This window comes from Calothrix anomala FACHB-343, assembly GCF_014696435.1.
Classification (GTDB): domain Bacteria; phylum Cyanobacteriota; class Cyanobacteriia; order Cyanobacteriales; family Nostocaceae; genus Aulosira; species Aulosira anomala_A.
Window position 1 is genome coordinate 57,672 of the sequence record NZ_JACJQG010000010.1, and the last position, 57,671, is coordinate 115,342.

Consider the following 57,671-nt stretch of genomic DNA (forward strand, 5'->3'; position numbering starts at 1 on the left):
GGGTTTGCACATAAGATGAAATTTGAACAACGAATTTATAGGGGTTTGGGGCATCGAGATTCGCGCATAAAGTGAAATCGATTGTGAGATAAGGGTTTGAACCAAATAGCCAATTCGCAGATAAAGTGAAATTTTCTGCTTTGATTTAACAACAGCCCGAATGCTTTTAAAAACGTACTTAAGAAGTGCGATCGCCCGGTCTATAAAATTGCTAATACACTCTTGATAAGAAAGTAGCCAAGCTTTTGTACGTAACATTTAGGTTGTTAGGTATAAAGTACTATCATTATTACAAGAAATACTATGAATTTCTGTGATCAGATGCAAAATTTCAATTTATGTGCGAAGTCGCTTTGAGGCTCAAACGCTTAGTCAATAATCAATTTCACCTTATGCGCGAATTAGAGGGGCTGAAAACCCTGTAAATTCGTTCTTAGAATTTCACTTTATGCGCGAACCCACACTACAAGATTAAGCCAAAATTTTAGGGTTGCTCTTTGTTCTAGCTATTCTTTTTATTTATAGAAACTAGAACCAAGACGAAGTTGCACGTCTATGTAAGACTATGGTTAAAAATTTGACAGCAGTAATCGAAATAAATTTTTCCTTTTTTGCTGGTTTTATAAATTGCTTGGTGTAATTTCATCAATATTGAAAACTTCAACTGTAGCATTTGGACTGTTCATATCTGTAGTTTGTTCGAGTAGACGTGTTGCTTCCTCAAGCAATGTACTTGCGTTCTGAAGCAGTGTTCGCACTTGGGTTAACTTGTTTCGCCGTTCGATACCAAGTTGTGCTTCTATATACCGCGCATCATTATAATGGCTGAGGTGAATTACCCGTACTTGTTGTTCTTTCTCTGAAGGTGCAAATATTGCGTTTTCGGCAGTTAGTTTATAGTATGAGTACGTACCACTGGGGCGTTTAACATTGTAGATGTGGAGTTCGCAACTAGGTGGTGCGATGTACTGTCCGTCGAAGTTAGTAAGTCCAGTACGAATATTATCTAATGTGGTGGCGATCGCCTCGACGGCGGAGACAATACCTAACGATTCTGGTGACTGTGGGCAACCGCGCCTCATCAGCATCATAATGGCGGCAGAACGACGAGTCAGGCGAATTTGTTCTTGATACTGGCGCATTTGTTCTTCCCGGATACGAACAAGTTCCAGTTCTTCATCAGGGGTTAGTTCAACCGCACTCCCACAAGTTTTGTAATTTAAGCAGTCGCCAGGGTCTATGCCTGGGTGCAGCATCATACTGGCACAGTCAAATCCAAGTCCACATTTTTTCTTGGGCATGGGTTATTGTTCTTTGTTCTAGTTACTTTTATACTGTAATATAGCTAGAACAAAGAGGTTTATGGGCGAGATAAACGATGTTAGAATTTTTGCGCCTGAGCAAGATATTGCGTCGTGGCAGTCGTTGTTTGAGAAGATGGAAGCGCAGGGACTGGTTGAAATTGTCCAAAAACCAGATAAATTTTATGAAGTCAGGGGAAGTGAGAAACTTAAACGAGGGTATTTCAAGATTAAGCTGTTGCGCTGTGATTTATAAAAACATTTGAGTGTCTTAGCTAATAAATATGGTTAAACTAAAAACCCAAGAATATATAGCCAAGTACAGTGCTGAGTTTCCTGACGGAAGAATTAATCGTGAGCTTCCCTTCCCCACAGATACAATATCTGTAGTTTCCGATCCCAAAAATTGGCATTGTTATCCAGAAAACGTAGTCAGGATTTACTTGTCTAATTATGGGCAAGAGGTTTGGGTGGTGGGAGTAGGAGATTATCAGCACCCAACTATTTGTAACAGAGTGTTTGAAGAATTAGATGACGCTTGCAGCTTTATTGTTAATCGTCCTGATGCTATTTCTAAACAGTGGCTTGTTGAAAGCGGATTCGATTTTTTAGAACCTCCTGTATCAAAAGCTGAACGAATTGGTTGAAGTTGGTAATCGAGCGAATAAAATGAATAAAATTACTTTTCTCTAAAAATAAGATTAGAAATTATGTCAGAATATATTCGTCAAAATAGTTAGAAAAAATAAGTGTAAGTTGACAAATCAAACTATTAATTATATTGAGGTAATTCTGTATTGTGGCTCTTGGCTTATGAGTGCTGAATTCTTACTATATTAAGAGTATTAAGAGAAAAATCTTGCTGACTTGCCACCAATTTTACAATTGTATTTTTTTTAGTTTAGGCTTATTCTTATAAGCTTAAATTTTTCTCACCAATAGGCTCAAATAGCTATCATACAAACTTCTTGATGTCCGACAACTGCTTGTTCCCAAGTTGAATATCTCCAAAATTTACCACTGTATTCGCCTCCAAAAATCATAGTTTCAAAAAGCTGTGGTTCTTGATTCGGAAAATTAGAATAATCCTTCCCTAAAAAGATAGTAGATACTCTTCCCCACGAAAAAGTATCTAAAGCTACTTGTATATTGTTCTCATTTTTCCGCCAATCAGACCATTGCTCAAGACTTTCGGGCTTAATAGGTTGTTTATTTTCATCTAATATATAAAGCTCATCGAGTATATCCATATAATTTCTAAAATTTTGTGTCATAAGATAATTATCGGACAAACTTATGTGTATTGTGTACAGTTTGTCACCTCAGTCTTCGTACGCGACGTAAAAGTAATCTATCGCCTAGGCAACTGTCTTTATTGTGAGAGTTATGTTGTCAGAATTATATTTTAACAGACATTGCAGAACTGCAAAAATGCAAAACAATGTAAAATTGTTATATTACTTTCAACATTTATGACAAAAACAAGAGTTATGTCACAAAAAAGTAAAATTATAGAATTAGCTAACTAATTTTGGAACAAAATCTAACTTTTGATTATGTGCATAGATGAAACGATAGCATCTGATATTAAGGAAGCTGTAGCTAGAGTCTCTTGCTACTTAGATGATTTTGGCAGTCATATTAGCCACTTAAATTTTTTAATTGAAAATTTAGAAGATTTAAAAGAAGAATTTGCAGAAGGAACTGATAAAGATTCAATCGATACTTATTTGTACATTACATTATCCCGAATAACATCTACTAAAAATCGACTAGAAGAAGATATTAAAATTATTAAAAGTTACTTGACTTATTTTATTGAATCCTCTAGTAAAATACCTGAATTTACTTACGATTATGAAAAAAATAAAATCGAAAATAGACAAAAAAAATAAAAGTTATGCCTAAAAAAGATGTCTGGGTAGTATTTGGCCATTTTCTAGATTTAAATTACTATTACGTATCAAATACTGAATGGACTTTTGAAATAGAAGAAGCTTGCTTATTTAAAACTAAGGAATTAGCCGAAAGCACAGTCAGTAGGCTAAAAACTTATGAGAAAAAGAATCTAGAGTTTCACGGAATCAACCCAGATAGCTTGTCTGTTGAACGCACCCGCCTTGAAGTTAGCGAATTTCTACATTTTACGGTTTAATTTACCTCTAATAAATATAAATGCAAAAAATTGTACTTTTGATGGTTAGACACCAATAGACAAAACAATTTTTTATGCCCTACAAATCCACAAATAGCTGCCCCCAAATTTACATCCAGCTTGACAAAGAACCTGGATTGCTAGACGAAATTTTTAAAACCTAAACTGTTTAGTTTGCACTTGGTGACAACTTCGCCAACAGTGTCTTAGCCAGTCCTACCCCTAATTCTAAGTAGATTAAATTCTCTCTATCTACAGATTTACTACTGCTCAATACCTCTTTGCGATCGCGGTTTATCTATTAACGCTTGTTGGGTAAAGAAACGCAAACTTTCAATCTGCTCAATTTCGTTTGTGGTTAGTCGAGTTGGTATTTCTTCGTACCAGGTTCTCTGACTGTAGCAGGTTTGCATCACAGGAGTATTATCCCCATGACGGTAAACACTCAGAGTATTGCTATCTAAGCTGGCACTCAACTCCCGTCCTTTGATACGGAAGTTATTGGTAACAAGCATATAGTCAGTGATTATAGAAGGCAAATGTTTGAGAGTAGAAGGCAGAAGGTTAAGAGAAGGAGGAATAGGGGAAGATTGCTCTTCCAGGAATTGTTTAGCAGTGAGGCCATTTTCTTCTGAAATATCCTGTTGTGGGTGCTGTTTCTTTGGATGTGGTTGAACTTTTTTCTTGGTCTTATTAGTTTCCAATGTGGGGTTATCTTCTAATTTGGATTGTATTACTGGAATCTCACTTGGATAATTACTGTTTAGTGTATATGTACTAACAAGTGTTTTGGAGTTACTGTCAGTGTCACCATTACTATCACTTGTACTGCTGCTAGTAGGTTTATCATTATTTAAGTAATCATTATTACTTAAAATTATGCTATTTATGCGAGCAATTGCTCTGGCTTTAGCTTGTTGAATTACTTCTTTATCTTTATCTGGGTCGTACATTATTCCATATTCAGACCGCAGTTTGTTCCAGCTATAAGGTTTGTATACTTGATAACCTGCAATTTTGACATCATTATGAATGTAGGTAAAGCCTAGTAGTTCTTCCCCCTGCATCTTAGGCAATACTCCAATGTTGTTTTCCTCCAGGCGTTCAATGAACGTAGAGACGGTGGGACGATCCTTAATGGCTTCTCCTATTGCTTGGCGAATAATTTCCTTACTGGTTGGAGTTTTGTGCTTACTGTTAACTGCTCTAATACTTTTTGATCGGTTGGGGCTGGTAAGTGTAATTATTCCGTACTCTTGCTCTAACCTAGAGGCGACGGCTTCATTTGTTGTTGGAGTTATTTCTAATCCTAGTTCCGCCGCGATGCGTCTAGTTGAAACTTGGGAGTTGAAATAATCATAGGAATCATTAACTAAGCTGCCATCTAACCGAATCCGGGAGGCGATTATATGCAGGTGTTCGTGGTTGCGATCGTGGTGGCGTACTGCAACAAACTGACTGGTAGCTGCTACAGATGATTCTTCTTTGGGCAAGTATCCCATATCCTTGAGATATTCTCTTGCTACATAACTGTACTGACTGTTGGATAAATGCTCGTGGTAGTTCGGGCGGTGTGCGATTGAGATGATGAGGTGAGCACACTGCCGTTTAACTGCTTTGTTGGTGTACTTGATGGTGAGAAACTGCTGGTTAAATTCGTCTGGCTTTGTTCCCATCATATTAGTATCGACAATCGCAGCATCATCTTTCCCCAAGACATACTTGAGCGTGTCGATAAAATTGGGTTTTTTGTAGATGACGGGAATCAAGTTGAGGTTAGAGTTTAGTCGCTAAGAACGTTTTTCCAACCTAGCAATTCTACTTAGAAACGCAAAGAACTTGACTGTAAAGATTTGAACAAAGTTTAATTATTGCCTAATCTCAACTAATATCAATAAACAAAATAGAGATTTATCGCTTCTTAATTTCTCTACTTTCTATATATATCAGCACTTATATCGAAGTATTCAAATTTGAATACTTCGTTATTGATTAGTATAAGTTCTCAACAAGCTTATTTTTCTATTTCTTGCTTGTGTACAGGATTCCCAGCGTCTTGTTTAGAGCCTGCGATCTCTATATTAAATGCAGCAGCAATAGTTTTATCTACGAGTGCGATCGCAATTTCGACTTGGTTAATAATTTGTTGGTTGTTTGTTTCCTTGGCAAGGTGAGATAACATCATCAGTTCGCTTTTGAGGGTTCCTGCCGTAGCACGGATGGTTATTACATCTGCGGGTGGTTTTGCTGCTAGCACTCGTCTTAACCCACATGAACGTAGATACTCAGATGCCGTTTGTCCTGTGGCGGTGGCTTTCTCCTCAATGGCATTTTTTTCTTCCTCAAAGACGTATACCTTAACTAATTTGGTTCGTTTAGCAGGCCTATTTACCATACCTTGTTTAATCATTGGACTGGGGGATGTATCACGCTTTTCTGTACTGTGCCAGGGAACTCGTTGGACAACCAAAAGTTCCACTTTTCTCACGCACACTACCATTGCGGATAATATAGCCGTTATCCTTGGTATAACTGACATTGCGGCTATATGGCTCTCGTAATAGTACTGCAACTGCTGTGAAATCGCTTTTACAAGCATTATGCTGTTAGGGTCGAACTATGCGATCGCAGATTATTCTCTATGTAAAAATACTTACTTCATTATAAAATCTAGTCTTTATTTCCTGTCCTTAACTAGAGAAGGAGAATATTGTGTTTTTTGTTAAAAATAATACATATTTTATTTATTGTAGAATGCTGAGAGCCGTGCAGTAATCGTGCCATTGTAGTTATAAAAAGATTATCAGTCAATAATCAAGTGTGCGATCATGAAATTTTGCCTAAGTATATAAACTTAATTTAATGTATAAAATCAACTGAAAATGATTTGTTTAAAATTGAGCGTATATTAATTAGATTAGGTTTGTACTACAATTTTGTATTTTTGTAGCATATAAAAATATGAGTTGTATAGAACTTATTATCAATTAATTGTAATTATTGATAATAAATCTAGGTTGAAATAGGCCCATTTGCCATACCTTGTTTACTAGCATGATTGCACCAAGTGCGAGGGTAGGATGTAGTAGAGCGTGCAGTGAGTACGGGAAAAGTAAGCAGAGAGTAAGCGGTGAGTACTAGGGAAGTGCGTGTGTCTTATGTAGGTCTAATTTAAATGGAAAAAGTATACTAAATCAATAATTTAACTAATAAATAGAGATTTTTTACCACTTAGTCAGTGAGTACTCGGCAAGTTGCGGGAGAGTACTGAGGAAGTAGCTTGGGGCGTACAGATATAGTAATTTTAGTCACTTTTACATTACTGGAAATGTTGATTAAGCCTATCAAATAAGTGGTTTTAATATTACTAATTACTACATTATGTAGTATAAAATTGGCTAATTGTAATTTGAATTAATTAGGTTAAAAGTTGAGATTGTTTTATTACTGTTGATTGTTGTAACTAACTCGGAGGGGGAATTATGCCAAGGAAGGTGCAATCAGATTATGTAGAATTGTCAGTGGCAAGAAAGAAAGGTTCTAGTGAAGCGAGATTGTTGCAATACCTGAAGGACAGTGAAAAGGGAGGGGGGGATATGATAATGGAGGCGATAATTCCCCTCTATCTCCCCTATATGCTCTACTCAGAGGGTGTAAGGGGTGAAAAATTATCTTCGTGTGTATTGGATGCGATCGCGCAGTTGGAAGTACAAATAATTAAGATGAAACGGGCTTTCGGGATGGAGGGACTTGCCCAAGTAGTGCTAGTGCAGCCTTATGGTAGTGGACTTCCCACTTCTGCTGCAACTACCACACAACCTCATGGTAGTGGAGTTTTTTCTCTGATAGCTGCAACTGATATTCAGGCTCAAGCAGAGAAGAGTGCGAGTTTTTTTACGGGCGTAGTTTCGACCGATGATGTTTCTGTTTCATCAGAGGTGCCGCTTGTTGTGGAGGAACAGTCTTTTCAAGAGGAAGATTTGGATGATGATTTCTTCAATGATGATGAAGATGATGTGATTGCTAAAGCAGAGATAGAAGTTGATCCGGGATTTCGTTTAGAGTAAGGAAACTGTATCCAGCGATCTCATTTGTAGATTGTCCACCCTATAGATTTGGGTATCAAGGTGGTGAGGTCATCGTCTGCGCTGCAAAAAAAAATGGATGATAATTGTAAAATTTTTTCTAAGACAGGGTAATACTGCTGTAAAGTAAGCCTTTTTCCATACCGAGTTAATACTTATAAAGGTTAAATTGTAAGCAATAGCAGAGATGAATTGAAACCTTTATATATGCCCAAAACTAAGGAGAAATCAGATTTAAAAAAGATAGTAATTACGATTGATATGGGTGCGAGTAAAACCAAGGCTATCGTTCAGGAGTATCCAGAAGGAAAGCCTGTTGTTTTACTTTTAGACTCAGAAATAGCGGATGTTGCTAAAGCCTCAGTTGAAAGCGTCCAACAAGAAGGTAGTCCTGAATCTCGTGCTTGGGTAGGAATTGGTGATGAGTATTACGCCTTGGGAGAACTTGCTCGTCGTCGGTTTGGGGGTATATCGCAACTGAGGGAGTTAAAATACGAACTAGCAGTTCCCAAAATTTGCGGAGCATTTTGGCTGGCTAAGGAGAAGTTGAACCTGGGTAATGATGTTGCAGCTTACTTGAGTGTCCTGCTGCCGCCGGGTGAAGTGCAAGACAAGGAACAGTTACAAATTCGGTTGAAGGATGCGTTTCGGGGGTTTGATACACCAGCAGGTAAGATGCGGGTGAAAATGCTTCGTTATGATGCAGCTTCTGAAGGTAGTGGAATATTTTTCCACCGTAGGCGAACGCTTGGCGATCGCGTACCTGTTTCGATGTATGTAATGCTTGGTTATCGCAACGCGAGTATTTTCACCTTTCGCAGTGGTTCGATTGGCGCAGGAATAACCAGCAATTTTGGTATGTCTTGGTTAGTAAATAATTTGATTTCCAAAACATCGGGACTAAGCCCTGATAATTCCAATATTATTGAGGTACTGATAGAAGCTGGAGCCAGTTGTGACCCCCAGGTGATGCAAAAACTCTCACGCAAGCGCAAAGGTGATGAGATTCAACTTGATGGAGAGTTGATGTCCAAAGCTTTATTACTTGCTAGAGACGAATATTGGCGTGCGATCGCTAGGTGGTTGCGCTCGAAGATGGATGAAGATATTGAAGAACTGGTATTTTGCGGAGGAACTGCGGATTACATTCGTCCTGAAATAGATGCTTACTTCCAGAAAGAGGGGATGAAAGTATCCTTGCACGCTAATATTTTTATACCTGATGAAATATCTTCTGGTATGGGCAATCGGATGGCGGATGTTTGGGCTTTTCACCAGCACATGATTATTCAGTTTGATAAGTTAACTGGTTATATACGCTCTGAGGTTGTACCGTTAAATAAATCTGTTGAAGGTAATACAAATAATACAGGTGAAGAAGTCAAACGTAGGTATAACTTTACGCCTTGTGAGCGGCCTAGTACCTTTATTGCTGTAAACGAGAATGTTTGATAGGTTCAGGCAAAAATAAATGTAGTAAAAAAAGAATCAGCTAGAGTGAAGTGCTGCATAAAACAGTACTTTCTAACTGATTCTTTGAGATTTTAGTATGGCTGTTGCTCTAGCATTTGGGAGCAATCAACGTGAGAATTGGTAATTTCTGGAATGTGCTGAATTACAGAGTTAATTTGCTCCACATCTGCATATTGTTGTTCTCGTCTTTTGCGGAGTTCCCATGATTTACGGTTATAAGCTAACAAGTCTTCCAAACTCATGTTGAATTTGTATTTGGCGAAATTCAATAATTGTTCTGTGGTGTAACGACAATCTTCAGGACGACCAAAACAAATTTCAAACTGAAGCTTAAAAGCTTTCCAATCGAAATTGTCAGACCCCAGTTGCCGTAGTGATTCGCGTCCGTAAAGGTCACGAATTGAATAGAAAATTGTGTTGTATTTACGCACGTCGAATGATTCAATCTTGAATTGCTCCATTGTTGAATCATCGACTGTAGCAGCTTGAGCTTTAGTAGATTTATTAGCAGCCATAGTTGTTTCCTTGATGAGTGTTTCGCTTTTAGCTGCGTTAGCATTAGTCAAAAAAATAAATCCCACTCTGTATGAGCGAGATTTTCTGTAAAATCAGATTATTTGTGATTATTTTGCTAATAAACGTTCGCGTTGTAGCCAAGTACGTTTGTTGACTTCGAGTAATTCTTCTAAGCCTTTGTTGAAGTGCTTAATGGAATAGTCAACCATTTGTTGTACACTGTATTTGGGGTTTTCGACTGAGCCGAACGTAGCAATAAATCTTGTTTTAAAAGCATCCCATTGTGTTTTATTCCAGTTAGTCTGTGACTGTGCTTGAATAGTTTTACCCCAGGTTTCTTGTAGCCCGTAGTAGACTGCTTTAAACTTACGCTCGTTGTAGTCAGCAATTTTGTAAATACCCATTGCGTTGTCATCAATTAAACTAACTTTTTTGGTTTTAGTAGCCATAATTTTTATCTCCTATGTGAGAGTTACTTCTTAAGGATTTGAGCGTTAGCTATAGTGCTTTCTCTTCTTTATTTGGACGTAAGTCCGTGTAAAAAATAACAATCTTAAATTGGAAATGAATGCTAACGCCTCCGCTACTATCCTGTTTTCAAAAATTTTCAAATAGCCCTGTTGTGTCACTATCGCGGTAGCGGCAGCTAGTGAGCGATACCTTCTCCTGTCAAAGACGCTCCGCGTAGCTTGCTTCCCCGCAGGGGTACGGCACACTTCTCTACGAGAGGCTACGCCAACGTGAACGCCGTATAACAACGCCCATGCACACCGACCGCCGAGAGCGATCGGTTATGATACAAAGGCGATCTGCGGCGGGTGATGGACATCGTTAGGTGCTTGAAGTCATATTTAGGAGTTGCATACAAAAATGAAAACTCAGTACTTTACAGCGACAAGTCTTGATGGCTTCATTGCAACTGAGAATGACTCACTAGATTGGCTGTTTGGGCTTGGTGACCTGAATGACTCTAGCTATCCAGAGTTCATTTCAGATGTGGGTGCGTTGGCAATGGGATCGGCAACTTACGAGTGGATGATACGCAACGCCGAAAAGGTTGCAACTGAGACTGGCTTTGCGTGGCCATACACTCAGCCAGCCTGGATATTTTCTAGTCGCAAGCTGACAATAATCGAAGGTGCGAACATCCGATTCGTCAATGGAGATGTGCAGCATGTCCACACCCAAATGCGAGCTGCTGCTGGCACTAAAAACATCTGGATAGTTGGAGGCGGAGATTTGGCTGGTCAGTTCTACGATGCTGGTTTACTGGATGAGCTGATCATCCAGGTTGGCTCGGCCACCCTCGGCAAGGGTAAGCCGTTATTCCCTCGCAGAGTACTAAGCCCAGTTCTGCGCCTAGTGTCTGTTCATCAGATGGGTGCTGGCATGGCTGAGTTGCGCTATGAAGTACACAAAGGCGGTTTGAGTGGAGCCGCCTAACAATTACAATGCAGCGGACTGTTGAAGATACTGGTTGTGATGCAAAAGCTGTTTGCCGCCGCTGATTGCAACCGTAGTATGAATTGCCAAAGGAGGAAAACTGATGAGTTCATTTGTCCTTTGTTTTCAAGATATTGACAAAACAAAACTCAAGGTCGTTGGTGGTAAAGGCGCGAACCTGGGGGAACTTACCAAGATAGAAGGAATACTCGTACCAGATGGCTTTTGTATTTCTACTGAAGCTTTTAAAAAAATAATTGAGGAAACGTCGTCGATTAACGAATTACTCGCTCGGTTATCGCTTCTGAAAGTGGAAGACAGGGATAAAATCAGTGAACTTAGCGGTGAGATTCGCTCTTTCATCGAAAGGATAACCATCCCTCAAGACATTAATGAAGAGATCGCCCGCTTCCTCTCCAGGCTTGGAGAAAAAAATGCCTATGCAGTAAGATCCAGCGCAACTGCTGAGGATTTACCGACAGCCTCTTTTGCAGGCCAGCAGGATACGTATTTGAACATTATTGGAAAGGAAGCAATTTTAAAGCATATCAGTAAATGCTGGGCATCGCTATTTACCGAAAGAGCAGTAATTTACCGCCTCCAAAACGGCTTCGACCACCGTAAAGTCTACCTGTCTGTGGTTATTCAAAAGATGGTCTTTCCGCAGGTGGCAGGAATTTTGTTTACTGCCGATCCCGTCACTTCTAACAGAAAAGTATTATCCATTGATGCGGGCTTCGGACTTGGTGAAGCCTTGGTCAGAGGTATGGTGAATGCTGATATCTATAAAGTGCGTAACGGCAAGGTTATCGCTAAGAAAATATCCACCAAGAAACTTGCTATTTACGCCTTAAAAGATGGCGGTACAAAAGAACAAGAGATTGAGCCTGAAAGACAGAACAGGCAAGCACTGACAGACGAGCAGATTTTACAGCTTGAGCGCATCGGTAGAAAAATTGAAGCACATTTCGGCTGCCCCCAGGACATCGAATGGTGTTTGGTTGATGATACATTTCATATTGTCCAGAGTCGCCCCATCACGACTTTATATCCCATTCCTGAAACGAATGATCGGGAAAATCACGTCTTTGTTTCTGTCGGTCACAACCAAATGATGACCGATGCCATGAAACCATTGGGATTGTCTTTTTTCCTGTTAATGACCCATGCACCCATGCATACGGCTGGTGGCAGGTTGTTTGTTGATGTGACAGCGACGCTAGCTTCACCTGCCAGCAGAGAAACTATATTAAACGTCACATTGGGAAAATCTGATCCGCTCATGAAAGATGCACTGACAACCATCCTAGAGCGAGGAGATTTTATCAAATTGTTACCCGATGATCCGCGTCCCGGCAAAAGCAGTAAAGGTCGATCGCCTGCGGATTTTCAAACCCTAAACGACTACGATCCGGCGATTGTTGCTGAGTTGATTCAACAGAGTCAAACCTCGATCGACGCGTTAAAACAAACTATCCAAACGAAATCAGGATCGGATCTGTTTGATTTTATCCTGGAAGATATCCAGCAATTAAAGCAGACCCACTCTGATTCACAGAGTTTTGGTGTGTTTATGACTGCTATGAATGCTTCTTCGTGGATCAATGAAAAAATGAACAAGTGGTTAGGCGAAAAAAACGCAGCGGACACGCTTTCTCAATCTGTACCCAACAATATTACTTCCGAAATGGGTCTGGAACTATTGGATGTCGCAGATGTGATTCGTCCTTATCCTGAAGTAATTGATTATTTACAACAGGTAAAAGATGACAACTTTCTGGATGAATTGGTTAAGTTTGATGGAGGAAAAGAAACCCAAGACGCTATCTATGCTTATCTCAACAAATACGGAATGCGATGTGCCGGAGAAATCGATATTACTAAAACTCGTTGGAGTGAAAAACCAACTACACTTGTCCCCATAATTCTCAGTAATATCAAAAACTTTGAGCCTGGTGCTGGCGATCGCAAATTTGAGCAAGGGCGACAGTCAGCTTTGAAAAAAGAACAAGAGTTATTAGAGCGATTGCAGCAATTACCGGATGGCGAACAAAAAGCTAAGGAAACAAAACGAATGATTGACCTAATCCGGAATTTCATCGGTTATCGTGAATATCCCAAATACGCCATAGTTAATCGCTACTTTGTTTATAAGAAAGCTTTACTCAAAGAAGCCGAACAACTCTTACAAGCGGGCGTTATTCATGAAAAAGAAGATATATACTATCTCACTTTTGAAGAACTTCGCGAAGTCGTAGGCACAAATAAAATTGATTACCGGATGATCGGCAAACGAAAAGATGAGTACAAATTATATGAAAAACTAACTCCCCCACGTGTTATTACGTCTGATGGTGAAATCATTGCAGGTCGATACAAACGCTCAAATCTTCCAGCCGAAGCTATTGTAGGTCTACCTGTTTCCTCCGGAGTTATAGAGGGACGAGCGCGTGTCATCTTAAACATGGAAGATGCCGATCTAGAAGATGGAGATATATTAGTCACCTCCTTTACTGACCCTAGCTGGACACCATTGTTTGTATCCATAAAAGGCCTAGTTACCGAAGTTGGTGGTCTAATGACACATGGAGCAGTTATCGCACGTGAATATGGCATAAGTGCAGTTGTTGGAGTGGATAATGCTACCAAACTGATCGATGACGGACAGAGAATTCGGGTTAATGGAACGGATGGCTATGTAGAAATCCTCAGTTAATATACTCTGTAATGATGACTTAATCTATGAGTTGACTTCTAGCCATCCAGTACCTTTTACAGAGAGTTGTCCGAGACTAGACTACCTTGCTGTAAAGAAGGATCATCTTTGTTTTCTTCTTCTAGAAGTGCTTCAATTTGAGTAAAAAGCTTATTAATTTTTTTTAGCTTTTTCTCATCATTCCAAATTTTACTTTTTCTAAGTGCTTTGTATATTTTATCAACTTTTTCTTTTTGCTCTTGGTTATGAGATGATGGCTTACTTTCTGACTGTGAGGTCAGAATATTTCCTACTAGAATCCTAATTTCAGATAGTGATAAACTTTCTATGATCACTTTATTTAAAACTTTCTGTCTTACATCATCATTTTTTATCCGGTTGATTTCCTTAGCTTTTGTATATTCAATTTCACCTTTTTGCAGTGCGGTTTGGATATCTAAATGGAGTTTGAGTAAAGGAAGACGATTGGCTACAAATGACTGCCAAGTAATTTTTCCTAACCTCAAGAATACATCTTGTATGATTCGTCCTTCATCACTAACCATAACGTTATGGTTAGAATTACCTTTGCTTTCGTTATTCATGTCATAGAGCAGTTTGATCGTTGTCTCTTGGTCAATATCGAGTTCTTCGGCTAGTAATTCGAGAATTCCGATAGTTTCTTCATAGGCATTGAGGTCTTCCCTTTGGAGGTTTTCAACTAAGCGTAGTTTACGAGCTTTTTTCTCGTCGCACTCAATAATGACTACAGGGATTTCTTGAAGTTTTGCGATTTCACAAGCTTTGAGACGGCGTTCACCAGCTACTAGCTCGTACTTGTCTTCCTGAAGCTTTCTAACGACAATGGGTTCTAGTAACCCTACTTCCCTAATGCTGTCAGCGAGTGATTTGAGTTTTATGGGGTCAAAATAGCGACGGGGCTGACTTGGCGGAAGGATAATTTGAGATAAAGGTAAAGTGGAATCGGATAAAGATTGTTCTTCTTCATCTCCAAATAAATTATCAAGTCCAGTAAGTTTTTCTAGTTCGCGTTTTTGGCTCATAGTTGAGTAATATATTTTGTAATTTCTTCGAGTATGCTAACTGCGGGGTGGTTTTTTTTGTGGAGTGCAAGTGGTAGATGTGCTTGGGTTGCGTCAGGAAAAGCTGTTGATTTAGGAATGGGGGCAGTAACGTGTATCCGTCCTTCAACCTGTTGTTTAATTTCTTCCAGTATTCCTGTGTCTTGAAGATTACGATTATCGTATTTGGTTGGAATTATACAGGCAATTTGTAATTTCTGGTGTCCTCCTTTTTTGAGTCGGGCAATTGTTTCTAGCAGTTGGTTGGTGCCAAGATAGCACTTATATTGCGTTTCAACAGGAATAATAACGTGTGAAGCAGCTACTAAGCTCATAATGCTTAGAATTCCTAGAGAAGGCGGGCAATCAATCAAAATATAATCATACTGGTCAAGTACATTTGATAGCACAAACTTGAGCCGTTGGCGGTTGTCGATGGTCAAGTCATGAAAAATTTTTTGCTCCGTACCTGCCAATTGGATATTTGTTGGTACAATGTGCATCCCGTGAATAGGTTTTTCCCATATATACAGGGGAGTTTCTTCAGCGATCGCACCATAGATAGTTTGTTCAGTTTGCAGCTTCACTTCCCCTAATCCCATAAAGGCTGTTAGTGATGCTTGTGGGTCCATATCCACAAGCAGTACACGGTGTTTTTTAGCAAGGTGGTATCCAAGATTGTGTGTAATTGTCGTTTTAGCTGCACCACCTGACTGATTGAAAGTTGCGATTATTTTGGTTGATGACATATGTTGCTGAAGCGATTTTTTGAATTTATGTCAGCGATTCTACCAAACAGTGGATTTTTATTTTGGATTTTTGAAAAAAAATAACGCTAGCTCAAACAAGTAAACCTGTCTGGACTAGCATTATTCAGTTAATTGGTTCTAAAATGGAGGTTCTTCGTCTAGGTCTTCATTTGTCGAAGTAACGTTATCTTCGAGTAATTCCTTAGCAAAATCGGGAGTTTCAGGCGAGTGAGAGTTTTTGCTAACTTGGGTAAGTTCGTTAATAGGTTGTGCTGAGATAAAGTTTCTAATTACGAATGTGGCAATCTTTTCTTTGTACTCACCCCTGTTATCTACTACTAAATCAAGATATCCTTCTGCTGTACCATGTACGCCTTCCCCCTGTTCGTTGATGACGACAGCAGGTGCGCCCTTGGAACGGAATGGTATCTCGTCAGTAACGACTCCTTCCTTGGAACGGTAGTAGAATTCAGCAATTCCAAAAGCAATCAAGGAACCTTCTTTGTCGTGGGTTGTGTTCACTGATTTAAGATTAATAGTTGCAGTATTATGAATCATGGTCGTTTGATTTGTAGATTGATTAGATGGTTGATCGCCTATGATTTATACTGCATAGGCGATTTGTAATTTTCTAGAAATTTGCGTTAGCTACAGCCTGTGTTTCGTTTGATACAGAAGTAGATGTAGATTCTTCCTTACGGGGTGAACCTAATAATTCGATGGCGTTGATTGTGATTACAGGTTTTTGCCGCATAGTACCAGAATTTTTATCAGCCCAACGATCAAATCCAAACTCACCAGTAATTGCAATCTGAGTTCCTTTACGAACGTAATTTCCAATCACTTCTGCTTGATTTCCCCAAGCGACTAAATCAAACCAAAGAGCTTGTTCACTTCTGTAGGGGGGTCTTACTGCAATAGAGATTGAAGCCTTAACTGCACCGGACTCGAAATATTTCAGATCGGGTTCTTGTCCACATCTGCCAACTAGCATGACTTTGTTGATATAGTTCATAACGCGAGAATTTATATATTTCTCTTATTGCTGCGTCAGCATTAGTTCTTTTAGGATTTATTATTTTGACGAATTGTTTTATTTAAAGCACACTTTTTGCTTCATACTTGTGAGTTATTTTTGATTCCTGTTTCTCATACCATTGCGGTTTTTACTAAGGAACGGCTAATAATCCTGTGCTATGGTGGGATCGCAAATGCCGTGGTATGTATCTAAAAATTATAAGTAATGACTTATGCTTGAATATCTTCTCCTGAAGCGAGTAAGTATTTGTAAGCTGATGCTCTTGGCTCTGATGTGGATACAGTTCGATGAAGATAGCCAAAACCAGCTAACTCCTGACTACTCTTCACCTTTGCAAGTAGAAAATCTTACGTGGTTAGGAGAAACATATGTTGGAGAAGAGGTTGAGCATTTTTGTGATGTTTCCAATACCGCTAGGATAGGCGTTTGGAGAGAAATTCTAGAACTGAAGTTAGTAGATTTAATTGCTGATTTACCAACTTGTTTGCACGATGCTTCATGGTTTGCTCTACTGGCAATTACTATGATGTTGGTGGATAAGGAATTAGAGGGGATATGCGTACACCCACAAGATGAGTATTTTGCCCGGACTCTTGCGCTTGAAAGTTTGGCAGATTTGAGTGATTCTTACTTAGCCAAAGGTCATCCTTATTTAGATTTTCCTTTATCATTAGAAGACGCTAAATCATTACTGCCAGTTAATAGAAAGCAGGAGCTAGAAATTGAGTTAGAGAAATTTCTTATTGATACTTATGAAGACGATTTTGATGATGAAGCACCTCATATTAATGAGTTTTCATCCATCTACTTACAGGATATTTTAAAAGAGTTTTTTGTTGAATCTGACTGGCAAGGTGATATCAATCAAGAGACGGTTGCACAGCTTCAAGAAAAGTATGGCTCACAATATTCAGAAGGTGCATTCTCTCCTGAAACTAAGGAACACGAGCGTTGGGGCAAAACGCTTGTTTTTCTTAAACAGTTTATAGGTCTGGATTCCAGTTTTATCGAAAGCCAAAGCGATTTGTTCCTTGATGAATCTCAAGCAGCTGATTTACCTAATTACTTCCGTATCAAGACCCGTTTAGAACGTTGGCAAGACCGAACAGTTGTTTTATCCCGGTTGGTTCATACTTTAGTTCATTTTTTACTGGTAGGACAAAATTATCATCCCAGTCATATACAAGATTTGATGGCTATTCCAGCTTCTTCACGGGCTATATTCAGCCTACAAGCTTGTTTAGGTATAGCTGCTTACAGAAGTGGTTATTACATGGCTGCTTCAAATATTCCCGAATCAGAAATTGGGCGGAATTGGTTGCTACAAAAAGCTTTTCCTAACCTGCTTGAGTTTTATCAAACAGGTCGTTTGAATGCAAAACAGTAATTAATATTCTGCTGTTGGTTAATAGAGACAAATTTATATTTATGAAAAAATATTTATTTATAGGATTATTCTTACTGGTTGGATGTTCATCTCCAGAAAAAGAAAATAAAGTTTCAGCTATAGAATCGAATCCTTCACCTACGCCTTCATTATCTTCAGCTAATGTTAATAATGCTACGCCGTCGTTAAATTCAGAAGTGTTACCTGATTTATCAAATAAAGAGAAGCTTGGAGAAGTTAGTGCAGAGAACGACTTAATTGACTCGTTTTATTTTGATGGTAATGGTGTAAAAGTGAGTTTGACTGTAGCGGCTGATAAAGCTTGTTTTGTCTACGTGCGGCGCAGTACTCCAGACCGAGTTGGTGAGGTTGAAATTGAGTCACTACGGCGCGAAAAGTTAGGTCTATGGCGTTCGTATAATACTCAGCGTCTTCTAACTCAACCTGCTGGTAATAGACTAAGCGTTTATTCATCAAGTGAGGAACTTTATTCTACTTATGAAAATCCTGCCTTATCACCAGAAATTCTTGTAGCAGCAAAAGAATTGAAGGAGCGTGAAAAATCATTTAAATTACTTTTGCGTCAGGACTTGAGGGCAAGTGAATCAGCAAGACGAATTTATGTCAATCAGTGTCAGAAATTAGGCAATTTTTATTACAAGGAAGAACTTCCTCCTCTCACGGACAAAGAGAGGAAGGAATTTGGGAGAAGTGTTGAAAAAAGTACTAACAATTAGTTATTAAAACAGTGACAACTGCTCCATCTTAGTATTACTTTCAGTTGAATTTGCTGTAACAGCGTGTTTGTTGTTCTTTGAAGACTTTTTACCCCATCCCTCTTTCGCCGCGTGTTTGACTACACGAGAACGAATATCAGCAGCCAGGGTTTCATAATCAGAGCGAATTTTGTTATACGAAACCGGAGTTGTACCAATCTTTTCCCAGAGGTTTTCGTAGTTGAAATTCTTGAAAGGTCTGTGTCTGACAAGGGCATCATAACTTGCCCAGAGGTAAACATCTGTCCATTGGGATGATAGCGGCACTTCAAAAGCAATTGGCATCATCAGTGCAACAACTTCGCTACTAGAGGCGAGTTTACCTACTTCTCCCTTGTCTATCTCTTGTAAAGCTGCATCTAATCTATCAACTGCGATCGCTTTTCCTACCCACGTGGGAATTGACTGTTGCCAGCTGTTCTGCTGAGTAACAATTGGCCCGGCGATGTATTGAACAATTTCACGACTTGCTCCTGCTAGATCGAGTAGGCTGGCTGTTACAGCTTTATTAATCCCTTGGCTGGTTAGTAGTTGAAGTATTTTTCTAGTGCTGGGGTTTAATATTTCGCTGGTTTTTTGGTTTTTACTGTTGCGGATGGTTTCTTCGACATCGAATAAACTGTGCTGCTGGTTCATATCTTTTATGTGTAAACTAATACTGCCAGCTAGAAATACTTCTAACTGGCAGTGCTTTTTGATAATGAGTGGGTGTTGTTATGGCAGAAGTAGGGTATCCCAAACGCTTCTGGGCGTAACGTGATGCAGCAATTGCTGTCTTGCTTGGGTGAATTTAGCTAGTAGCTTAGTACTTTTTAATTTCTGCCACCAGTTGTATTGCAGGTAGGTAAGCAACCATAACTGCGTCTGGTGATTCCAGCTTGAGATGGAGTTACTCAAACTGAGTGCCTTGAGAATATCGTCAGGAGGCACTTCCAGTTGACTTGTGATTTCTTGTGAGATGGAACCTAACATTTTAATATTGGCGATCGCTTGACCAGGACTGCCCGAACTGATAGCTAGTATTTTTTCTGTTGCCTCAATCTGTTGGTTTTTAAGGACAGAAATAACCTCCTCATCAGTTAACCTTTGGAAAGGTATGATTTGACACCTACTCTTGATAGTGGGTAATAGCTTTTGAGGATAGGATGATATCAGAATAAACGTTCCAGTTTTAGGTTCTTCCAGCGTCTTGAGAAGTTTGTTAGCGGCAGTAGGGTTGAGCATATCTGCTTCGTGGATAATCACCACCTTTTGCTTGCCCTCGACTGCACTAGTTGAGAGAAATTCAATTACCTCGCGCACCTGTTCTACTCGGATAGCAGGTACACCTTTCTGCTGGGCGGTGTTTTCGGTATAGGTTGGTTTGATTTGTAAGATGTCTAGATGTTTAGATTCTCCTGCGTTCGTGGAGCGACTTCCTTTTGAGAGTATTGCATTTGCAAATGCCAGAGCAGTTTTTCCTTTGCCCACTCCTTCAACTTCGCTGCTAAATAGGTATGCGGGAGCAATTTGATTACGTTCGATTGCTTCAGTTAGTAGAAGTTTGGCGGTATGCTGTCCGATGATTTCTGTAAATAAGTCGTTTTTCATATCGTGCAAATTTCGATAATTCGGCTAGTTAAATTGTTAGTGCCGCTTTTGAGTTCCGTTTCGAGTTGTAAAAGTAAGGTAAGGCTGTTTTTCAGTTTTTTAACGCCTATAAACTTGATTTCATCTTTGAGGTAATATAATCTTTTAGGGTTTTTCAGTTCGGCTATTTCTGCAATCTTAGTATCAGATAATTTAGCTTCTACGCCAGCTTTAGTTATTAGCCAAGTGCGAAAAACTGACGTAAGAGTTGCTACTATTTTGAGTGGATGTTCATTACTATCTAGTAGTTTATCCACCTGCGCTATTGCCAAGTTTGAATGATTTCTTAACATAGCCATAGTAAGCTTTTGGTAGTCAGCATTGTGATTACTAACTAATTGTTTTATCTCGTCAAAAGAAATAATTTTTTCACTTGCATAGACAGCAAGTTTAGCAAATTCGCTATCGGCTCGTGCAGTGTTATTACCAATTGCTTCAACTAGATAATCAGTCACATCTGGTGTAAGTTTAACTTGATGGATAGCTGCATACTTCCCTATCAAATTAACTATCCCCTTTTTATCCCAACAAGGAACGAGAGGAAACTCTTCTTGTTGAGCATATTTTAGGATAGTTTTGACTACTGTTCTGCGGGAATCTGGCTTTTTGTTACTAGTAATTAAAAGAATGTTACTTGCAGGTATTCGAGAAAGTTGATTTTCAATTTCTTGGTTATTATCCTCATTTGATAAACTTCCAATTAAATGCTCGCTGTCTGTATGAACAATCTTATTACCCTCTCCAAAGGGTAAAGTCATAACCTCAGTAAAAACCTTGGCAGCAATATTTTTCTCATTTGCAGATAGCTTGATGTAGTTGAAAGCTTTCCATTCAGTATGAACATTTTGATTCACCAAATGGTTTATTTTTTGATTGAGCGAATAGGTATCTTCGCCGTAGTATAGGTATACTGGCATTGCAGATTAGATAAACATCTAATTATCATGCGTTAGTTATCAGCAGTGGTTAAAAAAAGAAGAGTTAGTATTAACTCTTTCTGCTTGGTATTTATTATGTAGTGACCAGTAAATACCTTACTTAAGTTTGTGCTGGTTGTACGAAATTTTGAATTGAATCTTTATCAATATGGTTCTCTACTGGTTTATTACCCAAGTATTTGCGCCAAGAATCTAACTGTTGAAGGTACTCTATTACTCCACTAGAACCAGCTACCTCGTATAGTGTAATAGCTGTTTCCCATTCCTTTAAGCTGGCTTGTTTCTCTGAGAGAATTTTGACTATAGCTTCGGGAAGTTTAGTGTCTTGACCAGTATCTAAATTTAGGTGTGATGTGTTTTCTAGTAATATTTCTTGTCCACATAGAGTAACACCATCATCTTTTATATTTGTAGTATGAATTTGAACATTAATCTCTGATAAAGGAAGAGTATATTGAAGAAATTTTTTAACTTTTTTGGTTTTAGTATTTCTCCTTTTTGATTTAATGATAACTGGGTTGTTTGGTTCTGCAACTTCGTAACATTGAGGGAGTTCTAGAGAGAGTTGACCTGTTAAGTGCCATGATGCGCTTCGTTTTTCTGGTGGGGTAATGCGATAAGAGAACTCAGCCGTTTTCCTGGGATCGCCAGACTTTCTTAGTTTAACCCACATGTTGTAGCTGATAATTCCTTGGATGTAACTTTTCGGGTCTAATATTACTGGGGTTGTGTTTTCCCACCACTCAATTTGAACTACGCGATCGCCATCTAATTCGTAGATAGTTCTAACTCTGGCATTAGGATGAGACGAAAGGAATGAGTTTACCCAAGCCCTTTGCTTTTTATTAAGCCTGGGCTTGCGAGAAGAGGATTTATTTTTCATTAGTTACAGACAAATCAGAATGTATGAATTTGAAAAACATTCATATTTATTAGCTTTGAGATTTACGTAAAATCTCAACTTTGTTCGTTTAGAAAAGAGATAACTGACGTTTGTTACTTTCTAGTGTCGCAGGAGCAGCTATTTTAAGAATTTCTTCTCGCCTTTTTTCAATTAAGTGAAGATAGTATTGGCGTGAGTAATTTTCATTACTGCTGATATTAGTTATGCCGCTAATTCCGTAATAGTAAGTTACTACATCTCCAGGTTTCCCTAGTTTGAGGATTTCTTTTTCGCCCTCTTTAATTTTGCGTGTGATTGCAAGTTTTTCTTTTGGATATTCCCTTGATAAAATCTGGGATTTGATGTGTGCATAATAATCTTCTGCTACTGATACATTTTGAATTAGCAGGGTTAAATACTCAATAGAAAACTCTTTCTCTAGTTGAGAGCGATCGCGGTTGCGCCAGTTGCCTTTAGTGATGATTTTCCCGTCTGGAAGCCATAAAAGGTAATTTTTGGTTCCCCGTTCTGGAATAAACATAGCGTCAGCGATAAACTCTAGCTTGACAGTTATCCCTTTAGGCAATTGAGATTGAAGTAAACTACGTACCTCTTCTGGGTTGGGATGGGTGAAAAACACTCCATCGGTGTCAACTTCCACAGGAGTACCACCGTGCTGAGTGATAATTTCAATCATTAGCTTGAGTACTTTTCGACTGTAGGCTGTAACTAATGCAGCAGCCTCCATATCATTGAACGCGAGTTCAGACGTGCCGAAGAATCCAAACTCAGAGTTAGCTAAAACCTTGATGGATTCTCTTTTTTCCTTAGCAGCAACATCTCCAGCAGATGCAAGTTGTTCCAGCCTAGATTTTTCATTCACCAAATATTGCAGAATACTTAGCCCAATACGTTCTGTATCTTTAATTGAGCAAATACCCTTATCTAGCATTGCCCAAGGGTGCATTGAGCTAATATCTGCATATCCAACTCTTCTATACAGTCCAGGAATAGAGTAGGCCATCCCTCCTTGGAATTTGTACTTGCGATCGGGTTTTGGTTTATAACCTGGATAATGATGCTCAAATATTCGTTCCCATTTAGTACCATTACCAGCAAGTGTTAGCTGCTGGAGATTCATTTCCGGTACAATTAGTGCTTCGTAATAGTATGAGGGTACAAGTCTATTCGCAATTAGCCGGGTGTCTTCGAGGTCGTAGACAAGATACTCTTTTAGGCGTTTCCATCCCTTACTGTTGGGGCCATCTTTCCAACAAGCGAGGATTTCCTCATAGGGAAGAACTAGCCTAGTATTCTGGCGCAGTCCCATGTCCAATACAGCCTTTTTGAGCGATCTGCCGTTAGTTAACTTTTTGGCTATGAAATCCCACCTCAGAACACATATATAAATGTCTACGTGTTGGCTATTTCGGATGAACACCTCCTGAACTTTTAGTGGCTCACCCCGTACTTGGGCGGTACGAATAGTCCGAGATTTGGATGCAACTTGAAATGGGTGTTTTATACCGTGCAAGTTGCATCGAGTAATAATAAATGGAATATCAAATGCCATCCCGTTATAGGTGAAAATGACATCTGGATTTCTTTTACTGAGATGGTTGATAAATTTGGTCAGTATTTTAGCTTCTGAGATATCCATGAAAATAGTAGAATATCCCCTTGAATCCATACAACCAATAGCATAGATACGGCTTTCAAAGGGGTTTATTCCTGCTGTTTCGATATCGACAAATATTTGTGAAAGTTCCTGATACGGCTTGAGTTGTATTTTGGATTGCCAAGGTTTTATTGGAGAGGGGTCTTTCCAATAAATGTTTAGTTTGTCTTCATCAACAACGATTATTCCTCTAGATTTTTTTACAAAATCTCTGTGGTTATAATTCATTAATTAGAGATTTTCCTAATTCATGTTGATATTAATTTTTAACTATCAAGTTAACTGCGTATGCTGCTGTGGTAGTAAATGTTAATTTATTTGGTTATTTGATTAAATAAATATAGAAATAAGTATGGTTAATCAGTACTTATGAATGAATTAAGCAATGAAACACGAGTGATTTTAATTGGTGGCTCCTCTCATGTAGGCAAATCCACCCTTGGCCAATCTTTGGCGGCGAGGCTTGGTTGGAGTTATCGTTCTACAGACAAACTCGCTCGGCATCCTGGACATCCTTGGGTGGGTGCAAATAGAAATGCTATTCCAGAACACGTAGCAGAACATTATGGAACTTTGTCTGTTGACGCTCTTTTTGTAGATGTATTGTCGCATTATGAGAAAAATGTGTTACCGCAAGTCGAGATTATCGTTCATTCTCATGCGTCTGATTTATCAACGGAATGCCTTATCCTTGAAGGCTCTGCATTATGGCCTGAATTTGTAGCGAATTTAGTTAGCGAAAATGGTGTTAAAGCGATTTGGCTTACGGCTAGTGACCAACTCTTCTCTTACCGAATCTTTAGTGAAAGTAATTTTTATAATGTAAGTGAGGATAAAAAACACCTAATTCAAAAGTTTTTAGACCGTACCTTATTATATAATAAACGCATGAGGGAGAAGGTTGAACATCTCGGATTTATATGTATTGATGTAGAATCTGTGTCAGTGGCAGACGAACTTTCAAAGAAATGTATGGAATTGATGCAGGTTGCCTAAATGAGAGTATTTTAATAAATATTAAGCCCTTTAGTAGTTTTAGCATTTTAATTGTTACTAAAAAACTATAAATTGAGGATTATAACTATAGTTATAACCCTCATTAAAGTTAAGCTTGCTGTAATTGTTTTTGTTGCAGCTTTTGGACAGCTTCTACCCAAGCAGGTGCCTTTTTACCATTAATAGGTGTCAGCTTTTGCCAGTGTTCTTGTAACTGGGCTTGTGTTAAGTGGGGTAATTGTTCCTTGCCCCAGTTAATCGCATCTTGAGCAGTTTTCCAATCCTTCCAGGGTTGTGATTGGTGACTACCCTTGTTGGTTGGAACTATCTCGATAAGTGTAGCTTCTAACCAAAGGTGTGCGTCTTCATCCCGCATGAGATTTTGGCGTGCCATTAAGATTGCGATCGCGTTTCGGATCTGGTCGATATTCCACAACTGCGAGATACTTACTAATTCCTCCCAGGTGTCCTCTTCTAGCTGTGTAAGATGTCTGCTATTGGGATTAGTTTTGCACACAAGTAAGTCTTTGAGGAAGTTGACAAGACTTGTATGGATGGCAGTTGGCAGTTTACCAGATTCAATCCAATCTTGGAGAATGCCTAAATTGCCCGTAATTTCTCCTTTGATGATATTTTCACAGACGGTGAGTAGATCGTATTCGGGAATAGTGCCTGATAGTTCCCAAACCCAGTTAGAGGTAATTTCCTCTTCACCTAGTAAAGTTAGCTGATCTAACAGTTTGAGTGAGTCGCGCAGATGTCCCTTGTTTGCTTTAGCTACGGCGGTAACTGCTGATGGTGCAATGTTGATACTTTCTTGGTGAGATATTTGTTCTAGGTAGCTTGCAACTAGCGAGACAGGAACTCTCTTAAAGTCAAACTTTTGGCAACGGGAGACAATGGTTTCTGGAACTTTGTGTAACTCGGTTGTGCAGAAGATAAATACTACATGACGGGGAGGGCTTTCAATGGTTTTGAGAAGTGCTTGCCACGATTGGCTGCTTAGGGCATGACATTCATCAATAATGAATATTTTGAATCTACCCTCCACTGGTGCAAACTGGATAGTGGATATAAGCTCTCGGATCAGTTCTACTCCACTATTACTTGCTGCATCCAGCTCGGTTACATCAACAGAAGAAGATGCTGTAATTCCCTTGCATGAATTGCATTCTCCACAGGGCTTGGTTGCCGGCTCATTGCTTGACTGACAGTTAAGAGATTTAGCGATGATGCGGGCGGTACTGGTTTTGCCCGTACCTTTGGGGCCACTAAATAGGTAAGCAGGTGCAATCTTTTGGAGCGCGATCGCATTTATGAGAGTGCGAACGATATGTTCTTGCCCAATAACTTCACTAAGAGTCTGGGGACGGTATTTGAGATGTAGTGGTTGGTACATAGTTTTGATGATTAAAAGTGTTTTATTTACTCCTTACCAACTGCACTGATAAGGAGTTTAATTTTTTAAGCAGTCGCCACTTCTTTTTTCGATCGTGACGAGCGTGAGGTTGACTTACCTTTAGTAGTATCTTTCGCTACTAAAGATGGTAATTCCATTTCAGAATTTTCACTATCATTTGTTGCCTGCGCTATATCTGTTAATTCTTCAGTGTTAGGCTCAGGTTGAGTGCTGACTTCTGTCTTTGTACTTTGGTTATTTACTTTTTCAAACCCCTGCTTAATTTCTACAGGCATTACTAAATACAACTGATTGAGCAGTCCTCCCATTGGGCAGATAATGACTGGTTGCGTGGGTTTGTTACACCGCACCACGATTTCATCAGTACCGATGTGCTTTAATCCTTCGAGAAGGTAGTCGATATTTAATCCAATACTGATGTTTTCTGAATGACTAGTTGCTGGTTTCATCAGTACCGAGTCAACTGCATCTCCAATATCAGTAGCTTCGGTGTAAAGTGTTGCCTGTGTAGCTTCCAATTCCCAGAGAATTTTGACAACCTTTTGCTTGCGTTCGGCTAGATAACTTACCCGCTTCAGTGCGCTCTCAAATCCTTTGCGTTCTAATGTAAATTCATACTCAAATGTTCTGGGAATCAAGCTATTGATTTTGGGGTATTCTCCCTCTAAAAGTCGGGAAATGACCTTTGTATTAGGAAGACTAAACTCAATAGTTTTATTTGATAGAAGAATATTGCACACGCTTGTATCGGCACTTTGAGAGAGAATTTTGTTTAACTCGCTAAGTGACTTACCTGGAACAGTAAAGTCAATTGGATCAGAATATTCGCTATCAAGTATTCCTGTGACTAGTGCTAATTTATGACCATTTGTACTAGCAGCTTGCCACTTATTGGTATCAATTTTGAAGTTGACACCAGTTAAAACTAACTTTGTTTCGTCACTATTGGTGCAATAGAGTGTCCCTTCAAGTGCGGCTTGGAGTTTCTTAGCACTTAAATTTACCTCTATTGGATTTTCTCCCTTGGGAAGAGTTGGAAACTCGTCAGGTTTTCCGCCAATCAGACGGCATTTACCGCTATTGTGAGTAATTATGCAGGCTTGGTTTTCTACCTCTAAGGTAATTTCTCCTCTGACATTGTTAATAGTGTCAGTTAATAGTTTGGCTGGTAGTGCTACCTGACCTGAAGTTTCTACATTAGCGGTCGTTGTAGTATGAATTGTGAGGTTAAGGTTTGTTCCTGTTGCTGATACTATCCCATCTTCATTTGCTATCAGTAAGATATTTCCTAAAATTGGGTCAGTAGGCTTAGGACTAATTGCGAGATAAGCGGTTTCTAGAATTTCTGCGAGTTTAGATTGTTCAATGTTTAGTTTCATTTGTTATTTTGCTTTTAGTAGATGATGTTTTAACGGGTGCTAGAAATAGCACCCTTTTCGGTTACATGAGATAGTTTTTTTAGTAGGGCAATTCTTCCATCTCAGTACTGTATGCTGTATAAGCTTGACCTGCTGTACTAGGAGGAAGTGCTGCTACTGGCATATCAGCTGCACCTACCAGGCGATTATGTTCTGCTACAACAGTTGATGTTTTACCGATGCGGTGAGAGAATTCGGGATTTGCCTGCATTGTGGTTTGGATATCGATTTCTTTGCCTTCTGAGAAGAATTCGAGAAAATCGCTTCCATCGGGGTTTGGTGATTTGTAGGAAGTGACAACTGCTACCCAAGATTTATCTCTTTGATTGACTGCTTCTTTAGGTTCAAGAGATGGCGTAAAAGTGGGTTGAAATACACCGAGGCGATGAAACTCTGCACGTTTTTCAGCGACAGTTGCATTAGTAAATCGGGCAAATGCAACCTCTAGTTCGCGTTGGAACTGTTTATAAGCCTCGCCAAATTTTGATGATGCAACGCCTTTAATTGATAGGACAATTGGTACTGAGTGCAGGTTATGATTATTTTCATCAACAAGTTGCAACAAATAAAACCGTCTCAATACTGCGGCATCTTTGCCAAGTGCTTGGTACATTTCGTACCCATCAGGTGATTCGTACACTCCTACGATTTTGCCATCATCGCGCTGTTCAATATATCTGGGAGAAACATCAAGAATGTGCATCCTGGGCGATTGCAACAACACTCCCATTTCTGGCGTGCCACTAGAGAAGGTGTGCTTGTGTGTAGGTTCTTGTCCTTGCCAGTTAATTGCTGCTAAGTATTTATCTTTGATAAACAACCCGACTTTTTCTGCTTCCATGTGATTGATTACTTGGCAGATGCAGATATTACTAATCGGCGCATTGTACTCAGGATTTGCAAATTTAGAAATAGCTAATTTACGCTTTTGTATTTTTGTACTATTTTGAACTGTTTGTTCAGGGGGTTCAGACTGGGATACTGTGCTTTCTTCAGTAGCAGAATTAGTAGGCTTTGTTTGACTTTTTGGCATAATTTTAATTAATTGAAATCAATCTTTAATGCGTAAAGCAAAAAGTCGTTGTAAAAAATAAAAGTCGTCTGTTGTTAAGACGACTTGAAAGATTGATTGATGCTTAGTTATTTAGATGAACTTTTCATCACACTCTCCCCTTAAGTCTGTAAAGCTGTCAATGGAAGTATCTCCCTGAATAATTTCAGTTTTAGTATTTATAAGTGTCTGGTATATTTGCTGAAGACTGATGATAATTTGTCTAAGAACAGATGTGTTTTCAGTTGTGAAAGTCAGTGACACAGATGCCATGCTTGAATTATGAATTGCGACTGTTTGTTCTTCAGGAGATCCATAACTGGTTATTTGACTGTCTTTACCAGGAATAAATCTATAAGAAGCAATAGTTTCAATTGCCATATTTATCTCCTTGTTCGTTGGGGTTTAATTTCAAGCATTTTATTACTAAGTTTGGTGATATTACTGACCTTCCAACCAGCAAGCTTGCACTTATTAAGTGCTACTTCTAACTCTTGCTGTGTAAGGATTTTGTATCTCATATATTGTCCCCATATAGGGAAAATATACGTGACATATTTAGTTTGATCAATTTGGCAGTATGCCATACACTTGTAGTACACTATGGTTTAATGAGTTTAATGATTCTGGTAGCTACGTTTGTAGGATTATTTGAACTCAAGAAGGCATCTTTATCTACCATTTCCACATAGCTATTATTGGCTTGTAGCCAGCCTTTGAAGGTTTTGTACTTACGATTGAAGAAAACTGATTCAGGTATAACTGAAACTAATACACCACCCGGTACGAGTAACTTCCAAGCCTGGTAGATATGTTGGACAAGTTCACAAAATGGAGGATTCATGATACAGGCATTGTACAAATGACTGGGGTTAAACTCCAGAAAATTTTTCCCTACGAGATTAAATCCTTTGAGTTCTAGAATTTGTCGTAAATCGTAATTAATCTCAACCACCTCTAGTTGAACATTAGGATAGGTATCAGTGATATACTCAGCAATATTTCCACTACCAGCACTAGGCTCTAAAATTTGCCAATTTGGTTTAATATCTGCCAGTTGAACAAGCCGTTGACAGACTAGTTTAGGAGTAGGGAAGAAATCTCCATCTTTCATCCCAATGATTTCTAACTCAAGCTTATTGAGTAGTTGCTTGGTAGTATCAATTGCTTCAGGTTTTACTACCCGTTGAATTTCTGTTATTGCGGATATGATTTCGCTTGGTGTATGTAATCCGGCGCGACTCAAAGACTTTACCCAGTCTCGGTAATATTCGCCTGCCAATTTTTCTTGGACTTTCTGAATTGTTTCTCCCATTTGGGAAATTCTAAATAGGGCTTCTACTTGCGATTTGTGAGATATACCGCGTAGTATTGGTGCGATATTTCCTGCTTCCCACATTTGTGCGATCGCAAATAACCAAGATTGGATGATTTCAAGTTCAATTCCTTCTTGGATTATCCCTTGAGCTATAGTTTTACGATGCTTTGTTACCCTTTGATTTCCAATAGCAGGATTTTTCTTTTGGTCGATTGTTGGCTGCATGGAAGCAGCTAAATTACGGAGGGCTTCTGCTTTTTCTAAATTAGGAATATTGAAAATATCTACTATAGGTGAATTATCCTCGTTGTAGGGTAGATTGAGTAGAGATAGTTGCATTGCTTGATTCCTTTAAATCTTTGACAGCGCATTCAAGAATTAGGGAGGTTGGCACATTCCAAGCTTTCACCTCCCATTCAGTAGCTAATCGTTCTGAGTGACGGATAACGGCACTACTACATTTGTTTTTTCTGACAAGCCAATCTCTAAACTTTTCTGCTTGTTTTTTGCTATCGAACCCGAAGTAGCTGGTTTTTCTATTTCCCAAGGGGTCAGTAATAGTCGCTACCCTACGCGAGAGAATATTTAGCGTCCAACCACTGTTAGGAGTGAGTTCGATTTTCGTGATATTTAATTCTGTTGGATTCATATTTCAACTTCAGGAATTACTGCTAAATATTCCATAGTTGATATTTCTTTGGCTAGCCATTTATCATGTGCTTCTTGAGGGGTCATTTTGTGGACTAAAAGTTTTTTCTCCTTATCATCTTCTACAAAAGGAGCTAGTGTTTCTTCTAGCTGGGCTTTGAAATTTAAATGTTTAGCTTCAGAATAAGTAAACTGGTAAATACTATCAGTGTTAACGAACAAGTAAACCAGGCTAATTTGCTCCAATGGTATTCTAGTTTGTTCGTATAGGAGAAATAACCTCAGTTGTGTTTGCCATTTGCTCTCCAGAATTTCAAATTTAGGAGGTTTTTGTATTGTCCAGTCAAAACTAACTACTTGATTTTCACCGTAGATAATCAGGTCGCACTCGCTGTAGAGAAGGATATCGTGGTATAAATATTGAAGTTGGGCGTTCCATTGTTTATTGCCAGGAATATTTATAAAAGGTTTTACCTTATCGACCCAGTTATTAATTTGGGGGTATGCCTTCAATAAAGCTTCGACTGGTAGCCCTAACCCAATTTGTTGCATAATGAGGTGAAACTGACCGCCAGCAACTTCAGATTCACTTTTGACAGTTAGATTACGATAATTTATCGTTGATAAACATTCTGGATTCTGTTCAACTAGTTCAAGTGTTTTGTGATTAAATCGATTCATGAAAATATATCCCAAATTTAGTTTTTGGGATATATATGCGTAAGCTATTTGTGGTAATTTGTTTGCGGAATATAGTATTTTTTAAGTTGGTCGATGCTTGTATATAAACTTCGGGTTGACATTGCTTTGAGGTCAAAATAACTGGCGAACTTTTTCAACCCCCCAGTGAGGGTTAATTCAAGTAAATACTGGGCTGCGATCGCACTCGTCATTTTATTGACGAATAGTGATTGATAATTCCGTGCTTGAATTTCTGCACATGAAAGGTTATTGTCGCTAAGTTCTTCTGGCTGAGGAACTAGCAGTTCTGGGTGAACCAGCACCGGGGAGGGAAGATGCAACCAGAATTGAGGTTTGTCTGGGTTATTGGAAGCTTGGACTATATCAAAATTAGAGTGCGTTCCAATTACTACTTGTCCAGAGTAGTTGCTGTTTCCACAATCCAGCCAAAATAGCGATGCGGGTTCATTTGCACTGTTTATTTTGAGAACAGAGTGAATTTTGCTCCTGGCGGCGCTGTTATCTACACAGCCAATAATTACCGTTAGAGTGTTCCACCAACTGGCCGTGCGAATCATGTCTTCTTCAAACCAGTCGCAAACAGCTGTAATCTCTATTCCATACTTGGCACTGCATCTTGCAGCCAGTGTTTCTGCCTTTGGTAGCCCAATTTCAGCCTGTTGATAATTTTGGCGGCTGATATTCTTGAGTTCGACAGTATCGCCATCAACGATCGCAAAGTTAATTTCTTTCCTAGTGCGCTGGAGTTGCAGAATAATTCGACATAAATCTTCTGCAAGAAACCCGCCTGTTCCTCCTACTCCTACTAAGACGAAGTTGATACGAGTATGATTGCGAGGTAAGACGGGTAAAGCTTGTTGGTAAGTAGTTAATTCAAGCATTTTACCTGTGGCGGCAGTTCAAATATTTGATTGGGGTTGATGTCGAAAAAGTGATTGTATATCCCGATGCGGGTATAAATTGTGGCAATGGTATTCAGTGTGCCAACGATTGCGAACACTCGAAATTTGCCTTTTTCTTCCTGATTGTCTGCACTTGAAGGATAAGCAGCTAGAGTTCCATGACTGTGCATTTCCACTAAGCCATCTGTATAGTTTTTATTGAGTGCGCTTTCTAAAGATAAGACATGAGTAGAGGACGAGGTTTGCAGTGGTGTGTGACACCACCATTGGTTGTTTGTCACTCCCAAGTAGAATAAGATTTCCTGTTGGGGGTTGATACTAGCAGCATTGATAATCTCCGCGATCGCTTGGCAAGGAACTTTTGGGACTTTCAGACGAAAGTAGGGTTCAAGGGGTTGGAGTCCAGCGACTTGAGTTTGAGTTAGTTGCAAGCAAACCTCTAACTCGCGGCGGTGCGATCGCAAGAAAAGCCCATTTGCAGCCAGCCAGTATTCCTGGAGTTTTTGGCTGTAAGGAGGAAAGTTATTACTTGTAGCGAGGTGATAACCGATAAAAGGATTCATGGTTAACTGAACAAATGATTGATAATGTCTTCTGGGGTTGTGACTTTCCAGCTATGAACGGGAACAAGGTCACTTGAAGGGTAGGATTTAGCTTTAGATTCGTGTAATTTGATTAGCTGATTGCAGATATTATCGGGATGAGTTTTTGACTTGCCTTGAGACAAATCCTTGTTAAAAGGTGATTTCCAGAACAGATCCCAAACTTGGCTTATGGTTGCAGCACTGCACATACTGAGAGAATTTCCCCCAAAGCAAATGCTAGAATCTTCCCAAACGTTAGCTAGAGGCGGCTTGTACAGTTGTGCGTCTGGTTTAAATACCCTCCCTTTAACTGCCCACAGGTAATATCTACTACCGCATCCAGCAAATAAGAATGCAGGCATAGGGACAGTCATTACTTCAGTTTCCTGTCCCATAATTTGAATTTGATATTTTTGGGGAGAGTAAAACTGAATAATGGCTTCTCCCTCTGGATTTTTACCCCACCAAATCGTGTTGCTAGAAAGCCATCCAGATGCGGCAGTTTTACTTGTAAAGGCTTTCTCTACTGCTTCAGGAGACAAGAATTTATATTTAGACTCTTTGCCTTCGCGTTCGACTAAAATAAACTGTCCTTTGAGGATAATTAACTGCCCTAGTAAATCATCTTGGGGAATATTGGCTAGCAGAATTTGGGAGATATTTTCTAAGTTAATTATCGGTAAGATATTTGTGTCTACATTCATGCTTTTGATGCTTGATTCCAAATTTTCACTGCTGCTTTTCGAGCAGAAAGAGATGTTTCTAACAAATGGCTAACCTCATTTGATTTCTCTATCATCGAGACGGCTTCTTGCCACTTTTGAGCGAGAAATATGATATTCTCATAAGTCCATTCCAGCCAATCGCTTGTTTCACACGTAATATCTAGCCAAATATTTTCAGTCGAGTAATCTATAATTCGTATGGCTATATCTAAATATTGCAGGGGACTTTTGTAACGACGACACAGCTTTACAAATTTCTCGAAGTAAATTTCTTCTGTTGGAGCAATGTAGTCAGGAGTAAAACCAAAATTTAGTTTCCATTGGCTGATATTGTACCCTTGCCCCATTAATGAAAGTAGGAACTTCTCCGAGTATACCAGTTCCTCAAAATCTTCATTCCACCACTCAAGTCTTTGTGGTGAAACTAGAATACTATCACGTTCGGGATTAAACTCGATTTCATCGATATATTCTACTGGAAATAGATTTTCGTTCACTAGATTAATAAATTCAATTTCTCTATCTAGGTAAGCACTAGTTGGATGTGATTGTTTATTAATAGGTATGGTTGATTCTAACCATTTTTCTGGAAATAATCTTTGATACAGACTTAAAATATTCACTCGTTCGGAAAGATTTTCTAGGTAATTAATTGCTGTTAGAGAAGTAATAGGTATTTTGAATGAGTGGATGTTGCCAAGCATAATGAATCAGCCGCTACGAGTTATAGCGGCTATAAATTTGTGATTACAGTACAGGATATTTACTCGTAATAGCAGGTTGCTGTTTAAGGCTTTGAGCAACTTTTTCGCTGTACGTTTCCCAAGATTGACCGAGCTTGATAGCTTTATCTATCTCAGGTTGTAAGGTAATTAAATTTTCGAGGCTAATTTGACTGTTTATCTCTAGAAGCTTTATCTGCCATCCTAACTTTAGTGCAGGATTTATTTCTTCAAAACTGTTTTTCAATTCTCTAAATTGACTTCCTTTAGTACCTGCTTTTTTTACTAAACGAATTGAAATTGTATCATCAGTTGTTTGTCGTTCAATTTCGGCATTAGCATACTCTGGAAAGTAGACGCTAATGGCTGTTTTGAGAGTATTGTCATCCTGGGCGATCGCCTCATCAAGAGGAATTTCTTGTCCTTCAATAATAGCAATGTACTTCATGGTATTAAAATAGTGACAGTTGGTTGTTAGGTGCAGGATTTTTATCTTTATCTTCAGGTAGGTTACGCTTTTGTACTTGTCTGGATTGCTCCTGTCGATTCTGCTCTGTAGTCTGCTTTTCCATCCTTTGTTTGCAGATATTTAACATTCCTGGGAGAGATGTTTCTAAATCCTGTAGCCAGTTATTTATGATAGGCTGAGATTTAATCTCAGCTAGAGGAATTATCTTAATAATCGGAGGTGCATCTTGAATTCCAATTGTTACAATTGCTTTCTCAGAATTTGGTGTTAACTGAATTGTTATTATGGCGGTTTTCGTAAAAACTATCCCGCTAGATGAATCTTGACTTATAACTTCAGTATTTACTGATTCATCTAATGTTTCTTCTAAATTTAGACTGTCCTGAATATCAAGATTAAAATCTTTACTGCTATAGCTATCTTCAAAGCCAGTTGCATTATCGTCAGGTGATGTTTGATTACTCATGATTAAGAGAGATTAGCTAATCTAAATAAGGTGCGGATAGTGATACCTGTCTTGTTAAAAGACTGCCATTTGTAGGCGCATTCGCCTGGTTTGTACTTAGGAGAAAGTTGGCTCCAGGTGTCCCATGCCTTAAATAAAATGGGACTAACACTATGAAGTGCCATCCCGACTTGAATCCACGAATGGTAATCATCTGCAAATCGAGGGTGGATGACTTCGAGTAGCACAAGTGCGGTTTGAATATTGGTTTCTATTGACGGAATTAAATGAGCGTACCTGTCTACCCCATATCTGCGGTTATATTTTTCTTTGGGTAGGTTAAACTTTCTTGTTTTCTCCTGTTTGGCAAGCATTTGGGCAATTACCCAATCGGGAGCTATTTCTATTTGGCGTTCAGATGGACTACAGCCGGGAAGCCATTTGTAATTTCTACCTTCTGGGTGAAAGGACGGGGGGAGGATTGAAGCTAGGTTTTTGCCTCGAAATTCCAGGTGTTCGTCCTTCCCAGTTTTGATTTTGCGAGATTTGACATCGCAAGCTTTTGAATTTGGGATGAGGTATAAGCGTTGGCTGCGATATTTCCTCCCAGAGGTAAATGCAATTGTGGGAGGGAGATATTGTTGAGCGCGATCGTGTAACGATTCCGTAGGAGTTTCGCTGATGGGTGTTAGCTGGTTAAGTTCTTTTGGTTCTAAGTGTTCGTTAATTTGGATGATTTGTCGCCAGGATGTTTCCCCATCGCAGTCAATAGCTACTAAGTACCCTTGGGGATGATTGAAACCGCAAACCAAGGCTACACCAGTGGGTGTGATAAATCTGTTATTTGTCCAAACTTTTAGCCGACGGCGGATGAGTTCAGTTTGTAGTTCTTTGGGAGAGTAAGTGTTTTTTTCCCATTCTTTCCCTAGAGGACGTTTACCAAAGGTAGGGACGATTCGCCATTCTTCGGGTAAGTTGTCAAGTGAAGATACCAAATGACGGATTTGGGCGTGCATGAGTTCATAAAACTTTTTATTAAATGACTCCTGCACGCTTATTGCGTTAGTTTATGTAGTGGTTTTCATTTCTGTTGGCTCTGGTTCTACTTGAATGATGCGAACTCTACCCATCATTTGTTTTATATTTCTCTTGACGTAGAAATTACCCCCAATTGCCAGTCCTTAATGGCACATATAGCAAATTTCTTTGACAATTTTATGTTGAGCATATCTCTTGCCGATGATGCTCCCAGCACCATCCCAACAACCAGTCGTTTTTGTTGCTGAATATGTAGTATCCCTGCCTTGTTTAGTCTATTTAACTACGGAGCTATACTTAGTCGTGCTTCTTCAACTGCTGTAATATTTTGCTATCTTCATTTGTTTTTTACGTGTTTACCTGACTAGGTGCAATATCTGAGTTTAACCTTCTTTTTTGTACTCATTTTGAGTATAATAGTTCAAAATGAGTACAAAAAAGAAGTTGTTATGATGGCACTTTCACGCCCTCGCTTACAGGTTGTCCAGAATGACGAGATTGCCAAGGCAATTGAGACAATTCGCAAACACCGTCCCGGACTCATCAATGATTCGATGGTAGTTACATCAGCCTTGGTGGAATATGCGCTGGCTTTAGAGTCAGACAAGCCCCGACAAGCCAACTATCAAACCCCCTACGGCATGACGATCGTGAAAACAGGTAGTGTAACCTGTGAAACCGGAATCTTCCGGTTTCTAATTCGGAACTTCAACCGCATCGCCGCCATTTTCGCGCATATTGAGAATGAAGATGATACGTTCATGGATTACATTTCACGGGGAGATAAGCCTGTCTATACCTTTGTTTTCAAGGGAAAAGGATTTACTGATTTTGAGTTTATCCATATCGCAACTGATGGCTCGTCGCTGTTTGAGGAGTGCCTGACGCTGCTTGTATTAGATTTCAAACATCATCGCGATGATATTCGCTTTAATGTTATTTACGCTAACCAGTTTGAGGAGAGATGGGGGCATAAATCTGTTAGTGATTATGTTCCATCCCTTGATGAAATGGCTAGAGCGTTTTTTCAAGATGAGAACTACTTGTTTGGCGGTGGGGGTGGGAAAACTTCATGTACCTGGGATTTAGACTGGGAAGCTAATACCACCCCATATAAGGGGTTTGAGGTGAAAGATACACGGTATATTGACTATTCTTATGCACTCGTAGGGTTGAAACCGTCTTCCCTTGCAACAAAAAAATATGGTGTAGAAGTCTTAGTCCGTTCTGGTGTGCTAGCTGTCGAGCGAGATTTGCTACATCATCGGTATCGATGTATGTGTGATGGGTGGACAGAGGAACGACAGGATCTAGATTTTTACGAACTGGGGTGCATCTTTGGTCAACACTTTGGATATAAAGCTATTTTTTCACCTGCAAGATTTCTTAGCGAGATCGCTAGCAGCATTATCAAAACTACACCTAACGCAACTGTGTATGTTGAGAAGGGTAAGCGGATCGAAATATTGCCCATGAAGTGGGAAGATTCATGGTTTACCTGCACTGTTGACGGAAAAGCTAGCAATCAGGGATGGAGTCTCTTACATGATGACCCTAACCCTTTTAGACTCTACGATATGAATGATTTTTTCCCTGACCATTTAGAGCGGTACAAGCAAAAGAAAAAGAACCCCAAATAATTATCGGCGGGACGCTTAGCTCGACTTTATCCAAATGCTAGAACCTTTACATAACAATGGCTCTGGCTTACCAGATTTTTTCTATAATTTTCTGGATGGCGGTATAACATCATATGTGTGAAAAAGTTTAGCTCCTTGGCTGCAATCCAAACACCGTTGAGAATGGCTCCAACTTCAAATGGATAAAGTCGAGCTTGGGTTGTGTTGACAAATCCAACATTTGCGATAGCCGAAGGCTTAAGCTTCGCTTATCGCACTCTCAGATGATACACAAAGCGTCATCTGAACATCTTTTTTATTACTACCAGTAATTTACTGGTAGTAATTGATTTTTTCTAATATAAATATTTCAGATGGCGATTATGTTTTAAGCTAACCTTTTGTTAAGTGCATTTTCGACTTGATAAGTCCCAAGAGTACAGTTTGCATTGCAAGGAAATGTGGGAAATTCAAGATAGTTATTCATGGTTTTTGTTACTTTGCACAGTACCATTATTCCCTCCCTACCCTTATTTTTTTGATTGTGATAGTAGCTGATAACCTCAAATTCATTATTGCCAGCCTCAAATCTACTTCCTCTATATTGAGAGATAGCCTTGTTCCAATCTGGTTGCCAGAGCATGAGTGTATCTATTGCCATTGCTCTCACAGTTGGGTTATCTAATTTCATTAGTATATCTGGTAAGTAATGACATTGTTTGGCAATTACTTCTCGTGCGTAATTTATCAGCCAATACTCTGCTTCTCTTAAAAGAGCTTTTGATTCAAGATTTTGGCACACTTCATCGTAAACCTTGGACATTAAATATGCCCTTTGTTCAAAAACCATCCCATTAGTTCGCAGTTTTAAGTCTGATGGATAATTAATTATTAAATCGGCTAGTTCATCACTAATTTCGGGAAGAGGATATTTATTATATTGTTGGGTTTCCGGATGGGATATTTTCACCTGATACCCTAGATTTACAGCATGATTGATAATAAAATCAATATTCTTCGACTCGACAAAATCTCCTATTTGGAAATTTGTTTCTGTAAGTAAATATGATGGTGCGTGAATAATTTTAAATCTTGTAGGGTTTAGATGTGAATCAGCTAATAGTTCGACGTACATCGCTTATTCTCAAAACTTTCATCAATCTTGTGCGTAAGCGATGTATGTGGTTGAATTACTAAAAAAATAATCCTACCCAAGCTGGATAGGATTATCTTAACTATTGATTAATAGTTCTTGTCTCTGTTGGATTGATTATTTCCTTTAGTAGAGATAACCCAACTGATTTAAACAGTGCTTCGTTATCATCAGGGCAGCGTTGAATTGTTGTACAAGAAGAGCAGCCGTATTTACAAGGACAATTATCGACTAGAAACTTTGCCTTAATAAAGGCAGTCTCTAAATACTTGATGAGGGTATCGCACATACCTGTACCATGTTCACAAGTATCAAAGAAATAGCCAACTATCTTAGTATTAGACGGCACTTCTACTAACATGAAATCTATATCTCGACTGTTTGCTCCATGTTCGACAAGTGGTAAACTGAGTATAAGGTGATGAGCGAGAGTATGAACGCAAATTTGGGTTTCATTGCTTTCAAATAGTTGTTTCTCCTCATTGGTAATATATTTCTGTTTGTTAAGTATCTCTTTTCTGTGATTTTTGACCACAACTGAAAAATATTTTCTTGCATCAGCGTTAATTTCAACCCTAACGCAGAATGTATTGTAGTTAAGAGCAAGTGATTCTTCGTATTTATTTTCCTCCAAAAGTTCGACAGATTCTCGTTCAATCAGTTGGGTTTTACAAGCATAGCAAGTTTGTAAGTGTCCAGGTAAGTTTAAATTGAAATTGCGACATCTGTTATTAGTGCAAGTCCATTTTTGTTCCAGTCTGTACAAGTTGTAGCCATAAATTTCTTCTTTGATTTTGGCTGAAACAGGTGTAAATCTAGCAGCCCCTTGGGGAAGATTGATAATTTTGGCTTCCCCTACAATTTTAATTTCCTCGAAATTTAGGCTTCCTTCAGGGCGACTAAATAAATTGGTTGCTTCAATTGGCTTGAGAATGGCTTTCCCTTCAGTTAAATTTAGTTCTTGTGATTTATACTGTACGGGGTTGCCGTCGAAATCTTGAGCAAGATATATGGCACCAGGGTAAACTTCTCTTAGTGCAGAAGATGCCGAACTTTCCTCAAACTCTTCTGCGCTATCTTGATTGATATAACTAATGTTTTGGTCAGTGTTGCCTCTAACTTTAATTTTTGAGTGGACATAACCGAGATTTCGATTAGTTGTCAGTCTTTGATTGTAGCTGAAGATTAGTTGATTATCACCGATTAACTGTCGGGCGATCGCATTACCAGAATTACCGAAATGTCGGGCAATTTGAGCTTGTGTCGGTTTACTTTCTTTGCAACAAGCGAGAATATGCTGCTCCAAAGTTGTTTCATAATTGTGGTTAAAGTTGATAATTTCTGGAGGATCAGATAAAAGGCGTTCTGGGTAATTGGCGTAGTAAGAATCCATAATCGACCTTTTCGACGGAATAAACACCAATAGTCCTGCTTCCTGCCTCCCTGCACGTCCTCCCCTTTGGCGAAAGGCAAGAATTGAGCCAGGGTAACTATGTACGATAGTTGCATCAATAGACCCAATATCTAAACCCGCCTCCAAAGCACTTGTGGATATAATGAACTTGACCTTCCCGCTTTGTATATCTGCAATAATTTTGTTACGCTGATTTGCCTTCATGCTCCCATAAAATGCTGAGATAGTTTCTCCCAGATGGGGCAGTTGCATCTCGATTAAAGCTTTACGTATGGCATTAGTTAAAACCTTAACCAGTTCCCTACTATCGCAGAAACAAATCCCGACGATGCCTTTACTTACGAGCATAGCTGCGACTTGGGCAGTTTGGTAAAATGTATTGTTCCGTGGTTTGAGACTAATAAAAGTAATCTCCGAGCGTTTTGCCCCACTTTGGTCAATAATAGCAAGGTTACTTTGTTCTTCTCGATTAGATATCTTCTGGGCAATTTCGCTGCTGTTACTAATTGTTGCAGAAGCGAAGATGTATTGTAATTTTGAAATATCATTGCCGACAGACTCTATCATAAGTTGAGTTCGCCGATTAAGTAGTGCAAAATGCGAACCAAATATGCCTTGATAAAAGTGCATTTCGTCACAGACAATGATTGAAAGTTTTCTGATTGTTTCTCTAAATCCCCAATTTGAATCAAATTGAAAGTTGTTAAGTTCGTGGTTCCATACATCGGGAGTCACGCATAAAATTGAGGGTTGATTGCTGTAAAGTTGTTTGCGCTCCTGGGGAGGAATATCACCATTAATATTGAGAATTTGAGGGCGAATATTTTCATCTAAGTGGCTAACAAAGGAACGTATTTTCTCTACCTGGTCAAATGCAAGTGCTTTCAAGTTAAAAAATACTAAAGCTGATTTACCCTTTAGACACTCGTGAATGATTGGAATGAGAAAAGAGATACTTTTACCACTGCTGGTAGGAGTTTGGAGAATTATATCTTCTCCTTTTTTGTAAGCTTGCCATGCCTCGACTTGATGAGAATATAATTGACTGATTCCTGACTTGCTTAGGGCTAGTTTAACTAGAGGGTGAATATCATCTGGGATGGGATAAAGTTTAGCTTCTTGAGCAGGAATTACTTCGCAGCTTTGTAGTTTTCCAGATCCATCAAGTATAGCAGCTATCTCTTGGTAGAGAATGCTTTTACCTGTTGGTGCTTGGTTTAGAGGTAATAAATTACCACTATTTACCTCATGCTCCCAGTCGAAAATAATTTGGTTTAAACTACCCTTTTTAAAGTAAAGGTTTTTCTCAATAATGGCGGCGATATGGATAACACCATGTTCTTTGGAATAAACCTGCTTGTTTGCTTCTAACCATTCAGGCTGGTTCATAAAAAGATACCTACTTGCTGTTTTAGCAGGTAGGCGTTAGTCCAAAGTAGTGGTTTTGGTTATTGCTATACTATTGATGCTCTGCTTTATATTGTCAGAACGTAAATGCTTTTGGCGTTAATGAAATTTCTGCTTTAGTAATATAACTATCTACAAGCTGTTCTAAGCGTTCAACAATACTGTCTTTAAGGATGGAATAGTTAGCTTGATTAGTGACAATTAGCGATAGCTCAGTTGCCCACTGCTCATAATTAGAACTACCAATAATACCAATAGAAGACTGGATATAGTTAACAAGAATGCTGTCATTGAAACCAAAGCCACTTTCACCCCAAATGCAAGCAGATTGCAGCAAATACTCGTAGTCTGCGAATACTTGAAACAAGGGGTTCCATCTAGGAGCATTGCTTCGGTAGTGGACGAAACCATTACTGTCGAATATCTCTTGTTGCCATAAAAGCTGCTGTAAGGAGCAGCAATTACTAGGTGAAACAAACGGCTTTCCTTGACGAACAACACTACCATTGCGGATGACATCGCGGCGGCGCTGCTGTCTTGCTATGCTATATCGAATATTGGAATGTTGTTTAAAGTACTGCCGCATTGAGGCAACAAATTCAGGAGCTATGCTGTTGTCATCGTCCAGGTATGAAACAATGTCGCCACCAGCTGCATCTAGTCCCAAGTTACGGGCGTAGCACAAGCCAAAGCCACTGTAAGGGTCAGGGTGTTCCATTTCAATGTAGATGATAGGGAAATCAGCTTTTGCCCTAATCCTGGTGATAATATCTCTGGTGTCAAGATTAGCCCCATCATTGATGACGATCCATTCAAAATTGTGGTCAGTTTGACTTTGAATGCTTGGCAGTGCAGTAGATGCAAGCTGCACAGGTCTATTGTATGTTGCAGTGATGATTGATAATTTCAAAGCTCCATACCTCTATCATTTGATTGCGTTGTTGTTGAATCGATCGCAGCTTGAATTTGTTGCCATCTTGTTACGTCCTCGTTTGTTATACCTCTAGCGGTTTCAATTTGATTACTTGCAAGAGATAGCCGAATTAACGTTAGCTTTTCATTGGTTCTGGCAACAGTTAAACTTTGCGTTGTGCTATTGAACCGGATCTGGTAGTTACTGCCTTCCAAGACAAATAGGTTTTCTCTCTCTGTGCGAATGGATTGAGGGTTGGCAGTTGCTTGCTGTGCGAAGAACACTCTAGCTACGGGGGCAATTATAGTAGCGCGTTGCATCTGTTCTTGCTGTAATTGCTGGTAGTTCCATCTCCCAAGTTCTACGCCCAAATCCATTTTTACCAAACGTTCTGCTAAAATTGCCATTTCTATCGGGCCAACACCTCCAGGGACGGGCGTAATGTTTTGGGGGATTCTGTAAGCACTGCGATCTACATCGCCAGCAGCACCAGAAGCAGTAGGTGTAAAGCCACCATCGACAATCAAGCGATGAGACGGGAGTACATAGGGAGTGAAAATTCCTTGTCTTCCGGTGACAGATACCACAATGTCAGCTGCTTGAGTTCTACTCAAGTCATCGCCGTCTTCCAAACAGAAACAGCTGATTCTACTTGCTTCTAAATATTTGATGACACCATTGCCCACAAAGCCACCTCCGCCGACAACTGCAACATTGGAATCCCTTTGTGCGTAGGATTCAACAATTCTGGCGATTCCTTCAGCAGTAGCACAACTTTCAAAGAAATTGTTGCTTTGTCTGCGGATGATATCTATATCTTTTTGTGGTTCTAATAGCCCAATTGAACTTGTAAACTTAGCTGGAATTGGGTATTGAACAATAGCAGCAGTTACCTTACTATTTTCATTAATGGATTGGATAATGTTGTCAAATTGCTCTACTGCAATATTGGGTGACAGCACAATATAATTGGGAGTAATGCCAATAGCGTTGAACGTTGCTACTTTTTGTTCTGCTGAGATTCTGGCTGCTTCATATCTAGCTCTTAGTCCGTTGCTGGCATTTTCTGAAGCCTCAAATCTGATGATTGCTACTTCTTTTTGAGATGCTTGAAAAATCGATTTGTATTTTTGACATTCTTGCTTTACGTGTTCTCGTATTAATTGTCCGTCTATGAGTGTCATTTAATATGGAGTTAAATTTGATGGAGAAAATTGTCTGGTACAAACAATCTTCTGAATTCCTAATTAGAATTCATTGGAACTAGGGCGTTTAGTGATTTCACCAACTTCTTTACCGTCGCAGGAAACCCAGTTTGTGACGTAGCGTTCAGTGTCATGGAAGCCACTAAATTCAATACTGTTACCAGAACACTTATCTTTGAACCATTGTTCGGCTTCTTGTTCTGTATTGAATGTTCTAGCAGTGACTTCTTCTATTGGAAGATTCCAGTTTGTATTGCCATATAAATCGCAAACATAATGTGTCATATCTGTTACTCCTTTAACAATATCTAAAAACCACTATGACAATTTTAAATCAACAACAGCAGGCTGAATTAATTATCCAACAAGCTTGCAAGGAAAATTTTACTGATAGCGAGAAAGCTATTTACGATGACTTTATTCTGGAAGCGGGGGTAAAAAATCCAGCTAAGATGACTGAGGCTACTGCTGATGCTTTGATTAGATTCCTTAATGGCTGCGAAGCATCTAACGAATTCGTTGCTAATGTAGTAAATCGCCTCGCGCAAGTTGCCCCGGCTCATATCATGACCAAGATTCTTCTTAGTGATAATGATGGTGATGGTGTGCCTTTATACGAGGAATTAAAACTTGGAACAAAGGTTACGGAATTTGATACCTCTTTTGAAATAGCGGCTGCAAGGCAAAGGCAATATCAATTTTCTCCAACTCGGAATTGCGATATGGAGTTGTAAGTATAACCTGAACATTATTAGGAATTTTTATTGAAAATATAGATAATTCATTTTGAAGTGTTGAATGTAGGTATAAAACAACTTTCCTTACAATAGAAGAATTAAAAACAGGAAATCCTCGAAATAAACCTGACATCAGGCATGATAGTGTCGATAAAAAAAGCTTCAGCTAAACTCTGTACAATAAATTATTAAATTAGTCCTTACTGCATCTGCTTCACCATACCGCTTATGTCAGATCAAAGAGCACCAGAAATCGAGCTGCTCCGTGCGGCGTATGCAGCCTTCAATGCACGAGACATTGACGCTGCCCTTGTCCTCATGACTCCGGACGTGGTTTGGCCGAGAGCGTTCAAAGGCGGTTTTGTCCGTGGGACTGAAGAAGTTCGCGCTTACTGGACGGAGCAATGGAGCGAGATCAATCCGCACGTCGAGCCGGTTTCCTTTTACTCGGAGGAGGGCGGGCGCATTTTGGTCGATGTACATCAAGTCGTGCGTGACTTGGCTGGATCTGTTCTTGCCGATGAGCACGTAGGCCATCGATTCACCTTTGAACACGGCTTGATTCACGCTATGGAAGTCTGTCCACTTCCATCGCCCACCCCAAAGTCTTAACCACGCGCAAAGAGCGAACAGGCATTTCTAGGGCGGCCTTCTTCTGTATATTGGGTATAAAAAATGCGCTACTGTTAATCGTAAGCGCATTCTCGATCGTGTACAGCGATCGCAAGACTCCCAGCCTAAATAATTAGGCGATTCCCCTGTAATTTTAACTTTGGAAAATTACGCCAGTATCCTTATCTTCATCCCAAAACCACCAACCTTGAGATAATTCACAAAGAACACGCATTAGTGCTAATTGTTGATGTGTGATTTCCCCACTACCGTAGCTGACGTTACTAGTGCCATCCCATGATTTAAGAATTGATTCTAAATTGTATCCATTGCCCATAATCCAACTGGCGTAGAAGCAGTCTTTGGATATTTCTTCCATGATGGCCAGTAGTTCGAGTGCGGCATCAGGATTGGGTGATTTTAGGGCTTCAAGTGCAAGGCGGAGGTTTTCTTCTCTGTCTGCAAGAAACTCCGAAAAAGCTGCTCTATTTGATGGTAAATTGTCCTTTTCAAGTGTGATTAATTTTCCATTTACAATCTTGACTGGAGTTATATTTGAGTAGTCAGTTTGGTCATCTTCACTTGTCTTTGCTTTTATAGCTAAAGGATGCCAATGGATGCGTTCAATTTTATTAGTTTGAGGATTTGTCCATGCCCAGAATAGTTTGTGAGATGCAGCACCCTTAACTGTAAGATAAGTTCTTTTATGTCGAATGGGATAGTCTACACCTTTCTCTTTGTTCGCTCGTAAAAAATCTTCTATAGACGGATATTCTTCATTGAGATATTTCATTATCTGTGATGTTGTCGCATATGTATAATTCGAGATGGTGCTATCACCATTTTTAAATGGTATTAGATTCCATTTTTCGTTTATTGGATTCTGTATCCAAAACTCAACTGATATTGTCTGTACAAACTGATCTAAAATCTGAATTGCACAAGGATAGTAAAGTGTGAGTTGTTGGTTGCTATTATTCATTATTATTCCATCCATTCGATAGCGGATATGGTTTCCTTTTTGGCGGAAAGTATTTTAACTTCATAGCCATAAAGAATTAATTCGTGCAAAGTTGCTAGTAGTTGCTTGAGTGATATACTGTCCCATTGGCTGCACTCTAATATATGTTTCAATACCTGAGCGGGAGCATTAACCACCCAAAGACTATGAATTCTTTTGTTCCTAAATCCAGCACATAATTGAACAATTGGTTGTAACTCAACTGTTATTTTTGGTATATGAATAATTGCTGAACTTATAGGGATTACTGGTTTATATTCTAAGTTTTTAGATTGTGAAAAATATGGGTCACTGTACCATTGTCCGTCGATTTGGTATGCAATCATTAGGTATGGCAATGCTTTAATCGCATTTATAGTTCCCCATCTAGCAGTTTGTCCTGCATGAAACCAGATATAAGAGCCATTGTGTATTATCATGTGCAAGTTTTATAATTTTGACTTGAGGCTTTGCTTGTTCAGCTAATTGATAACTTCGTCTGTGGTAGAAAGTTTAGTTACTTTGTCTACTGAACAATGATTCCGTATTTGTATGAATACTTGGTTTCAAATTGCAAATATTATTCATTGCAGTAAATTTTATACTCAGGTACAACACTTTAGATATTAGTGATTATTTTCTAAATCACTTATAATCAATGTCTACCTTGCTGATGTGTGTAACAACTGTGGTAATTAATCTACTATCAATTTGATGCGCTTTTTAAAACTAAATGCTTGCTATAAAATAAAAAGTGCGCCTTTTTAATTCGATGGCGCACTTTTGTTAAAAATAAATTGATAGTTAAACGTGGTGAAGGATAATATTTATTGCGTCTTGAGTGCTAATTTTATATTGTGTGGCAAGTTTATTCATGTTGGCTTCACCATTTGCATGATCTTTGATGACTGCTCGAACAATGTTTGGTGAAACATTAATCTCACTATTGGTAACGACTGCTTTGGGTAAAGTTTGAGAAACAAAGAATTCTTTTCTTCTTAATACATGTATTTGACGATAATGTTCTTTTCTGGGTATCCATAAACAATTACCAGGAGCAAAGTCACTCTCTTGGTCAATACGAGATATGACTGTTCCTTCGGGTGCTAATCCCATATCTTTTAGAAATTGGGTAAAGTTATCACGCCAGGATGCATCAACTTCAATTCCGCACCTGCCATGATATTTGTACTGATGGTGGTTCTTGTTATAGCAGATGCGCTTGATGTGTAACCAGGAGTTATACTCGTGGCTTTTGCAGTGACCGTGGATAGTCTTATCAGTCTTGAGGCTGTCCCGTTGCAAACATCCGCAACTTTGCGTAAGCCCTCTTTTTAAGCTATTTTTACTAACATATTTTTGGGTTCCGCATCTGCATAAGGTAAGGAGGAGTAGTTCACCCCTTTTCCCCTTAACTTCTATATCAGATATCACTGTTAGTCTGCCAAAAGTTGCCCCAACTGGGATAGATTCTTTTCTTTTCTTACAACCGCAGTTAGTTGAGCGGCCATTGGTGAGAGTGTGACTGTAAACAAGTTTTTGAATTCCACAATCACACTTACACAATACTTGCTTTCCTTGTTTTTCTAATACAGTCCAACTACCGAATTTTCCACTTATATTAATTACTCGCTTTGTAGTCTCCATAAATCATTTTGGTGTTATTACTGCTGGGTTAAATATTTAAAACAAGCTGTTTTTCTTGCTCCAGTTCCTTCTTTATCCAAGCAAGTTGCTGTCCAATGGCTAGGTGCTGCATGGGTACTTTTGTCTCGTATCCCTTCGCTTGTAAGATGGGTGTTACCTCCTGTCTGTAAAGCTTGCCTGTCAAAAATACAAACTCTATTTCCAAAGATGCAACTTGTATGAGGTTTTCTGCTACTTGTTCCGCCCATAGTATACGTTCCTTATGAGATAAGGAATAGGGGGATTTATCGTAGGGCTTGATGATTGTTTCTGGGTTAAGAACTTGATGTAAAGGTGACAAGATATACCATCTTGATTCTTTTTCTTCTACGTAGCGACGGCAAGCTTGAAAGTGCTGCGAACAATATAAATCCTTGGCGGCAGCAGAGTAGGGAAGCTGCTTGCCACATCCAGCAACCAGGTAGATTTTTTCCTTGGGAATGAATTTTCTGTAAGTGCCGATCGCTAGATTGAGGTTGTGGGCGATTCTTCCCATAGTATGCGTCCGCCCTTTGTTTGTCAGCCGAGGGTCAATCCTATGTCGGTGGAGAACCCTGCAAACATGACAGTTGCACTTTGGCGTGCAGTAGGCTGGCATCCGAATTAGTTTTTCCTCATTGCTGACGAACATCCCACCGCCTAGTCCTTCTCGGATAAAAGTTGAACCATCAAAGGATAATCCCATCTGAGTAAAAGCTTTGGCATACTGGGGCGAACATAGTCCAAAAACGTGTAGATGAACATTTGGCTCGTGCGATACTCCTGCGGAGTCGCTGCGCGATGGCGAAACGTCCGCCTTGTCCTGTCGGACACGCTTCGCGAACGGCGATACTCGTTCCGAGTCACTTCGTGAACGCACAACCTCAGTGATTGTTTTGACAATGTATAAGTTAGTTGAATACTCCCTCGCCTGAGGAACAAGGCCACCGATGCCAAGATGGCGGTATCCTAGTCCCAGAAGATATTTTGCTACTTCAAGGCGTTCACTCAGAGACTGCCCGTGGATGACTGCTAGGGGGATTCTATTGGGAAGATAACTTTTAGCAAGTTGCATAAATATTTTTGCTTGTTGAAGGTTATATTCTTGCCGTTCTCTAATATTTTCTCCTACGAGTAAATGGTCAGGACAAACAATAATATCGCTGACTTTTGAACGTTCTCGATATCTATAAATAGACCAGTGGGCATCAACATATTTACCGTTGAGAGTAGGAATATCTTGGTCGCGGTAGTTAAACGATCCGCAGTCATGAATAATCAGACTATCTGGAACAATTTCTGCTTTTGTAGCGAGTGAGTATAGCCAGCCCGCAGGCTGATATTCAAGCAACTGCCAAATCGGGATTTTTTCACCCTTGCTTCTGACAAAATCGCTCTTACCTAGTACTGGATAGAAACCTAATTTCATAGTATTTAAACGAGCAAATTTTGATTTTTATTCGTTAAGTTAACCCTCTGCTGGGAGAGGGCTAATTAGTCGATTACTGTTTGTATTTATTTGCAATACTTAGAAGATACTGCCGCCAACGATTAGAGACTTTAGTAGCAAGAGTGCTAATATCACTTGCTGCAATTTCTTCTGCTTCAGTTTCAAAAGCATCATCAAAGTGGATCTTGGCGTAATACTCCATACTATCAAAGTAAATATTGAAGCTAGGATTAAGTTGAAAGTCTTGAATCATCTTTTTATCCTTCCTGGGGAAGATATAAACACTTATTTTGTTCTGCTAGTCTATTTGTTTCATAATTATCAAGAATCATTTTCTTAAATTCTTCTCTTGTTGCTCGCAAGTCGCGGAATATTTTGTTAGTGGGATAGAAGAATACCGATTGTTGGCGACTGTAAAACCAGACTAGTTGATTAATACGATAGGTGTCATTGCTATCAAGCAGAACATAACTAATTTGTTGATAAAAATTTTCTAGAGAGAAAGGACGCTTCTTGGCAGTTGTTCGTACATCAATAAGAGTATTTCCAGCGATTATCTGGCAATCAGCACCTCCAAGATATTCACTTAAAGGGTATGAAGCATTGCAGGTGATATTTCCACTCACTTGATTAGCTACAGTTTGCCAAGTACGGGGTAAAATACCGATAATTTGAGATGTATCTTGAATACTAGGAAGCCATTTTTTGAAATATTCTGGTTCAAGTTGAAGGGTTTTTTCTCCTTGTAGAAAGGGTTGAATAATTTCATGTATGTTACGGCTGCGTGCATAATTTTCTAACGCACCCAACAGCATACACTTTAGAGCTTCTTCTTCAAGTGAGTTGGAATTTGTAATGCAATAGTCGAAAGCATATTCTATTTTGAGGACTTTCGCTCCAACCTGAGCAAGACAATTAGTAAACCATGTTTTATTTTCATAAATGCTTCCTAGATACTTAGCAAGTGCTTTGGCGATCGCATTTCCTATTAATGGAAAATCTACACCATCAACTGGCCTGATAATTTCTTGATTTTCTAATAGCTGGTTATGGCTAGTAATCATTTTAATAACTGTCTGGTTTAGTCTAGAGTCAAACCATCTCCTGATAGGTGAATTTCTATTTTTTAATTCAGATGTTAAGCTCACTTTTTGATTTTTCGCTTGAAATACTACATTGAGTATCTGCGTGAGCTTTACGTAGTAATTTTTCCTTGGGTTGTGTTATTTAAAACAATAAACTAATCATTAAAATAAATGAAAAGTTTGTTGAATTTGAAATTTGCAATTGATGTAAATTTACGTAACTTCTAAACCCAAGTTTTTGTATTGCCAATGCAACTTTGCAAACTTGGTGACTGGTAATTTATAATTCAACTTCTCTCGACTTGGTTTTAGGTGCAGCAGCGACAGTTTGCTTTTGAGGGGAGGGTATGTGTTCAGTAGGGGTATATTGCTGCCGAATTTCTTCTCCTCGCCATGCTTGCAAGTCATTCATAATATCTTTAAGCGGAACAAAATCGACGACTGTTTCTCCTTGCTTTTGTGCCTCAGTTGCCTTATAAGTCATAATCTTGAAGTACATCTCTCGCTGATCGGCAATTGGTAACTTGCCGTTGTTCTCATTTATCCGTTGTAGAATTTCTTCATTGCCTTGATTCATTGCTCCTCCCCAGTCAGGGCCACCATGCTTGACCATATTTGCCCATTCCTTGGCGATGTAGGGGTGAACTGTAACAGGCAAATCGCCAACTGCTTGTATTACTCGTTGTTTGGGTGCAGATGCGGTGGTGGGAGTAGATTGTTCGTTACCAAAGATTTGTTCCAAGTTGAGTTTGCTGGCGTTTTGGGCAATAAACTTAATTTGGTTAATATCGTAGTCAGAGATGTTCATCTTGCTGACTTCTTTGGTAATGCTAGCTTCAGTTTTAGTTAGGTCAAAGCGGACAAGTTCCTGAGTACCTTTTTCTTCGGTAGTTTTAAATAATTGCAAGCTGGCTCGATTTTTTTCGGGGTTGCGCGATCGCTTGATGGTAAATTCACTTACTGTAAGTTCTTCCTTATCAGCCTGGATGAGGACATTATTCAGGGTGTGCAACATCTCATTTTGTTTAAATACTTCCAGCGTTTTAATCGTGCCGGCAGGTGCAAGACTTCCTAAGCTGTTTGCTACATCACGGATATCGGCATTATTGAGATCAGGTAGCTTACCATTGTCGCCTAAGTATTCTGCCACAATGAGAAACTCCTGACGTTCAATAGGTAACATCTCTGTAGGCTTTTTCATGATTTTGGGTTCCTCTTTTTTGTTGAGTTTAAAATCCATCAAAGAGTTCTCCCACCCAAATAATTCATCACTGCGGCGATGAATGCTAACAGTGTCTCCCTGTTGGCGAATCACAAATGTATCGCTACGGTAAATACGTGAACCATCTTGTTCAAGAGTGCCGTATTTTTTTAACATTGCGATCGCAGTTTCAGCAATGTCTTTATTTTCCCCGTTGTAACGTTCTTCCCGCGCTTGTTTATTATTAATTTGATAAATAGGTACTTCAACCTGACGCGCCCACTGTTGCGCTGCTGGCTCTACATCTTGAGAATTAGCTACTTCTTGATAGGTAAATTCAGGTGCATATTTTTTTCGATTATTAGTTGCTTGCTCCTCTGGCTCTTGTATAAAAAACTGATTGGGAGTTACATTTTTATTTACCTCCTCTTCAGCTGGATTTTGAGATTGATGGTTACTAGTAACTATCCGTCGAATTTGAATAGTTGCTTCGGACTGTGCGATTTCTTCTTGAAGATTATTGACCACAGCATCTTCAAAATTATTATCTACCTCTATTTCAACAGATGAGTTTATTTCTTGATTTATGGGCGAACTGTTTTCATCTTGTATTAACTTATTGGTCGAAAATTGACTATCATCTAACGATGAATTGTCTTCTATAGCAGTTAAATTTTCATTATCATCTTTTGTATCTTTATAATTGTTAATCATGTCAGCAGATGGTGGTAGCAGCTTAATTAATGGTTCACTTGCCACATCTATTATTTCATCTGGAGTAAGTATTTCAGTGACGAGATTAGTTGTACATTTACCTTCGCTATTTTGTTCGTAGATAACGATTTGTTTTTCTGAACCATCTGACTCTAGATAAGCTGTAATTTTCAGAGTATTATCACTTGTTTGCTGATAATTATTATTTAAATTGGGTACATTTTCTACTAATCTTGCAGCAATTATTTGTGCTTGATAGTCAGTAAAAGGTTCAGTTTCTATTGTGTATTGACCTTCTACTAATACATCGGGCATTAACACAATATTAGTTTCTTGATTGCTTTTTATACTTTGACTGGTTAAATCTACCTTTTCCCATTTATATGCACCAGGGGTAGATTCATCAGGTACAAGATTGTAGATATCTTTGCCAACTTCAACGGCAATTTTACTTGCTTCTTGAGCTTCTTTGAGTTTTTCGAGAATTACTTTAGTTATCTTAGTAAGTACATTGATGAGGCTTTTACTTAATTCTCGACTTGTTTGAATTGCAGTATCGGCTGTACCTAAATATGATTCATTAATTTGAGTTTGTCTGGGATCAAACATATATTAAATGTGGTGAAAATAATCTATAAATTAAAACAGTCTGACTGTGCTTTATAAAAACCAGTTGGTCATTAAACTTACAGTTTTTAGAAAAAGCTCTTGTACGCATCAACAGGTAAAGGTGCATTGCCCGCTTGTACGGGTGCTTGTGGGATAGGAAACTTCCGATCTACTTCCTTGACTCGTAAATCTAAATCTTCCTGTGTGGGTTTTTTCTGGGTACTTTTCCTAGCAAGCTCTTTGATGAGTTTATCCCAGTTAGCTTCATTTTCTTGTTCTAATCCAATGATATATTTGGGGATTTTGATGTTTTTTAATAGTGGTACTGAACCCTCATTTTTATTACTATAAGCTGGGTTGATAAATAGACATTTACCAGGTGGTAATTTGAGGAATTGGGCTGGCTCAAATAGCTTGCGAGTCCGTTCTTGTTCGCTGATAGATGTGCTGGATTTACCCCCTCCCGTTGAGCGGGATTTTTGTTTATATTTAATTTCTTCTTCCCCTAAATATGCAGAAAATAATCGTGCTGATTCTTCTTCACCAGGATTAAAAACAAATTTTGTACCGCACGCACCAAGAATAGCTTTAGAGATTTCTTTACCATAAATCTTTTCAAGCTGACCCATATTTTGCCAACCCAGGATACCGCAGAATCCTTCGGAACGAGATTCATTAAGCCATCTAAATAAATCTGGAAGAAAAATACTTGGCAACTCGTCAAGACACACTACTAATGGGCCGTCTTCCTTACGTTTTTTAGCAATACTACGGGAAACTACCATGTGAAGAATACTGGTCATCAGGGGGCTGACAGCATCGCGGCGTTCGCGGTCTAACCCGAAGATAATCATCTGTTTGCGTTTTACCTCCAGGGGCAAGGTTGTTTTACCGACAAAGCATCCCAATGTACCCCTTGCCATGAACCGGGTGAACATCAATGAAGCACTACCAGCGATACCCGCTACAGTTTTCTCTGAGCTAGCCGAGCTAAATAATTGACCAAAAGCTATCCTAATCCAAGGGTTTAGTTCGGCTGCCATCAAGCGTTCGACCATCTTCTCGCTGGAAAGTATTGCCGCAGCCGTCATAATATCAGCGCGATCGCCGAACTCTTTAGTTAGCATTAAAATAGCCTGCGTCAACTGGTCGCCGGCGGGGCCAAAGAAGGCATCCTCAGACGCATTACCTAACAGGCGGAAGTTTTTGTTAATTACCGTAGCTAACTGCCGTGCGGTTTCAGCATCGCTACTGTCGCGTAAAAAATCGATTGGGTTACATACCTCTGATTCGGGAAATCCCGGTGCAAAGATATGTACGTCATACCCCTTGGATTTGGCATAACTGGCGATTTTGGCTTGACTGGCATACTTAAAATCGTATAATACTATACCAAAATCTTGGTCAATTGCTGAGTAAATCATCGGGTTGATAGCTGAGAATGATTTACCACTACCAGGTGCGCCAATTACAGCAGTTCCCCGTTGGACATCGGGTACATAAACTGGAACTCCCCCACTCCCCTTGGGTAATTTTTGACCCTTGTATTTGTGTACTCCAATATATAAACTGGCACTATCGCACTTAGGAGTGACGATTTGCTTGAGAGCTTTTTTCTTAGCTTGGGCGGTTTCCTTTGCTCCACCCCAATAGCTAGTAGCAAGCTTGCCTTTTTTACCATTACTAAAAAGCTGTAAAAGCAATAATAAGCCAATTCCCCCGGCCAGTGCCAAACCTTGAGGTGACATGAACTTATCTGTATACTTACTAAAGTCAGTATTGCTATTTTTATGAGCAGCTTTTACTTCTCTAACTGTCTTAGTTTTAGCAGTTGCAAACAGATAATTATTCATAATAATTTGTATTAATTGCATGAGGAAATCGAAGAAATATGCGGTGAAGTGAAGTTGCATATTTCTTCATTAGTTATCTGGTGTGTCCTCTCCAAGTCAAAAGTAAAAGAGGATAAATTCTTCTATGATTGCCTTTTTACTTGTTAATTTTTAGGTACGGTGAGGGGCGTACCAAGGATAATTGGGTCTATCTCGCGGTAGGTAAAGAAGGGAACTGGGCCAATGAAGTAGGGCGAGCAGCCCAAGTCAACCCACCCCCGCTTGCAGATACGAAAGAACATCGCGGTGGTGATACTGCCGTCCGCTTCGTTAATATCCCAGATGACTTGTTTAAATGATTTCCCAAAGGGGTGGCGACCTGTGGGTTCTTTGCCACCGTTGAGGCTGCCCAAGATGCCAAATCCGCCTTTAACTTTTTGGTCTTTACCGGACATCCATTGTGCGCCAGTCACAATATCGCTACCCGAAACTTCGATGTGACCACACGTTTTCTCGCACGGGACATTAAACCCAGCTTGGTAACTACCACTTATTGACTTCCAGCGTCCGCTTTCAAGCGAACCGAGGGGTAAGTCTACTTTGCCGATAAAGCTAACATCGGGGATGGGAACGCTGGGGAACCGATCGAACGGTACATCAGCTAATCCCGGAACCTTACCAATTGTTGTGTTTTGCCAGTTAGTAAAGTCTTTTAGTTGTGCATCCTCAATACCAGGGATGCTGGTGAGTTTATATTTATCAAGTTTGACATACTCACCAAGTTCCACTTCTCCCAGCTGGGGATAATTGTCCAGCACCTCACCAACAGTTTGGTAGCTTGCAGTGCTGCCTGTAACTTTGGTCACTAGTTCTTGAATTGGTAGGATGGCTCCGACTTCTGAATCTTCTAAATTAGGGATTGCTTCGGCGAGGTCTTCAAGTGTTTGCCAATCGAGTGTTTCAAAATCTGACAGTTTGAGATTTTTAAGTTGAATGCCCGTGATGTCTGCGATATCTCCAAGCGTGAAATCTTCAATATTGAACTCAGTTGCTTCAAAATCACCCAGTTCCATGACTTCGGCAAGGCTTTGCCCAGCACTCCAGGTGCGTGTTTCCTTCATACCAGGGTTTTTGATATTAGGGAATTCGACACTGCCAGCACCGCCAAATTTCATGTTTTTGAATGTGATACTGCTCCAATCGGGAGTAGGTGCGCCATTGACGTATTTTGTTGCAACGGGCTGTGGCTGTTTGGTTTGTTTTGTCTTATCTATCGAAGTGTTCAAATTTGAATACTTCGATGGAACTGTTTGAGCTACCGCTTTTTCGCCGAATAAGAGACTGCCGATATTATAGCTACCTCCATATCGGATTAATCCGTGTAGGGCAAGCCCAGCAATAAGTCCTGCAACCATTAGGTAGCGTAATTTATTAAATTTTTCCATCCGATACTCAAGCCCTCGGTTGGTTTTGTTGTGAGTAGTTTCCTGGCTTGCAGCTCTCACTGGTACGATGGCTACGCCCGCCGAAGGCATCGCAGTTACCTCTGGTGTAGTGTCTAAAATTTGGTTGTTAGAGGTGAGATTTTCGGTATACATCACTGTTATCTAAAACTTGTTTTACCTGGATTTGTTGTTGTGAGAGGGTTATTGCGCTGTGGTGGTATTTCTAACAAGCGCTTTCCACCCAACAGCATGAGTTTTTCAACCAATTGCATTGATACTCCGGTGGTGCTGGCGGCGACGACAAGTTCCTCTCCTTGCGATCGCAACTCCACAAGTTGGTTCAGACGCTTCCAGAGCTTGCTGTCTGTCGTAACCCACTGGTTTTTTAAAGCAACTTGCATTCCTCTGGCGATATGTCTGCTATCAGATAATGCGGTGTAACTGATCTTTGGTTTTACTTCTTCAGGTTTGCTGGGAGTGTCGCCAATAATTTCAATTTGGCTGTACTCTGGTGTGCCACTGCCCGCTACAATTCGGAAGTGATAGCTTTTCCTTGTTGAGCCAGATTCGGTAATCACCGTCATGTGCGCCCCGTAAGGAGCTTGTGGTAAACCGGGGATTTTGACTGTCTCGATGCGGCGGATGTGAATTAGTCCAGCGCCCGTACTGTTACTAGAACACTTACCCAAGCCCTCAAGACATCCGTCTACATCAAAAACAAACCTAGATGGGTCATCCAGCCAGATTTTCTTGATGATTTCTCTGGTGTTGTAGAACGATATTGATACCCCATGTCCAGGCCAGACCTTAACTGTCTGCAATTGAGCATTTTCCCCTGACACCTGGGACGCTGCAATTTGACGGATAGTACTTGCTAGTACAAGTTGGTTTGGTGCAAACACGGAAGCGATGGTGAGGCACCCACCAAAGGCGATTGCGCGGAGCGCAGTGCCAGAGGCAATCGCCCAAGGCATCCTTAAACTAAAATCGGCTATATCTCTTAGTTTCACAGCTTGATTGACCTATCGACTTTGAGTGTAATTTTGGTGTCTTTAGGCACATACCAAACATTGGGACGGCGGTTGATTTCGTCAGTAGCACGTTCTGTACGCTTGCTGACTGTTTCGCCAAGTTTGCTGAAGGCACCTTCAAGGAAAGCAGCTCCTAAGTTGCGGTTATTATTGCGGCTGCGGGTTCTTGTCCCACCTAAAGGCAAATCTTCTGTGACTTCTTCATCAGGCTGGTTGATAATTTCCCCTACCTTGGCAAGACCAGCTATTGTCCCTAATGTGGCATCATATTTAGCAATTTCAGATCCCTTGTCGTCGTAAGGTCTGGCGATT

General features: G+C 39.5%; 59 protein-coding genes (1 of these 59 only partly in view). 14 read left to right on the forward strand and 45 right to left on the reverse strand.

Annotated features, from left to right (window positions below; translation table 11 throughout):
- Positions 1–620: 620 nt before the first annotated feature.
- The gene (locus tag H6G08_RS07515; protein WP_190540119.1) at positions 621–1,301 is read right to left on the reverse strand and encodes a hypothetical protein; all 681 of its coding nucleotides are present in this window, start codon (positions 1,299–1,301) and stop codon (positions 621–623) included.
- A 61-nt stretch (positions 1,302–1,362) separates the two neighbouring features.
- Between H6G08_RS07515 and H6G08_RS07520 the strand changes: the two genes are divergently transcribed.
- Both H6G08_RS07520 and H6G08_RS07525 read left to right on the forward strand, forming a co-directional pair.
- Positions 1,363–1,557 (forward strand): hypothetical protein, encoded by a 195-nt coding sequence (locus H6G08_RS07520; protein ID WP_041457400.1) that lies wholly within the window; start codon positions 1,363–1,365, stop codon positions 1,555–1,557.
- A gap of 28 nt (positions 1,558–1,585) precedes the next feature.
- On the forward strand, positions 1,586–1,948 hold the full coding sequence (locus H6G08_RS07525; protein WP_190540121.1) for a hypothetical protein: 363 nt from the start codon (positions 1,586–1,588) through the stop codon (positions 1,946–1,948).
- Between the two features lie 297 nt (positions 1,949–2,245).
- On the opposite strand, the gene H6G08_RS07530 is transcribed toward H6G08_RS07525, so the two are convergent.
- Entirely contained in the window at positions 2,246–2,551 is a 306-nt protein-coding gene (locus H6G08_RS07530) for a hypothetical protein (RefSeq protein ID WP_190540123.1), read from the reverse strand.
- 306 nt (positions 2,552–2,857) lie between these two features.
- On the opposite strand from H6G08_RS07530, the gene H6G08_RS07535 reads away from it, so the two are divergent.
- Together H6G08_RS07535 and H6G08_RS07540 are read left to right on the forward strand one after the other, a co-directional pair.
- Complete coding sequence (locus tag H6G08_RS07535; RefSeq protein WP_190540125.1) at positions 2,858–3,196, forward strand: hypothetical protein; 339 nt, start codon at positions 2,858–2,860, stop codon at positions 3,194–3,196.
- A 5-nt stretch (positions 3,197–3,201) separates the two neighbouring features.
- Positions 3,202–3,456, forward strand: a complete 255-nt coding sequence (locus H6G08_RS07540) for a hypothetical protein (protein ID WP_190540127.1) — start codon at positions 3,202–3,204, stop codon at positions 3,454–3,456.
- 263 nt (positions 3,457–3,719) lie between these two features.
- Here H6G08_RS07540 and H6G08_RS07545 read toward each other — a convergent pair whose 3' ends face one another.
- Together H6G08_RS07545 and H6G08_RS07550 are read right to left on the reverse strand one after the other, a co-directional pair.
- Positions 3,720–5,225, reverse strand: a complete 1,506-nt coding sequence (locus H6G08_RS07545; RefSeq protein ID WP_242046092.1) for a relaxase/mobilization nuclease domain-containing protein — start codon at positions 5,223–5,225, stop codon at positions 3,720–3,722.
- A gap of 245 nt (positions 5,226–5,470) precedes the next feature.
- Entirely contained in the window at positions 5,471–5,995 is a 525-nt protein-coding gene (locus H6G08_RS07550; protein ID WP_242046093.1) for a plasmid mobilization protein, read from the reverse strand.
- A 1,096-nt stretch (positions 5,996–7,091) separates the two neighbouring features.
- Here H6G08_RS07550 and H6G08_RS07555 point away from each other — a divergent pair.
- Together H6G08_RS07555 and H6G08_RS07560 are read left to right on the forward strand one after the other, a co-directional pair.
- On the forward strand, positions 7,092–7,523 hold the full coding sequence (locus H6G08_RS07555; protein ID WP_156336150.1) for a hypothetical protein: 432 nt from the start codon (positions 7,092–7,094) through the stop codon (positions 7,521–7,523).
- A 225-nt stretch (positions 7,524–7,748) separates the two neighbouring features.
- Positions 7,749–8,993, forward strand: a complete 1,245-nt coding sequence (locus tag H6G08_RS07560) for a ParM/StbA family protein (protein WP_190540129.1) — start codon at positions 7,749–7,751, stop codon at positions 8,991–8,993.
- Between the two features lie 92 nt (positions 8,994–9,085).
- On the opposite strand, the gene H6G08_RS07565 is transcribed toward H6G08_RS07560, so the two are convergent.
- Both H6G08_RS07565 and H6G08_RS07570 read right to left on the reverse strand, forming a co-directional pair.
- Entirely contained in the window at positions 9,086–9,580 is a 495-nt protein-coding gene (locus H6G08_RS07565) for a hypothetical protein (RefSeq protein WP_242046094.1), read from the reverse strand.
- Positions 9,581–9,637: 57 nt separating this feature from the next.
- A complete protein-coding gene (locus tag H6G08_RS07570; protein ID WP_011316729.1) occupies positions 9,638–9,979 on the reverse strand; it encodes a hypothetical protein in 342 nt (113 codons plus the stop codon).
- Between the two features lie 421 nt (positions 9,980–10,400).
- Here H6G08_RS07570 and H6G08_RS07575 point away from each other — a divergent pair, with 421 nt between their 5' ends.
- Positions 10,401–10,973: a dihydrofolate reductase family protein gene (locus H6G08_RS07575; RefSeq protein ID WP_190540131.1), complete on the forward strand. Its 573-nt coding sequence runs from the start codon at positions 10,401–10,403 to the stop codon at positions 10,971–10,973.
- A gap of 103 nt (positions 10,974–11,076) precedes the next feature.
- Complete coding sequence (gene ppsA, locus H6G08_RS07580; protein WP_190540132.1) at positions 11,077–13,689, forward strand: phosphoenolpyruvate synthase; 2,613 nt, start codon at positions 11,077–11,079, stop codon at positions 13,687–13,689.
- Positions 13,690–13,745: 56 nt separating this feature from the next.
- On the opposite strand, the gene H6G08_RS07585 is transcribed toward ppsA, so the two are convergent.
- The 4 genes from H6G08_RS07585 to ssb form a co-directional block, all read right to left on the reverse strand.
- Entirely contained in the window at positions 13,746–14,732 is a 987-nt protein-coding gene (locus H6G08_RS07585; protein ID WP_190540134.1) for a ParB/RepB/Spo0J family partition protein, read from the reverse strand.
- The gene (locus H6G08_RS07590; RefSeq protein WP_096585972.1) at positions 14,729–15,499 is read right to left on the reverse strand and encodes a ParA family protein; all 771 of its coding nucleotides are present in this window, start codon (positions 15,497–15,499) and stop codon (positions 14,729–14,731) included. Before H6G08_RS07590 ends, H6G08_RS07585 begins: the two co-directional genes overlap by 4 nt.
- Positions 15,500–15,637: 138 nt before the next feature.
- Entirely contained in the window at positions 15,638–16,057 is a 420-nt protein-coding gene (locus H6G08_RS07595; RefSeq protein ID WP_053458066.1) for a hypothetical protein, read from the reverse strand.
- 73 nt (positions 16,058–16,130) lie between these two features.
- A complete protein-coding gene (gene ssb, locus H6G08_RS07600) occupies positions 16,131–16,514 on the reverse strand; it encodes a single-stranded DNA-binding protein (RefSeq protein WP_096733035.1) in 384 nt (127 codons plus the stop codon).
- Between the two features lie 235 nt (positions 16,515–16,749).
- On the opposite strand from ssb, the gene H6G08_RS07605 reads away from it, so the two are divergent.
- Positions 16,750–17,925 (forward strand): hypothetical protein, encoded by a 1,176-nt coding sequence (locus H6G08_RS07605; protein ID WP_190540136.1) that lies wholly within the window; start codon positions 16,750–16,752, stop codon positions 17,923–17,925.
- A gap of 41 nt (positions 17,926–17,966) precedes the next feature.
- The gene (locus H6G08_RS07610) at positions 17,967–18,662 is read left to right on the forward strand and encodes a hypothetical protein (protein ID WP_190540138.1); all 696 of its coding nucleotides are present in this window, start codon (positions 17,967–17,969) and stop codon (positions 18,660–18,662) included.
- 3 nt (positions 18,663–18,665) lie between these two features.
- On the opposite strand, the gene H6G08_RS07615 is transcribed toward H6G08_RS07610, so the two are convergent.
- From H6G08_RS07615 to H6G08_RS07635, 5 genes are all read right to left on the reverse strand, one after another.
- The gene (locus H6G08_RS07615) at positions 18,666–19,337 is read right to left on the reverse strand and encodes a hypothetical protein (RefSeq protein WP_190540140.1); all 672 of its coding nucleotides are present in this window, start codon (positions 19,335–19,337) and stop codon (positions 18,666–18,668) included.
- Positions 19,338–19,415: 78 nt separating this feature from the next.
- Positions 19,416–20,291 carry a DNA polymerase III subunit delta' gene (locus H6G08_RS07620; protein ID WP_190540143.1) on the reverse strand — a complete coding sequence of 292 codons (876 nt, stop codon included), beginning with the start codon at positions 20,289–20,291 and terminating at the stop codon, positions 19,416–19,418.
- Entirely contained in the window at positions 20,288–21,247 is a 960-nt protein-coding gene (gene holA, locus H6G08_RS07625; RefSeq protein WP_190540145.1) for a DNA polymerase III subunit delta, read from the reverse strand. The genes H6G08_RS07620 and holA overlap by 4 nt, the downstream gene beginning before the upstream one ends.
- A gap of 121 nt (positions 21,248–21,368) precedes the next feature.
- Entirely contained in the window at positions 21,369–22,151 is a 783-nt protein-coding gene (locus tag H6G08_RS07630; RefSeq protein ID WP_190540147.1) for a hypothetical protein, read from the reverse strand.
- Positions 22,152–22,239: 88 nt separating this feature from the next.
- Positions 22,240–24,057, reverse strand: a complete 1,818-nt coding sequence (locus tag H6G08_RS07635; protein ID WP_190540149.1) for a 3'-5' exonuclease — start codon at positions 24,055–24,057, stop codon at positions 22,240–22,242.
- 141 nt (positions 24,058–24,198) lie between these two features.
- Here H6G08_RS07635 and H6G08_RS07640 point away from each other — a divergent pair, with 141 nt between their 5' ends.
- Positions 24,199–24,825 (forward strand): 2-phosphoglycerate kinase, encoded by a 627-nt coding sequence (locus H6G08_RS07640; RefSeq protein ID WP_190540151.1) that lies wholly within the window; start codon positions 24,199–24,201, stop codon positions 24,823–24,825.
- Positions 24,826–24,934: 109 nt separating this feature from the next.
- Here H6G08_RS07640 and dnaX read toward each other — a convergent pair whose 3' ends face one another.
- From dnaX to H6G08_RS07710, 14 genes are all read right to left on the reverse strand, one after another.
- A complete protein-coding gene (gene dnaX, locus H6G08_RS07645) occupies positions 24,935–26,224 on the reverse strand; it encodes a DNA polymerase III subunit gamma/tau (protein WP_190540153.1) in 1,290 nt (429 codons plus the stop codon).
- Positions 26,225–26,289: 65 nt separating this feature from the next.
- Complete coding sequence (gene dnaN, locus H6G08_RS07650; protein ID WP_190540155.1) at positions 26,290–27,624, reverse strand: DNA polymerase III subunit beta; 1,335 nt, start codon at positions 27,622–27,624, stop codon at positions 26,290–26,292.
- Between the two features lie 79 nt (positions 27,625–27,703).
- Positions 27,704–28,696, reverse strand: a complete 993-nt coding sequence (locus H6G08_RS07655; protein ID WP_190540157.1) for a DUF5895 domain-containing protein — start codon at positions 28,694–28,696, stop codon at positions 27,704–27,706.
- A 111-nt stretch (positions 28,697–28,807) separates the two neighbouring features.
- The gene (locus H6G08_RS07660; RefSeq protein WP_190540159.1) at positions 28,808–29,095 is read right to left on the reverse strand and encodes a hypothetical protein; all 288 of its coding nucleotides are present in this window, start codon (positions 29,093–29,095) and stop codon (positions 28,808–28,810) included.
- Between the two features lie 220 nt (positions 29,096–29,315).
- Positions 29,316–30,371 (reverse strand): DNA methyltransferase family protein, encoded by a 1,056-nt coding sequence (locus tag H6G08_RS07665; RefSeq protein ID WP_242046095.1) that lies wholly within the window; start codon positions 30,369–30,371, stop codon positions 29,316–29,318.
- Entirely contained in the window at positions 30,331–30,681 is a 351-nt protein-coding gene (locus H6G08_RS07670; protein ID WP_190540161.1) for a hypothetical protein, read from the reverse strand. The genes H6G08_RS07665 and H6G08_RS07670 overlap by 41 nt, the downstream gene beginning before the upstream one ends.
- Positions 30,678–31,361 carry a hypothetical protein gene (locus H6G08_RS07675; RefSeq protein WP_190540163.1) on the reverse strand — a complete coding sequence of 228 codons (684 nt, stop codon included), beginning with the start codon at positions 31,359–31,361 and terminating at the stop codon, positions 30,678–30,680. Before H6G08_RS07675 ends, H6G08_RS07670 begins: the two co-directional genes overlap by 4 nt.
- A gap of 44 nt (positions 31,362–31,405) precedes the next feature.
- On the reverse strand, positions 31,406–32,263 hold the full coding sequence (locus tag H6G08_RS07680; protein ID WP_190540165.1) for a ThiF family adenylyltransferase: 858 nt from the start codon (positions 32,261–32,263) through the stop codon (positions 31,406–31,408).
- Positions 32,251–32,847 (reverse strand): Mov34/MPN/PAD-1 family protein, encoded by a 597-nt coding sequence (locus H6G08_RS07685; protein ID WP_190540167.1) that lies wholly within the window; start codon positions 32,845–32,847, stop codon positions 32,251–32,253. Before H6G08_RS07685 ends, H6G08_RS07680 begins: the two co-directional genes overlap by 13 nt.
- Positions 32,848–32,849: 2 nt before the next feature.
- Complete coding sequence (locus tag H6G08_RS07690; RefSeq protein WP_190540169.1) at positions 32,850–33,572, reverse strand: prokaryotic E2 ligase family D protein; 723 nt, start codon at positions 33,570–33,572, stop codon at positions 32,850–32,852.
- On the reverse strand, positions 33,569–34,297 hold the full coding sequence (locus H6G08_RS07695; protein WP_053458035.1) for a hypothetical protein: 729 nt from the start codon (positions 34,295–34,297) through the stop codon (positions 33,569–33,571). The genes H6G08_RS07690 and H6G08_RS07695 overlap by 4 nt, the downstream gene beginning before the upstream one ends.
- Positions 34,298–34,340: 43 nt before the next feature.
- A complete protein-coding gene (locus H6G08_RS07700) occupies positions 34,341–34,763 on the reverse strand; it encodes a hypothetical protein (RefSeq protein ID WP_053458034.1) in 423 nt (140 codons plus the stop codon).
- 4 nt (positions 34,764–34,767) lie between these two features.
- Complete coding sequence (locus tag H6G08_RS07705; RefSeq protein WP_190540171.1) at positions 34,768–35,250, reverse strand: hypothetical protein; 483 nt, start codon at positions 35,248–35,250, stop codon at positions 34,768–34,770.
- A gap of 2 nt (positions 35,251–35,252) precedes the next feature.
- The gene (locus H6G08_RS07710; RefSeq protein ID WP_096585302.1) at positions 35,253–36,245 is read right to left on the reverse strand and encodes a PriCT-2 domain-containing protein; all 993 of its coding nucleotides are present in this window, start codon (positions 36,243–36,245) and stop codon (positions 35,253–35,255) included.
- Between the two features lie 429 nt (positions 36,246–36,674).
- Here H6G08_RS07710 and H6G08_RS07715 point away from each other — a divergent pair, with 429 nt between their 5' ends.
- Positions 36,675–37,907 carry a hypothetical protein gene (locus tag H6G08_RS07715; RefSeq protein WP_190540173.1) on the forward strand — a complete coding sequence of 411 codons (1,233 nt, stop codon included), beginning with the start codon at positions 36,675–36,677 and terminating at the stop codon, positions 37,905–37,907.
- A 367-nt stretch (positions 37,908–38,274) separates the two neighbouring features.
- Here the strand turns inward: H6G08_RS07715 and H6G08_RS07720 are convergent, their stop codons facing one another.
- The 5 genes from H6G08_RS07720 to H6G08_RS07740 all read right to left on the reverse strand — a co-directional run bounded on the left by H6G08_RS07720 (position 38,275) and on the right by H6G08_RS07740 (position 44,263).
- Positions 38,275–39,021, reverse strand: coding sequence for a hypothetical protein (locus H6G08_RS07720; RefSeq protein ID WP_190540175.1), 747 nt, complete (start codon positions 39,019–39,021; stop codon positions 38,275–38,277).
- A 100-nt stretch (positions 39,022–39,121) separates the two neighbouring features.
- Positions 39,122–41,842, reverse strand: a complete 2,721-nt coding sequence (locus H6G08_RS07725) for a DEAD/DEAH box helicase (protein ID WP_190540177.1) — start codon at positions 41,840–41,842, stop codon at positions 39,122–39,124.
- A 94-nt stretch (positions 41,843–41,936) separates the two neighbouring features.
- Entirely contained in the window at positions 41,937–42,770 is an 834-nt protein-coding gene (locus H6G08_RS07730) for a glycosyltransferase family 2 protein (RefSeq protein WP_190540179.1), read from the reverse strand.
- A complete protein-coding gene (locus H6G08_RS07735; RefSeq protein ID WP_190540181.1) occupies positions 42,767–43,957 on the reverse strand; it encodes a bifunctional 5,10-methylenetetrahydrofolate dehydrogenase/5,10-methenyltetrahydrofolate cyclohydrolase in 1,191 nt (396 codons plus the stop codon). The genes H6G08_RS07730 and H6G08_RS07735 overlap by 4 nt, the downstream gene beginning before the upstream one ends.
- A 63-nt stretch (positions 43,958–44,020) precedes the next feature.
- Positions 44,021–44,263 carry a hypothetical protein gene (locus tag H6G08_RS07740; protein ID WP_045873833.1) on the reverse strand — a complete coding sequence of 81 codons (243 nt, stop codon included), beginning with the start codon at positions 44,261–44,263 and terminating at the stop codon, positions 44,021–44,023.
- 35 nt (positions 44,264–44,298) lie between these two features.
- Here H6G08_RS07740 and H6G08_RS07745 point away from each other — a divergent pair, with 35 nt between their 5' ends.
- Positions 44,299–44,712 carry a hypothetical protein gene (locus H6G08_RS07745; RefSeq protein WP_190540183.1) on the forward strand — a complete coding sequence of 138 codons (414 nt, stop codon included), beginning with the start codon at positions 44,299–44,301 and terminating at the stop codon, positions 44,710–44,712.
- A gap of 231 nt (positions 44,713–44,943) precedes the next feature.
- A complete protein-coding gene (locus H6G08_RS07750; RefSeq protein ID WP_190540185.1) occupies positions 44,944–45,327 on the forward strand; it encodes a nuclear transport factor 2 family protein in 384 nt (127 codons plus the stop codon).
- A 154-nt stretch (positions 45,328–45,481) separates the two neighbouring features.
- Here the strand turns inward: H6G08_RS07750 and H6G08_RS07755 are convergent, their stop codons facing one another.
- The 11 genes from H6G08_RS07755 to H6G08_RS07805 all read right to left on the reverse strand — a co-directional run.
- Entirely contained in the window at positions 45,482–46,309 is an 828-nt protein-coding gene (locus H6G08_RS07755; protein WP_242046096.1) for a hypothetical protein, read from the reverse strand.
- Positions 46,310–46,311: 2 nt separating this feature from the next.
- Positions 46,312–46,767, reverse strand: a complete 456-nt coding sequence (locus tag H6G08_RS07760) for a hypothetical protein (protein ID WP_190540189.1) — start codon at positions 46,765–46,767, stop codon at positions 46,312–46,314.
- 364 nt (positions 46,768–47,131) lie between these two features.
- Complete coding sequence (locus H6G08_RS07765; protein WP_190540191.1) at positions 47,132–47,974, reverse strand: hypothetical protein; 843 nt, start codon at positions 47,972–47,974, stop codon at positions 47,132–47,134.
- Between the two features lie 28 nt (positions 47,975–48,002).
- Positions 48,003–49,343 carry a DUF6884 domain-containing protein gene (locus H6G08_RS07770; RefSeq protein ID WP_242046097.1) on the reverse strand — a complete coding sequence of 447 codons (1,341 nt, stop codon included), beginning with the start codon at positions 49,341–49,343 and terminating at the stop codon, positions 48,003–48,005.
- 151 nt (positions 49,344–49,494) lie between these two features.
- A complete protein-coding gene (locus H6G08_RS07775) occupies positions 49,495–49,695 on the reverse strand; it encodes a hypothetical protein (protein ID WP_190540195.1) in 201 nt (66 codons plus the stop codon).
- A 4-nt stretch (positions 49,696–49,699) separates the two neighbouring features.
- A complete protein-coding gene (locus H6G08_RS07780) occupies positions 49,700–50,506 on the reverse strand; it encodes a hypothetical protein (protein WP_190540197.1) in 807 nt (268 codons plus the stop codon).
- Between the two features lie 301 nt (positions 50,507–50,807).
- Positions 50,808–53,051, reverse strand: a complete 2,244-nt coding sequence (locus tag H6G08_RS07785) for a hypothetical protein (protein ID WP_190540199.1) — start codon at positions 53,049–53,051, stop codon at positions 50,808–50,810.
- A gap of 86 nt (positions 53,052–53,137) precedes the next feature.
- Positions 53,138–54,904, reverse strand: a complete 1,767-nt coding sequence (locus H6G08_RS07790; protein WP_190540200.1) for a type IV secretory system conjugative DNA transfer family protein — start codon at positions 54,902–54,904, stop codon at positions 53,138–53,140.
- Positions 54,905–55,047: 143 nt separating this feature from the next.
- On the reverse strand, positions 55,048–56,481 hold the full coding sequence (locus tag H6G08_RS07795) for a hypothetical protein (RefSeq protein ID WP_190540202.1): 1,434 nt from the start codon (positions 56,479–56,481) through the stop codon (positions 55,048–55,050).
- A gap of 5 nt (positions 56,482–56,486) precedes the next feature.
- Complete coding sequence (locus tag H6G08_RS07800; protein WP_190540204.1) at positions 56,487–57,338, reverse strand: hypothetical protein; 852 nt, start codon at positions 57,336–57,338, stop codon at positions 56,487–56,489.
- A protein-coding gene (locus tag H6G08_RS07805; RefSeq protein WP_190540206.1) for a TrbI/VirB10 family protein crosses the window boundary here: on the reverse strand, positions 57,335–57,671 show its final stretch. Its footprint extends 1,493 nt past the window's final position; the window shows 337 of its 1,830 coding nt (coding positions 1,494–1,830); its start codon lies off the right edge, out of view — the gene reads right to left on this strand; the stop codon is at positions 57,335–57,337. Before H6G08_RS07805 ends, H6G08_RS07800 begins: the two co-directional genes overlap by 4 nt.

Coding starts and splice junctions, on each gene's coding strand:
- H6G08_RS07515 (WP_190540119.1), bottom strand. CDS start 1,301: ATGCCCAAGAAAAAATGTGGACTTGGATTTGACTGTGCCAGTATGATG.
- H6G08_RS07520 (WP_041457400.1), top strand. CDS start 1,363: ATGGGCGAGATAAACGATGTTAGAATTTTTGCGCCTGAGCAAGATATT.
- H6G08_RS07525 (WP_190540121.1), top strand. CDS start 1,586: ATGGTTAAACTAAAAACCCAAGAATATATAGCCAAGTACAGTGCTGAG.
- H6G08_RS07530 (WP_190540123.1), bottom strand. CDS start 2,551: ATGGATATACTCGATGAGCTTTATATATTAGATGAAAATAAACAACCT.
- H6G08_RS07535 (WP_190540125.1), top strand. CDS start 2,858: ATGTGCATAGATGAAACGATAGCATCTGATATTAAGGAAGCTGTAGCT.
- H6G08_RS07540 (WP_190540127.1), top strand. CDS start 3,202: ATGCCTAAAAAAGATGTCTGGGTAGTATTTGGCCATTTTCTAGATTTA.
- H6G08_RS07550 (WP_242046093.1), bottom strand. CDS start 5,995: ATGTCAGTTATACCAAGGATAACGGCTATATTATCCGCAATGGTAGTG.
- H6G08_RS07555 (WP_156336150.1), top strand. CDS start 7,092: ATGCTCTACTCAGAGGGTGTAAGGGGTGAAAAATTATCTTCGTGTGTA.
- H6G08_RS07560 (WP_190540129.1), top strand. CDS start 7,749: ATGCCCAAAACTAAGGAGAAATCAGATTTAAAAAAGATAGTAATTACG.
- H6G08_RS07570 (WP_011316729.1), bottom strand. CDS start 9,979: ATGGCTACTAAAACCAAAAAAGTTAGTTTAATTGATGACAACGCAATG.
- H6G08_RS07575 (WP_190540131.1), top strand. CDS start 10,401: ATGAAAACTCAGTACTTTACAGCGACAAGTCTTGATGGCTTCATTGCA.
- ppsA (WP_190540132.1), top strand. CDS start 11,077: ATGAGTTCATTTGTCCTTTGTTTTCAAGATATTGACAAAACAAAACTC.
- H6G08_RS07585 (WP_190540134.1), bottom strand. CDS start 14,732: ATGAGCCAAAAACGCGAACTAGAAAAACTTACTGGACTTGATAATTTA.
- H6G08_RS07590 (WP_096585972.1), bottom strand. CDS start 15,499: ATGTCATCAACCAAAATAATCGCAACTTTCAATCAGTCAGGTGGTGCA.
- H6G08_RS07595 (WP_053458066.1), bottom strand. CDS start 16,057: ATGATTCATAATACTGCAACTATTAATCTTAAATCAGTGAACACAACC.
- ssb (WP_096733035.1), bottom strand. CDS start 16,514: ATGAACTATATCAACAAAGTCATGCTAGTTGGCAGATGTGGACAAGAA.
- H6G08_RS07605 (WP_190540136.1), top strand. CDS start 16,750: ATGCTTGAATATCTTCTCCTGAAGCGAGTAAGTATTTGTAAGCTGATG.
- H6G08_RS07610 (WP_190540138.1), top strand. CDS start 17,967: ATGAAAAAATATTTATTTATAGGATTATTCTTACTGGTTGGATGTTCA.
- H6G08_RS07615 (WP_190540140.1), bottom strand. CDS start 19,337: ATGAACCAGCAGCACAGTTTATTCGATGTCGAAGAAACCATCCGCAAC.
- H6G08_RS07620 (WP_190540143.1), bottom strand. CDS start 20,291: ATGAAAAACGACTTATTTACAGAAATCATCGGACAGCATACCGCCAAA.
- holA (WP_190540145.1), bottom strand. CDS start 21,247: ATGCCAGTATACCTATACTACGGCGAAGATACCTATTCGCTCAATCAA.
- H6G08_RS07630 (WP_190540147.1), bottom strand. CDS start 22,151: ATGAAAAATAAATCCTCTTCTCGCAAGCCCAGGCTTAATAAAAAGCAA.
- H6G08_RS07635 (WP_190540149.1), bottom strand. CDS start 24,057: ATGAATTATAACCACAGAGATTTTGTAAAAAAATCTAGAGGAATAATC.
- H6G08_RS07640 (WP_190540151.1), top strand. CDS start 24,199: ATGAATGAATTAAGCAATGAAACACGAGTGATTTTAATTGGTGGCTCC.
- dnaX (WP_190540153.1), bottom strand. CDS start 26,224: ATGTACCAACCACTACATCTCAAATACCGTCCCCAGACTCTTAGTGAA.
- dnaN (WP_190540155.1), bottom strand. CDS start 27,624: ATGAAACTAAACATTGAACAATCTAAACTCGCAGAAATTCTAGAAACC.
- H6G08_RS07655 (WP_190540157.1), bottom strand. CDS start 28,696: ATGCCAAAAAGTCAAACAAAGCCTACTAATTCTGCTACTGAAGAAAGC.
- H6G08_RS07660 (WP_190540159.1), bottom strand. CDS start 29,095: ATGGCAATTGAAACTATTGCTTCTTATAGATTTATTCCTGGTAAAGAC.
- H6G08_RS07665 (WP_242046095.1), bottom strand. CDS start 30,371: ATGCAACTATCTCTACTCAATCTACCCTACAACGAGGATAATTCACCT.
- H6G08_RS07670 (WP_190540161.1), bottom strand. CDS start 30,681: ATGAATCCAACAGAATTAAATATCACGAAAATCGAACTCACTCCTAAC.
- H6G08_RS07675 (WP_190540163.1), bottom strand. CDS start 31,361: ATGAATCGATTTAATCACAAAACACTTGAACTAGTTGAACAGAATCCA.
- H6G08_RS07680 (WP_190540165.1), bottom strand. CDS start 32,263: ATGCTTGAATTAACTACTTACCAACAAGCTTTACCCGTCTTACCTCGC.
- H6G08_RS07685 (WP_190540167.1), bottom strand. CDS start 32,847: ATGAATCCTTTTATCGGTTATCACCTCGCTACAAGTAATAACTTTCCT.
- H6G08_RS07690 (WP_190540169.1), bottom strand. CDS start 33,572: ATGAATGTAGACACAAATATCTTACCGATAATTAACTTAGAAAATATC.
- H6G08_RS07695 (WP_053458035.1), bottom strand. CDS start 34,297: ATGCTTGGCAACATCCACTCATTCAAAATACCTATTACTTCTCTAACA.
- H6G08_RS07700 (WP_053458034.1), bottom strand. CDS start 34,763: ATGAAGTACATTGCTATTATTGAAGGACAAGAAATTCCTCTTGATGAG.
- H6G08_RS07705 (WP_190540171.1), bottom strand. CDS start 35,250: ATGAGTAATCAAACATCACCTGACGATAATGCAACTGGCTTTGAAGAT.
- H6G08_RS07710 (WP_096585302.1), bottom strand. CDS start 36,245: ATGCACGCCCAAATCCGTCATTTGGTATCTTCACTTGACAACTTACCC.
- H6G08_RS07720 (WP_190540175.1), bottom strand. CDS start 39,021: ATGTACGTCGAACTATTAGCTGATTCACATCTAAACCCTACAAGATTT.
- H6G08_RS07725 (WP_190540177.1), bottom strand. CDS start 41,842: ATGAACCAGCCTGAATGGTTAGAAGCAAACAAGCAGGTTTATTCCAAA.
- H6G08_RS07735 (WP_190540181.1), bottom strand. CDS start 43,957: ATGACACTCATAGACGGACAATTAATACGAGAACACGTAAAGCAAGAA.
- H6G08_RS07740 (WP_045873833.1), bottom strand. CDS start 44,263: ATGACACATTATGTTTGCGATTTATATGGCAATACAAACTGGAATCTT.
- H6G08_RS07745 (WP_190540183.1), top strand. CDS start 44,299: ATGACAATTTTAAATCAACAACAGCAGGCTGAATTAATTATCCAACAA.
- H6G08_RS07750 (WP_190540185.1), top strand. CDS start 44,944: ATGTCAGATCAAAGAGCACCAGAAATCGAGCTGCTCCGTGCGGCGTAT.
- H6G08_RS07755 (WP_242046096.1), bottom strand. CDS start 46,309: ATGAATAATAGCAACCAACAACTCACACTTTACTATCCTTGTGCAATT.
- H6G08_RS07760 (WP_190540189.1), bottom strand. CDS start 46,767: ATGATAATACACAATGGCTCTTATATCTGGTTTCATGCAGGACAAACT.
- H6G08_RS07765 (WP_190540191.1), bottom strand. CDS start 47,974: ATGGAGACTACAAAGCGAGTAATTAATATAAGTGGAAAATTCGGTAGT.
- H6G08_RS07775 (WP_190540195.1), bottom strand. CDS start 49,695: ATGATTCAAGACTTTCAACTTAATCCTAGCTTCAATATTTACTTTGAT.
- H6G08_RS07780 (WP_190540197.1), bottom strand. CDS start 50,506: ATGATTACTAGCCATAACCAGCTATTAGAAAATCAAGAAATTATCAGG.
- H6G08_RS07785 (WP_190540199.1), bottom strand. CDS start 53,051: ATGTTTGATCCCAGACAAACTCAAATTAATGAATCATATTTAGGTACA.
- H6G08_RS07790 (WP_190540200.1), bottom strand. CDS start 54,904: ATGAATAATTATCTGTTTGCAACTGCTAAAACTAAGACAGTTAGAGAA.
- H6G08_RS07795 (WP_190540202.1), bottom strand. CDS start 56,481: ATGTATACCGAAAATCTCACCTCTAACAACCAAATTTTAGACACTACA.